The sequence below is a fragment of the Burkholderia sp. Bp9016 genome (genome assembly GCF_003857765.1).
Classification (GTDB): domain Bacteria; phylum Pseudomonadota; class Gammaproteobacteria; order Burkholderiales; family Burkholderiaceae; genus Burkholderia.
On record NZ_QTPY01000010.1, the window covers coordinates 111,821 to 167,725 of the forward strand.

At 67.0% G+C, this 55,905-nt stretch carries 54 protein-coding genes (2 of these 54 only partly in view); 41 read left to right on the forward strand and 13 right to left on the reverse strand.

Annotated features, from left to right (window positions below; all coding sequences use genetic code 11):
- The 3 genes from DIE13_RS14415 to DIE13_RS14425 form a co-directional block, all read right to left on the reverse strand.
- Window positions 1–1,547 carry the 5' portion of a YadA family autotransporter adhesin gene (locus DIE13_RS14415; RefSeq protein ID WP_124827827.1) on the reverse strand. Its footprint begins 247 nt before the window's first position, so 1,547 of the gene's 1,794 nt are visible here — the first part of the coding sequence; its start codon is at window positions 1,545–1,547; its stop codon lies beyond the left edge, outside the window.
- Window positions 1,548–1,901: 354 nt separating this feature from the next.
- Window positions 1,902–3,785, reverse strand: a complete 1,884-nt coding sequence (gene ggt, locus DIE13_RS14420) for a gamma-glutamyltransferase (protein ID WP_124827828.1) — start codon at window positions 3,783–3,785, stop codon at window positions 1,902–1,904.
- 70 nt (window positions 3,786–3,855) lie between these two features.
- Window positions 3,856–4,818 (reverse strand): LysR family transcriptional regulator, encoded by a 963-nt coding sequence (locus DIE13_RS14425; RefSeq protein WP_124827829.1) that lies wholly within the window; start codon window positions 4,816–4,818, stop codon window positions 3,856–3,858.
- Between the two features lie 233 nt (window positions 4,819–5,051).
- Here DIE13_RS14425 and DIE13_RS14430 point away from each other — a divergent pair, with 233 nt between their 5' ends.
- From DIE13_RS14430 to DIE13_RS14470, 9 genes are all read left to right on the forward strand, one after another.
- Window positions 5,052–7,187, forward strand: a complete 2,136-nt coding sequence (locus DIE13_RS14430) for a 3-hydroxyacyl-CoA dehydrogenase NAD-binding domain-containing protein (RefSeq protein WP_124827830.1) — start codon at window positions 5,052–5,054, stop codon at window positions 7,185–7,187.
- 29 nt (window positions 7,188–7,216) lie between these two features.
- On the forward strand, window positions 7,217–8,413 hold the full coding sequence (locus DIE13_RS14435) for an acyl-CoA dehydrogenase family protein (protein ID WP_124827831.1): 1,197 nt from the start codon (window positions 7,217–7,219) through the stop codon (window positions 8,411–8,413).
- A 14-nt stretch (window positions 8,414–8,427) separates the two neighbouring features.
- Window positions 8,428–9,564 (forward strand): acyl-CoA dehydrogenase family protein, encoded by a 1,137-nt coding sequence (locus DIE13_RS14440; RefSeq protein WP_124827832.1) that lies wholly within the window; start codon window positions 8,428–8,430, stop codon window positions 9,562–9,564.
- Window positions 9,565–9,594: 30 nt separating this feature from the next.
- Window positions 9,595–10,800 carry a CaiB/BaiF CoA-transferase family protein gene (locus tag DIE13_RS14445; RefSeq protein ID WP_124827833.1) on the forward strand — a complete coding sequence of 402 codons (1,206 nt, stop codon included), beginning with the start codon at window positions 9,595–9,597 and terminating at the stop codon, window positions 10,798–10,800.
- 98 nt (window positions 10,801–10,898) lie between these two features.
- A complete protein-coding gene (locus DIE13_RS14450; RefSeq protein ID WP_059544695.1) occupies window positions 10,899–11,204 on the forward strand; it encodes a DUF485 domain-containing protein in 306 nt (101 codons plus the stop codon).
- Between the two features lie 11 nt (window positions 11,205–11,215).
- Window positions 11,216–12,901: a cation acetate symporter gene (locus tag DIE13_RS14455; RefSeq protein WP_124827834.1), complete on the forward strand. Its 1,686-nt coding sequence runs from the start codon at window positions 11,216–11,218 to the stop codon at window positions 12,899–12,901.
- Between the two features lie 352 nt (window positions 12,902–13,253).
- Entirely contained in the window at window positions 13,254–14,543 is a 1,290-nt protein-coding gene (locus DIE13_RS14460; RefSeq protein ID WP_124827835.1) for a dicarboxylate/amino acid:cation symporter, read from the forward strand.
- Window positions 14,544–14,547: 4 nt separating this feature from the next.
- A complete protein-coding gene (locus DIE13_RS14465) occupies window positions 14,548–16,569 on the forward strand; it encodes an ATP-binding protein (RefSeq protein ID WP_124827836.1) in 2,022 nt (673 codons plus the stop codon).
- An 85-nt stretch (window positions 16,570–16,654) separates the two neighbouring features.
- A complete protein-coding gene (locus DIE13_RS14470; protein WP_124827913.1) occupies window positions 16,655–18,010 on the forward strand; it encodes a sigma-54-dependent transcriptional regulator in 1,356 nt (451 codons plus the stop codon).
- A gap of 97 nt (window positions 18,011–18,107) precedes the next feature.
- On the opposite strand, the gene DIE13_RS14475 is transcribed toward DIE13_RS14470, so the two are convergent.
- Window positions 18,108–18,644, reverse strand: coding sequence for a peroxiredoxin (locus tag DIE13_RS14475; RefSeq protein WP_124827837.1), 537 nt, complete (start codon window positions 18,642–18,644; stop codon window positions 18,108–18,110).
- A gap of 163 nt (window positions 18,645–18,807) precedes the next feature.
- Between DIE13_RS14475 and DIE13_RS14480 the strand changes: the two genes are divergently transcribed.
- The gene (locus DIE13_RS14480) at window positions 18,808–19,380 is read left to right on the forward strand and encodes a hypothetical protein (RefSeq protein WP_124827838.1); all 573 of its coding nucleotides are present in this window, start codon (window positions 18,808–18,810) and stop codon (window positions 19,378–19,380) included.
- Window positions 19,381–19,713: 333 nt separating this feature from the next.
- Here the strand turns inward: DIE13_RS14480 and DIE13_RS14490 are convergent, their stop codons facing one another.
- Window positions 19,714–21,360 (reverse strand): YifB family Mg chelatase-like AAA ATPase, encoded by a 1,647-nt coding sequence (locus tag DIE13_RS14490; protein WP_124827840.1) that lies wholly within the window; start codon window positions 21,358–21,360, stop codon window positions 19,714–19,716.
- A 241-nt stretch (window positions 21,361–21,601) separates the two neighbouring features.
- Entirely contained in the window at window positions 21,602–21,853 is a 252-nt protein-coding gene (locus DIE13_RS14495) for an accessory factor UbiK family protein (RefSeq protein ID WP_096507419.1), read from the reverse strand.
- Between the two features lie 357 nt (window positions 21,854–22,210).
- Here DIE13_RS14495 and DIE13_RS14500 point away from each other — a divergent pair, with 357 nt between their 5' ends.
- The 7 genes from DIE13_RS14500 to ptsP all read left to right on the forward strand — a co-directional run bounded on the left by DIE13_RS14500 (window position 22,211) and on the right by ptsP (window position 29,608).
- The gene (locus DIE13_RS14500) at window positions 22,211–22,549 is read left to right on the forward strand and encodes a P-II family nitrogen regulator (protein WP_006398175.1); all 339 of its coding nucleotides are present in this window, start codon (window positions 22,211–22,213) and stop codon (window positions 22,547–22,549) included.
- Window positions 22,550–22,581: 32 nt separating this feature from the next.
- Window positions 22,582–24,078 (forward strand): ammonium transporter, encoded by a 1,497-nt coding sequence (locus DIE13_RS14505; protein WP_124827841.1) that lies wholly within the window; start codon window positions 22,582–22,584, stop codon window positions 24,076–24,078.
- A gap of 237 nt (window positions 24,079–24,315) precedes the next feature.
- Window positions 24,316–25,605: a glutamate--cysteine ligase gene (gene gshA / locus DIE13_RS14510; RefSeq protein WP_044848231.1), complete on the forward strand. Its 1,290-nt coding sequence runs from the start codon at window positions 24,316–24,318 to the stop codon at window positions 25,603–25,605.
- A gap of 27 nt (window positions 25,606–25,632) precedes the next feature.
- Window positions 25,633–26,589 carry a glutathione synthase gene (gene gshB, locus DIE13_RS14515; protein ID WP_124827842.1) on the forward strand — a complete coding sequence of 319 codons (957 nt, stop codon included), beginning with the start codon at window positions 25,633–25,635 and terminating at the stop codon, window positions 26,587–26,589.
- Between the two features lie 232 nt (window positions 26,590–26,821).
- Entirely contained in the window at window positions 26,822–27,292 is a 471-nt protein-coding gene (locus DIE13_RS14520) for a PTS sugar transporter subunit IIA (RefSeq protein WP_039346239.1), read from the forward strand.
- A gap of 74 nt (window positions 27,293–27,366) precedes the next feature.
- Window positions 27,367–27,636 carry an HPr family phosphocarrier protein gene (locus DIE13_RS14525; protein WP_006477716.1) on the forward strand — a complete coding sequence of 90 codons (270 nt, stop codon included), beginning with the start codon at window positions 27,367–27,369 and terminating at the stop codon, window positions 27,634–27,636.
- Window positions 27,637–27,835: 199 nt separating this feature from the next.
- Window positions 27,836–29,608: a phosphoenolpyruvate--protein phosphotransferase gene (gene ptsP, locus DIE13_RS14530; RefSeq protein WP_124827843.1), complete on the forward strand. Its 1,773-nt coding sequence runs from the start codon at window positions 27,836–27,838 to the stop codon at window positions 29,606–29,608.
- 94 nt (window positions 29,609–29,702) lie between these two features.
- Here ptsP and DIE13_RS14535 read toward each other — a convergent pair whose 3' ends face one another.
- The 3 genes from DIE13_RS14535 to gpmA all read right to left on the reverse strand — a co-directional run bounded on the left by DIE13_RS14535 (window position 29,703) and on the right by gpmA (window position 33,098).
- Window positions 29,703–30,455, reverse strand: a complete 753-nt coding sequence (locus tag DIE13_RS14535; protein ID WP_096507415.1) for a HesA/MoeB/ThiF family protein — start codon at window positions 30,453–30,455, stop codon at window positions 29,703–29,705.
- Window positions 30,456–30,558: 103 nt separating this feature from the next.
- The gene (locus tag DIE13_RS14540; RefSeq protein ID WP_124827844.1) at window positions 30,559–32,100 is read right to left on the reverse strand and encodes a S41 family peptidase; all 1,542 of its coding nucleotides are present in this window, start codon (window positions 32,098–32,100) and stop codon (window positions 30,559–30,561) included.
- A gap of 251 nt (window positions 32,101–32,351) precedes the next feature.
- The gene (gene gpmA, locus DIE13_RS14545) at window positions 32,352–33,098 is read right to left on the reverse strand and encodes a 2,3-diphosphoglycerate-dependent phosphoglycerate mutase (protein ID WP_124827845.1); all 747 of its coding nucleotides are present in this window, start codon (window positions 33,096–33,098) and stop codon (window positions 32,352–32,354) included.
- On the opposite strand from gpmA, the gene DIE13_RS32900 reads away from it, so the two are divergent.
- The 6 genes from DIE13_RS32900 to DIE13_RS14570 all read left to right on the forward strand — a co-directional run bounded on the left by DIE13_RS32900 (window position 33,097) and on the right by DIE13_RS14570 (window position 36,136).
- Window positions 33,097–33,237: a hypothetical protein gene (locus DIE13_RS32900; protein WP_175750984.1), complete on the forward strand. Its 141-nt coding sequence runs from the start codon at window positions 33,097–33,099 to the stop codon at window positions 33,235–33,237. The two genes, gpmA and DIE13_RS32900, sit on opposite strands and share 2 nt — an antisense overlap.
- Window positions 33,234–33,656, forward strand: coding sequence for a rhodanese-like domain-containing protein (locus DIE13_RS14550; protein ID WP_124827846.1), 423 nt, complete (start codon window positions 33,234–33,236; stop codon window positions 33,654–33,656). Before DIE13_RS32900 ends, DIE13_RS14550 begins: the two co-directional genes overlap by 4 nt.
- Window positions 33,653–33,913, forward strand: coding sequence for a glutaredoxin 3 (gene grxC, locus DIE13_RS14555; protein WP_011886111.1), 261 nt, complete (start codon window positions 33,653–33,655; stop codon window positions 33,911–33,913). Before DIE13_RS14550 ends, grxC begins: the two co-directional genes overlap by 4 nt.
- A gap of 106 nt (window positions 33,914–34,019) precedes the next feature.
- Window positions 34,020–34,499 carry a protein-export chaperone SecB gene (secB, locus tag DIE13_RS14560; RefSeq protein WP_011658008.1) on the forward strand — a complete coding sequence of 160 codons (480 nt, stop codon included), beginning with the start codon at window positions 34,020–34,022 and terminating at the stop codon, window positions 34,497–34,499.
- A gap of 26 nt (window positions 34,500–34,525) precedes the next feature.
- On the forward strand, window positions 34,526–35,524 hold the full coding sequence (locus DIE13_RS14565; RefSeq protein WP_124827847.1) for an NAD(P)H-dependent glycerol-3-phosphate dehydrogenase: 999 nt from the start codon (window positions 34,526–34,528) through the stop codon (window positions 35,522–35,524).
- An 87-nt stretch (window positions 35,525–35,611) separates the two neighbouring features.
- Window positions 35,612–36,136 carry an O-acetyl-ADP-ribose deacetylase gene (locus DIE13_RS14570; protein WP_124827848.1) on the forward strand — a complete coding sequence of 175 codons (525 nt, stop codon included), beginning with the start codon at window positions 35,612–35,614 and terminating at the stop codon, window positions 36,134–36,136.
- Window positions 36,137–36,172: 36 nt separating this feature from the next.
- Here DIE13_RS14570 and trmL read toward each other — a convergent pair whose 3' ends face one another.
- A complete protein-coding gene (trmL, locus tag DIE13_RS14575; RefSeq protein ID WP_098550508.1) occupies window positions 36,173–36,643 on the reverse strand; it encodes a tRNA (uridine(34)/cytosine(34)/5-carboxymethylaminomethyluridine(34)-2'-O)-methyltransferase TrmL in 471 nt (156 codons plus the stop codon).
- A 107-nt stretch (window positions 36,644–36,750) separates the two neighbouring features.
- Entirely contained in the window at window positions 36,751–37,530 is a 780-nt protein-coding gene (locus DIE13_RS14580) for a ComF family protein (protein ID WP_124827849.1), read from the reverse strand.
- Between the two features lie 82 nt (window positions 37,531–37,612).
- On the opposite strand from DIE13_RS14580, the gene DIE13_RS14585 reads away from it, so the two are divergent.
- From DIE13_RS14585 to DIE13_RS14615, 8 genes are all read left to right on the forward strand, one after another.
- On the forward strand, window positions 37,613–38,578 hold the full coding sequence (locus DIE13_RS14585; protein WP_124827850.1) for a methyltransferase domain-containing protein: 966 nt from the start codon (window positions 37,613–37,615) through the stop codon (window positions 38,576–38,578).
- A gap of 195 nt (window positions 38,579–38,773) precedes the next feature.
- Window positions 38,774–39,298: a DUF2244 domain-containing protein gene (locus DIE13_RS14590; protein WP_124827851.1), complete on the forward strand. Its 525-nt coding sequence runs from the start codon at window positions 38,774–38,776 to the stop codon at window positions 39,296–39,298.
- Between the two features lie 57 nt (window positions 39,299–39,355).
- Entirely contained in the window at window positions 39,356–40,942 is a 1,587-nt protein-coding gene (gene coxB, locus DIE13_RS14595) for a cytochrome c oxidase subunit II (RefSeq protein WP_124827852.1), read from the forward strand.
- Window positions 40,943–40,985: 43 nt separating this feature from the next.
- On the forward strand, window positions 40,986–42,593 hold the full coding sequence (gene ctaD, locus DIE13_RS14600) for a cytochrome c oxidase subunit I (RefSeq protein ID WP_124827853.1): 1,608 nt from the start codon (window positions 40,986–40,988) through the stop codon (window positions 42,591–42,593).
- A gap of 80 nt (window positions 42,594–42,673) precedes the next feature.
- Window positions 42,674–42,814, forward strand: coding sequence for a cytochrome oxidase small assembly protein (locus DIE13_RS32905; protein WP_027789063.1), 141 nt, complete (start codon window positions 42,674–42,676; stop codon window positions 42,812–42,814).
- Between the two features lie 35 nt (window positions 42,815–42,849).
- Window positions 42,850–43,458 carry a cytochrome c oxidase assembly protein gene (locus tag DIE13_RS14605; protein WP_124827854.1) on the forward strand — a complete coding sequence of 203 codons (609 nt, stop codon included), beginning with the start codon at window positions 42,850–42,852 and terminating at the stop codon, window positions 43,456–43,458.
- 16 nt (window positions 43,459–43,474) lie between these two features.
- A complete protein-coding gene (locus DIE13_RS14610; protein ID WP_124827855.1) occupies window positions 43,475–43,675 on the forward strand; it encodes a DUF2970 domain-containing protein in 201 nt (66 codons plus the stop codon).
- Between the two features lie 138 nt (window positions 43,676–43,813).
- Window positions 43,814–44,671 carry a cytochrome c oxidase subunit 3 gene (locus DIE13_RS14615; RefSeq protein ID WP_096507400.1) on the forward strand — a complete coding sequence of 286 codons (858 nt, stop codon included), beginning with the start codon at window positions 43,814–43,816 and terminating at the stop codon, window positions 44,669–44,671.
- A 186-nt stretch (window positions 44,672–44,857) separates the two neighbouring features.
- Here DIE13_RS14615 and DIE13_RS14620 read toward each other — a convergent pair whose 3' ends face one another.
- Window positions 44,858–45,067, reverse strand: a complete 210-nt coding sequence (locus DIE13_RS14620) for a twin transmembrane helix small protein (RefSeq protein WP_124827856.1) — start codon at window positions 45,065–45,067, stop codon at window positions 44,858–44,860.
- A gap of 84 nt (window positions 45,068–45,151) precedes the next feature.
- Here DIE13_RS14620 and DIE13_RS14625 point away from each other — a divergent pair, with 84 nt between their 5' ends.
- The 5 genes from DIE13_RS14625 to DIE13_RS14645 are packed head-to-tail and all read left to right on the forward strand — an operon-like array spanning window position 45,152 to window position 49,234.
- A complete protein-coding gene (locus DIE13_RS14625; protein ID WP_244097721.1) occupies window positions 45,152–45,862 on the forward strand; it encodes an SURF1 family protein in 711 nt (236 codons plus the stop codon).
- A 60-nt stretch (window positions 45,863–45,922) separates the two neighbouring features.
- Window positions 45,923–46,549 carry a cytochrome C oxidase subunit I gene (locus DIE13_RS14630; protein ID WP_124827858.1) on the forward strand — a complete coding sequence of 209 codons (627 nt, stop codon included), beginning with the start codon at window positions 45,923–45,925 and terminating at the stop codon, window positions 46,547–46,549.
- 25 nt (window positions 46,550–46,574) lie between these two features.
- Window positions 46,575–47,687, forward strand: a complete 1,113-nt coding sequence (locus DIE13_RS14635; protein ID WP_124827859.1) for a heme A synthase — start codon at window positions 46,575–46,577, stop codon at window positions 47,685–47,687.
- An 8-nt stretch (window positions 47,688–47,695) separates the two neighbouring features.
- Window positions 47,696–48,598, forward strand: coding sequence for a heme o synthase (gene cyoE / locus DIE13_RS14640; protein ID WP_124827860.1), 903 nt, complete (start codon window positions 47,696–47,698; stop codon window positions 48,596–48,598).
- Between the two features lie 18 nt (window positions 48,599–48,616).
- A complete protein-coding gene (locus DIE13_RS14645; RefSeq protein WP_124827861.1) occupies window positions 48,617–49,234 on the forward strand; it encodes an SCO family protein in 618 nt (205 codons plus the stop codon).
- A 149-nt stretch (window positions 49,235–49,383) separates the two neighbouring features.
- Here the strand turns inward: DIE13_RS14645 and DIE13_RS14650 are convergent, their stop codons facing one another.
- Window positions 49,384–49,674 carry a YciI family protein gene (locus DIE13_RS14650; RefSeq protein ID WP_124827862.1) on the reverse strand — a complete coding sequence of 97 codons (291 nt, stop codon included), beginning with the start codon at window positions 49,672–49,674 and terminating at the stop codon, window positions 49,384–49,386.
- Window positions 49,675–49,885: 211 nt separating this feature from the next.
- Between DIE13_RS14650 and DIE13_RS14655 the strand changes: the two genes are divergently transcribed.
- The 5 genes from DIE13_RS14655 to DIE13_RS14680 all read left to right on the forward strand — a co-directional run.
- Window positions 49,886–51,526, forward strand: a complete 1,641-nt coding sequence (locus DIE13_RS14655; protein ID WP_124827863.1) for a methyl-accepting chemotaxis protein — start codon at window positions 49,886–49,888, stop codon at window positions 51,524–51,526.
- A 278-nt stretch (window positions 51,527–51,804) separates the two neighbouring features.
- Window positions 51,805–52,620 carry a MetQ/NlpA family ABC transporter substrate-binding protein gene (locus DIE13_RS14660; protein WP_124827864.1) on the forward strand — a complete coding sequence of 272 codons (816 nt, stop codon included), beginning with the start codon at window positions 51,805–51,807 and terminating at the stop codon, window positions 52,618–52,620.
- Window positions 52,621–53,132: 512 nt separating this feature from the next.
- Window positions 53,133–54,098: an ABC transporter substrate-binding protein gene (locus DIE13_RS14670; protein ID WP_124827866.1), complete on the forward strand. Its 966-nt coding sequence runs from the start codon at window positions 53,133–53,135 to the stop codon at window positions 54,096–54,098.
- A gap of 136 nt (window positions 54,099–54,234) precedes the next feature.
- Window positions 54,235–55,131 (forward strand): ABC transporter permease, encoded by an 897-nt coding sequence (locus DIE13_RS14675; RefSeq protein WP_124827867.1) that lies wholly within the window; start codon window positions 54,235–54,237, stop codon window positions 55,129–55,131.
- Window position 55,132: 1 nt separating this feature from the next.
- Window positions 55,133–55,905, forward strand: partial view of an ABC transporter ATP-binding protein gene (locus DIE13_RS14680; RefSeq protein ID WP_096507389.1) — the 5' portion only. 22 nt of this gene lie beyond the right edge of the window; 773 of the gene's 795 nt are visible here — the first part of the coding sequence; it begins with the start codon at window positions 55,133–55,135; its stop codon lies beyond the right edge, outside the window.

A 55,905-nucleotide genomic window follows, 5' to 3' on the forward strand; every position in this document is an offset into this window, starting at 1 on the left:
ATGTCGTTACGCACACCGCCGATCTGGTCGCGCAATTGCTGAACGTTTACGGCATCGGTCGGGGCGGTGCCGGCCTTGACGTTGGTGATCTGCCGCTCCTGACCGGGCGCGCCGACGGAGACCGTGTCGTCGCGGTCGGCAACGGAGTTGTTGCCGAGTGCGACCGAGTTCTTGCCCGATGCCGTCGAGTTGGTGCCGAGCGCGACGCTTTCGTCGCCGGACGCCTTCGCGTTCTGTCCGAGCGCGATCGAGTTCTTGCCCGTTGCGCCGGAGCCATCGCCGAACTGCGCAAAGTCGTTGCCGTGATTGCCGCCGGGCGGAGGGGGAGGGGGAGCGGGTTTGTCGTTCTCGAAGTTCGTCAGGCGCGTATCGAGCAAGTCGATCTTCTGCTGCATCGTGAAGAGCTGCCCGCCGTTGACGGCCTCCATGCTGCCCGCTGCGATCATGCCGGGCGCGACGTTGGCCAGCAGCGTACCGCCGACACCGCCGAGCGTCGCGCGGCCGAGCGTCAGGTCGTCGTACGCGAGGGCGCCGAGCTGTTTGCCGTTCGGATCGATCAGGCCGGTCGCCTTCAACTGCGCGATGGTCACGGCGTCGGTGTCGTCGACACCGTTGGACAGCCCGGTCAGCACGCGCGTGCCGTCCGTACCGGCGACGCTCACCGACGCGCCGCCCTTGTCCGCACCGATCGAGATCGCGAGGCTCGCGGGATCCTGGCGCACGAGGCCGGTGATGCCGTTGTTGAGGCGCGTGCCGAGATCGTCGACGTCGACGCGGATGGATTTGACTTCGCCTTCGACGTTCGTTACGCGGCCGTCGAGCGTCGTGATCGATTGCGCGCTGGCTTTGGCCCGTTCGTCCAGATTCGTCAGTGCGCTGCCGACATCGCTGAACGACCGGCCGTCGATCTTGTAGTTCGGGCCGCGCACGCTCCCGTCCGCGTTGATCGTGGCTTCTCCGCCGAGCGCTTCGACGACCGGCCTGAGCTGGGACAGGTTGACCGCGTCGGTGTCCGTCGTGCCGGCGCGAAGATTGACGAGCTGGCGCTCGTTGCCGCTCTTGCCGATCGACACCGTGTTGCCTCGGTCGGCGACGCTGCCTTGTCCGAGCGCGACTGCGTCGTGCGCGGTGACCGCCGCATCCGCGCCGAGTGCGAGCGCGCGGTTCGCTTTGACGTTCGACCCGACGCCGAGCGCGCTCGAGCGATCGCCGTGAACGTTTGCTCCTTCGCCGATGGCGATCGTGGAGCGTCCGTCGGCGATTGCTTCTGCGCCAATTGCGATCGCCGAGTAATCGGCACCGCTCTCACCTTTCGCCTGCGCGCCGGCGCCAAGGGCGATCGAACCTGCGCCCGTTGCGCTGGTTAGCGGGGTATAGCCTTCAATGATGACAAGGTTGTCCAGGGTCAGACTGGGGGCCGCTGCATAGCTGTAGCCCGAGGCGAACGCGACGAGCGAGAAGGCGAGCGCGGACAGGCGCGGCGGGCGCGTCGCAATACACGAGCGGACACGCTCGCGGCCAGAAGGCGTGGAGATGGTGTGGGTCATGAATCGTACTCCTTATTATTTGATGGCTTGATTTCGCATACACAGCCCGAGACGGCGGCAATAGGCTTCGTCTGCACCGGAGCGCATCGCCGTTGCGAACGGGATGCCGGGATGAGGTGTCTGCGACTCGAGCGGACGACTATACGGAGCGACGTATATGTCGTCGATCAGACAAGTACGGAATTGACGGGGCGGGGGATGGGACTCGATATCGAGCGCGGTGCACCATATCGTGGTCGGACCGGGTCGAAAGGCGGGACGCGCGCGACGCGCGTAAGACGAGTCGGTATATCGCCACGGATGGGCGGACGAATGGTTTCGCGCGGCGTGCTGCGCCGCCGCGCACGGGTACGCTCACTCCCCCATCGCCACCCCTTCGCGCCGCGGATCGGCGCCGCCGAACCACACCGTCTGCCCCTGCACGTTCAACCGCTGAATTCCCTGCAGTCCCGAGTTCATCTCGACGAGCTGCACGTCATGCCCGCGGCCCTTCAGCCCATCGACGAGCGCATCCGATACGCGTCCGCGCTCGAGCTGCGTCGGCCCGTTCATCGACCCGAAGTTCGGCAGCGCGATCGCCTGCTGCATCGTCATCCCCCAGTCGAGCACGCCGATCAGCGCCTTCGCGACGTGATTGATGATCGCGGGGCCGCCGGCCGAACCGACGATCATCGTCACCTGCTTCGTCTTCTGGTCGAACACCAGCTCGGGCGACATCGCCGAGCGCGGCCGCTTGCCTGGCTGCACGCGGTTCGCGACCGGCCGGCCGTTCTCGCTCGACACGAACGAGAAATCGGTGAGCTGGTTGTTCAGCATGAAGCCGCGCACCATCAGCCGCGAACCGAACGCGTCTTCGATGCTCGTCGTCATCGACAGCGCCTGGCCGTAGCGATCGACGATCGCGATGTCGGACGTCGACGGCAATTCGGGGCTGCGGTCATCGGCCATCGCGAGCGTCGCGCCCTGCGGCGTGCCGGCCTGCGCGACGCCCATGCTGTTGTCGCCGATCAGGCGTGCGCGCTGCGCGAGATAGGTCTTGTCGGTGAGGCTCGCCCAGCTGCCGCCCGGCAGCGGCACGAAATCGGGATCGGCGACGTAGCGCGCGCGGTCCGCATACGCGAGGCGCCCGGCCTCGCTGAACAGGTGCGCGGCGAACGGCGTCGGCTCGTAGCCCAGTTCGGTGCGTACCGGCTTCTGCACGCCGATCTGCTGCCAGTCGGGCATCGCCTGGAGGATGCCGAGCATCTGCGCGATCGCGAGGCCGCCCGACGACGGCGGCGGCATCCCGCAGACGACCGAGCGCCGGTAATCGGTACACAGCGGCGCACGCACCTTCGCCTTGTAGCGCGCGAGATCCTGCAGCGACAGCAGGCCCGGATTGGTCGGATGCTTGCGCACCTTCGCGACGATGTCGCGCGCGATCGCGCCGGTGTAGAACGCACTCGCGCCGCGGTCGGCGACCTGGCGCAGCACGGTCGCGAGCGCGGGGTTCTTCAGCACCGTGCCGGCCGCCTTCGGCGTGCCGTCCTTGTTGTAGAAGTACGCACGCGCGGCCGGATCGCTGCTCAGGTACCTGTCGTTCGCGATCAGCATCGCCAGGCGCGGGCTGATCGCGAAGCCGTGCTCGGCGAGCCGGATCGCGGGCTGGAACAGCCGGCGCCACGGCAGCTTGCCGTGCGCGCGGTGCGCGGCGTCGAGCATGCGCAGCACGCCCGGCGTGCCGACCGAACGCCCGCCGACGACACCTTCGTAGAACCCCATCGGCTGGCCGGTCGGCCCGTAGAACAGGCGATCGGTCGCGGCGGCCGGCGCGGTTTCGCGGCCGTCGTACGCTTGCGTTGCCTTGCCGTCGAAGTACAGCATGAACGCACCGCCGCCGAGCCCCGACGATTGCGGCTCGACGAGCGCGAGCACCATCTGCGTCGCGATCGCCGCGTCGATCGCGGTGCCGCCGGCCTTCAGCATGTCGTAGCCGGCCTGCGTCGCGAGCGGGTTCGCGGCCGCGATCATGAAGTGCTGCGAGGTCCAGCCAGGCTTGTCGGTCCAGCCGGACGACAGTTCGGGCGCGTGAACGCCGGGCAGCGGCACCGCGACGCCGGACGCGGCGGCAACCGGGACGACGGCGCCCGACGGCGCGGACGGGGACGTGCAGCCGGCGTTGAACGTGACGAGCGCGACGAGCGCGAGCGCGGCGACTAGCGTCGGGGGACGCGAATGCGGACGAATCCGGTCGAACATGGAACCCTCGGCAACGGTGAATTCGAAGGCGGCGGCGTGTGCGCGGCACGCGCTCCGCACGGGCGGCGCGCTATTGTCGCCGCGCGGCCGGCGGATTGTCACCCGACAGGAAACCCTGACGGATCCCGCCGGGCCCGCCCCGGCCGGTCTTTCCGGCCTGTTCGAGGATGAACTCTATGAACGTCGACGTCGCGCGCGTATGGTGCCGGTTCGGCATGTACAGCATGTACATGTGCGTGCCGAAGATGCTGAGGCGGTACGCGTCGAGCGACGTGACGACGGCGCCGTGCCGGATGTCGTCCTGCATCACGTAGTCGGGCACGATGCCGACGCCGATCCCGGCGAGGATCGCCTGGCGCAGGAACAGGAAGTTCTCCGAAATCAGCGTGGGTTCGAGCAGTACCTCATGGCGTTCGTCGCCGAGATACGCGGCGATCCGCAACTGCCGGCCCAGCACCGTCGCGGTGACGACCGGCGCCGCGGCCAGCGCGCCGAGGCTCGCGGGCATCCCGTGCGCGGCCGCGAACGCGGGTGACGCGCACGCGACGTAGCGCACGGCACCCATGTCGCGCGCGACGAGGTTCTGCGGCGGTTCCGGCATCACCCGCACCGCGATGTCGATCTCGTCGCGCATCAGGTCTTCCACGCGATTCTCGAACACGACGTCGAGCACGATGCCCGGATACAGCCGCTTGAACGCGAGCAGCCAGTCCGACATCACCATCTGCCCGTAGCCGCTCGGCACCGACAGCCGCACACGGCCCTGCAGGTCCTGGCCGAGCGTCGTCACTGATTCCTGCGCGGCGAGCAACTCGTTGCGGATGCGCCGGCCGTGCTCGTACAGCTTCAGTCCGATCTCGGTCGGCTCGATGCGGCGCGTCGTGCGGCGCACGAGCTGCTGGCCGATCGAGCGTTCGAGCTGGTTCAGCCGGTAGCTGACGTTCGCGCGGCTCATCTTGAGCCGTTGCGCGGCCTTGCTCAGATTGCCCGCGTCGAGAATCTCGACGAGCAGCGTCAGTGCGTTCAGGTCCATGCGCGGTGTCTCCTGATCCGTCCCGTTTAACGGTCGGAAAACATTCGGTGTCAAGGCAGACTTGACAGCTTGTAAAGTCATGCGGGAATTGTCAATGAATCTCGATCAATCGAGAATCGAGTCATGCCCGGCGACCACGCTGGCGCGTTTCCCGCGCCGCGCGGGCCCCGATCGGGAACCGGCCCTGCCGGCTCGTCCCGCAGCCCCGCGCGGCGCACCGCACTGGAGACACGATGAATTCCACCGCTTCCCCCGCCAGCCCCGCGGCCGGCACGGTCACGCGCGAACGGCGCGACAAGGTGCTTGTCGTCACGATCGACCATCCGCCCGTCAACGCGCTGTCCGCCGATGTGCGGCGCGGCCTCGCCGATGCGCTCGACGCCGCGCAGGCCGACGACGCGATCCGCACGGTGCTGATCGTCGGCGCCGGCCGCAACTTCATCGCGGGTGCCGACATCCGCGAATTCGGCAAGCCGCCGGTTCCGCCGTCGCTGCCCGACGTGTGCGAGCGGATCGAGTCGAGCGCGAAGCCGGTCGTGGTCGCGTTGCACGGCGCGACGCTTGGCGGCGGCCTCGAGGTTGCGCTCGCCGCGCATTACCGGCTCGCGGTGCCCGGCTCGAAGCTCGGGTTGCCCGAAGTCACGCTCGGCCTGCTGCCCGGCGCCGGCGGCACGCAGCGCGCGCCGCGCCTGATCGGCGCGAAGGCTGCGCTCGACCTGATGCTGACGGGGCGCCACGCGAGCGCGGACGAAGCGCTCGCGCTCGGCCTCGTCGATCGCGTCGCGCGCAGCGACGACACGCTTGCCGAAGGGCTCGCCTACGCGCAGGAACTCGTGTCGCTCGGCGCGCCGGTGCGTCGCACGCGCGATGCGCACGGCCTCGCGGATCGCGCGGCCGCGCAGACCGCGATCGACGCGGCGCGCGCCGAACTGCCGAAGAAGTCGCGTGGCCTCTTCTCGCCGGCGAAGATCGTCGACGCGGTCGAGGCCGCGCTCACGCAGCCGTTCGACGCCGGGATGAAGCTCGAGCGCAGCCTGTTCCTGCAATGCCTCGACAGCCCGCAGCGCGCGGGCCTCGTGCACGCGTTCTTCGCGGAACGCGAAGCCGCGAAGGCGCCCGAGGCGCGCCGCGCGAGCGCGCGCCCGGTCGAGCGGATCGGCGTGATCGGCGGCGGCACGATGGGCGCGGGCATTGCGGTCGCGGCGCTTGATGCCGGGCTGCCGGTGACGATGATCGAACGCGACGAAGCATCGCTCGCGCGCGGCCGCGCACATGTCGAGAAGGTGTACGACGGCCTCGTCGCGAAGGGCCGCATGACGCCGGCCGCGCACGCGGCGCGGCTCGCGCGCTTCAAGGGCAGCACGTCGTACGACGCGCTCGCGCAGGCCGACGTCGTGATCGAGGCCGTGTTCGAGGACATGGCGGTGAAGAAGGCCGTGTTCGCCGAACTCGCGCGCGCGTGCAAGCCGGGCGCGGTGCTCGCGACCAACACGTCGTATCTCGACATCGACGAGCTGGCGGCCGGCACCGACCGGCCGGCCGACGTGATCGGCCTGCATTTCTTCTCGCCGGCCAACGTGATGAAGCTGCTCGAAATCGTCGTGCCGGCGCGCGTGAGTGCGGACGTCGTCGCGACCGCGTTCGCGCTCGCGAAACAGATGAAGAAGACGCCGGTGCGCGCGGGCGTGTGCGACGGTTTCATCGGCAACCGGATCCTAGCCGTCTACCGCACCGCGGCCGACTACCTGATGGAAGACGGCGCGTCGCCGTACCGGATCGATCGCGCGGTGCGCGAATTCGGCTTCCCGATGGGGCCGTTCCAGGTTGTCGACCTCGCGGGCGGCGACATCGGCTGGGCGACCCGCAAGCGCCGCGCGGCGACGCGCGATCCGCGCGCGCGCTACGTGGAGATTTCGGACCGGCTGTGCGAGCGCGGTTGGTTCGGGCAGAAGACGGGGCGCGGCTATTACCTGTATCCGGGCGGTGCGCGCGTCGGTACGCCGGACCCGGAAGTCGAGGCGATCGTCGCGGAAGAACGTGCGAAGAAGGGCGTCACGCCGCGCGAATTCAGCGACGACGAGATCCTGCGCCGCTACCTCGCCGCGATGATCAACGAAGGCGCGAACGTCGTGTACGAGAAGATCGCGCTGCGTCCGCTCGACGTCGACGCGGTGTTCCTGTACGGCTACGGCTTCCCGCGCTATCGCGGCGGCCCCATGCACTACGCGGACACCGTCGGCCTCGCGAACGTGCTCGCCGACATCCGCGCGTTCGCGAAAGAAGATCCGCTGTTCTGGAAGCCTTCGCCGCTGCTCGTCGAGCTGGTTGAGCGCGGCGCGGATTTTGCGAGCCTGAACCGTGTCGACTGAACGCCAACCGCATTCGCAACGGACCCACGATGGATCTTAATTTCACTCCCGAAGAGGAAGCGTTCCGCGCCGACGTGCAGCGCTTCCTGCAAGCCGAACTGCCCGCGCGCACCGCGCGCAAGGTGAAGGGCGGCCTGCATCTGACGCGCGACGACATGCGCGAATGGCACGCGATCCTCAATGCACGCGGCTGGCTCGCGAGCCACTGGCCGCGCGAATATGGCGGCCCCGGCTGGAGCGTCGCGCAGAAGTTCCTGTTCGACAACGAATGCGCGCTTGCGGGGGCGCCGCGCATCGTGCCGTTCGGCCTGAACATGCTCGGGCCCTTGCTGATCAAGTACGGCAACGACGCGCAGAAGCGTCACTGGCTGCCGCGCATTCTCGATGGCACCGACTGGTGGTGCCAGGGCTATTCGGAGCCGGGCGCCGGCTCCGATCTCGCATCGGTGAAGACCAGCGCGGTGCGCGACGGCAATCATTACGTCGTGAACGGCCAGAAGACGTGGACCACGCTCGGCCACTACGCGAACATGATCTTCTGTCTCGTGCGCACCGCGACCGACGTGCGCAAGCAGGAGGGCATCAGCTTCCTGCTGATCGACATGAATACGCCAGGCGTCGAAGTGCGCCCGATCATCACGCTCGACGGCGAGCACGAGGTAAACGAAGTGTTCTTCGCCGACGTGCGCGTGCCGGTGGAAAACCTGGTCGGCGAAGAGAACCGCGGCTGGACCTACGCGAAATACCTGCTCACGTATGAGCGCACCAACATCGCCGGGATCGGCTTCTCGACGGCCGCGCTCGAGCGGCTGCGTGCGGTCGCCGCGAAGGTCACGAAGAACGGCCGGCCGCTCGCGGACGATTCGTTCTTCGCGGCGCGCGTCGCGCGCGTCGAGATCGAGCTGGAGAACATGCGCACGACCAACCTGCGCGTGCTGGCCGCGGTCGCGGGCGGCGGCGTGCCGGGCGCGGAAAGCTCGATGCTGAAGATCCGCGGCACGCAGATCCGCCAGGAGATCACCGCGCTGATGCGCCGCGCGATGGGGCCATACGCGCAGCCGTTCGTCGACGATGCGCTCGACGCCAGCTACGACGGCGAGCCGGTCGGCCCTGACGAGGCCGCGAGCGCCGCGCGGCAGTACTTCAACAACCGCAAGCTGTCGATCTTCGGCGGCTCGAACGAGATCCAGAAGAACATCATCGCGAAGATGATGCTCGGGCTGTAACGAGGGACGCGAGGATGGATTTCCAGCACACAGAAGACCGCCGGATGCTGGCGGACACCTTGAACCGCTTCATCGCCGAACAGTATGCATTCCCGGTTCGCGATCGCATCGCGCAGTCGGCCGAAGGCTTCGATCGCACGATGTGGCAGCGTTTTGCCGAGCTCGGCGCGGTCGGCGCGTTGTTTCCCGAAGCCGATGGCGGCTTCGGCGGCGCAGGCTTCGACATCGCCGTGGTGTTCGAATGCCTCGGGCGCGGGCTTGTCGTCGAGCCGTTCCTCGGCGCGTTGCTCGCGGGCCGTGCGTTGTCGCTCGCGGGCGGGCCCGCACACGCCGACAAGCTCGCGGCGCTGATCGACGGCAGCGCGAGCGCCGCGTTCGCGCATGACGAGCCGGGCTCGCACTACGAACTGACGACCGTGCGCACGCGCGCCGAGCGCTCGGCCGACGGCTGGGTGCTGATGGGTGCGAAGGGCGTGGTCGACCAGGCCGCGCAGGCGGCGTTCTTCGTCGTCAGCGCGCGCATGTCCGGCCAGGACGACGACGCAGCCGGCATCGGCCTGTTCGTCGTGCCGGCCGACGCGCCGGGCGTGTCGCTGCGTGATTACCGGAAGATCGACGGCGGCCGCGCGGCGGAAGTGCGCTTCGATCGCGTCGCGTTGCCGGCCGATGCCGCGCTCGGCGAACTCGATGGAGAGGCGGGCGCGGCGCTGCTCGAACGCGTGCTCGGCTACGGGCTGCTCGCGCTGTCGGCGGAGGCGCTCGGCGCGATGGACGTCGCGAAGGAGGCGACGCTCGAGTATCTCCGCACGCGCAAACAGTTCGGGGTCCCGATCGGCAGCTTCCAGGCGCTGCAGCACCGGATGGCCGACCTGTTGCTCGAAATCGAGCAGGCGCGCTCGGCGGTGATCAATGCAGCCGCGCAGCTCGATGCACCGCACGCGCCGCGCGAGCGTGCGCTTGCGGCGGCCAAGTTCAGCATCGGCCGGATCGGCACGCTGGTGGCGGAAGAAAGCATCCAGCTGCACGGCGGGATCGGGATGACCTGGGAGCTGCCGCTGTCGCACTACGCGAAGCGGCTCGTGATGATCGATCACCAGCTCGGCGACGAGGATCATCATCTCGCGCGCTATATCGCGCTGTCGAAGCAGTAAGCGCAAACCCCGCGAATGGAGGAGACAGGCATGACGAACGAACCGCGCGCGCTACCGCTGGCCGGCGTTAAGGTGCTCGATTTCTCGCGCGTGCTCGCGGGCCCGTGGAGCGCGATGGTGCTCGCCGATTTCGGCGCGGAAGTGATCAAGGTCGAGCATCCGGCTCGCGGTGACGACACGCGCGACTGGGGGCTGCGGGTCGGCAATACCGAGACGACGTACTTCAACAGCGTGAACCGCAGCAAGCGCTCGATCTGCGTCGACCTGCAGACCGAAGCCGGGCAGCGCATCGCGCGCGAACTGGCCGTGCAGGCCGACGTGCTGATCCACAACTTCAAGTGCGGCGGCGCGGAAAGGCTTGGGCTCGGCTACGACGCGCTGGCCGGGCTCAATCCGCGGCTCGTGCATTGCGCGATCTCCGGCTACGACCGTTCGGGCCCGGAGGCCGCGCGGCCCGGCTACGACCTCGTCGTGCAGGGCGAGGCAGGGCTGATGGCGCTGAACGGCGAGGCCGACCAGCCGCCGCTGAAGTTCGGTGTCGCGGCGGTCGACCTGTTCACCGGCATGTATTCGGCGCAGGCGATCCTCGCCGCGTTGTACGAGCGCCATGCGACGGGCCGCGGGCGGCAGATCGAGATGGCGCTGTTCGACTGCGGGCTGATGATCACCGCGTACTACGGGCTCGATGCGCTGCTCACGGGCGAGGATCCGCCGCGCTACGGCAACGCGCATCCGTCGATCGTCCCGTACGGCGTGTTCGACGCGGCCGACGGCCCGCTCGTGATCACGGTCGGCAACAACACGCAGTTCGCGCGATTTTGCGATGTGATCGAGCGGCCCGACCTCGCCGCCGAAGAACGCTTCAAGACCAACCTCGGCCGCTCGCGGAACCGCGCCGACCTGCTCCCTGAAATTCGCCGCGAACTCGCGCGCCGGCCGCGCGCGACGCTGCTCGCCGCGCTCGCCGGCGCGGGTATTCCGTGCGGCGAAGTGCTCGGGCTGCACGAGGCGCTGACGTCGGAACGCGCGACCCGCGCGGGCCTCGTCACGCGCCAGCCGCATCCGGTCGCGGGCGGCGTCGACGTGCTCGCGCCGCCGTACCGCTTCGATGGAGCGCGGCTGCCGGTGCGCGGTGCGCCACCGGTGCTCGGCGCGGACACGGATGCGGTGCTCGGCGGCTGGCTCGGGATGTCGCCGGAGGACGTTGCGCGGCTGCGTACGGATCGCATCGTGTAACGCAGGTTTTCCGCCGCCGTGGCGCGGGCGGATCGGTTGACGCGCCGGCCATCCACAAGACACTTCTCGCGAAACGACGAGGAGACATTGGAGACACCATGGAGCTTTCCGTCATCGAATCGGTCACGGCTCGCCGTGACTACCAGCAGCTCGTGCGGGCACGGCGCCGTTTCAGCTTCACGCTGACGGCGCTGATGATCGCGACCTATTACGGCTTCATCCTGCTCGTCGCGCTTGCGCCGCACGTGCTGGCCGCGCCGCTGTACCGCGGCGCGACGACCACGGTCGGGATCGTCGCGGGCGTCGCGATCATCCTGGTCGCGATCGGCCTGACCGCATGCTACGTGCTGCGCGCGAACCGTGCGTTCGACCGCCGCGTCGACGCGATCCTGCAGCGTTCGTGACGGAGGCCGACATGCAACGCACTTCGCGCGCGCTCGGCGCGCTGGCCGCTCTCGTTTCCTCCACCGCCGACGCGACGGGCGTCGCGGGGCCGATGCCCGACAAGGTCGAGCTGAACCCGGTGGCGATCGCGATGTTCTTCGCGTTCGTGTTCGCGACGCTCGCGCTCACGCGCTGGGCCGCGCGCCGCACGCGCTCGACCCGCGACTTCTATACGGCCGGCGGCGGTATCACCGGGCTGCAGAACGGGCTCGCGATCGCGGGCGACTACATGTCGGCCGCATCGTTCCTGGGGTTGTCGGGCATGGTGTTCATGTTCGGCTTCGACGGGCTGATCTATTCGATCGGCTTCCTGGTCGGCTGGCCGTTCGTGATGTTCCTGATCGCCGAGCCGCTGCGCAACCTCGGCAAGTTCACGTTCGTCGATGTCGTCGCGTACCGCTTCGCTCAGCGGCCGATCCGGCTGCTGACGTCCGCGAACGCGCTGACGATCGTCGTGCTGTACCTGGTCGTGCAGATGGTCGGCGCGGGCAAGCTGATCCAGCTGCTGTTCGGGCTGTCGTACGGCACGGCCGAGCTGATCGTCGGCGTGCTGATGGTCGTCTACGTGTTCTTCGGCGGGATGACCGCGACGACCTGGGTCCAGATGATCAAGGCCGTGCTGCTGCTGTGCGGCGCGACGCTGCTGGCGGTGCTCGCGCTCGGCGAATTCGGTTTCAGCGTCGATGCGATGTTCCGCCGCGCGGTGGCCGTGCATCCGGGCGCGCTGTCGATCATGGGGCCGGGCAAGCTGATCCGCGATCCGGCCAACGCGCTGTCGCTCGGCATCGCGCTGATGTTCGGTACGGCAGGCTTCCCGCACATCCTGATGCGCTTCTTCACGGTGCCGAACGCGAAGGAGGCGCGCAAGTCGGTGCTGTATGCGACCGGCTTCATCGGCTACTTCTACCTCCTGACCTTCGTGATCGGCTTCTCGGCGATCGTGCTGCTCGCGCAGCATCCGGAATTCTTCCGGCTCGGTGCGAACGGCACCTTCAACCTGACGCACGACCTGCTCGGCGGCTCGAACATGGTCGCGGTGAAGCTCGCGCAGGCCGTCGGCGGCAACTGGTTCTACGGCTTCATCGCGGCCGTCACGTTCGCGACGATTCTCGCGGTGGTCGCCGGGCTCACGCTCGCCGGCGCGACCACGATCTCGCATGACCTGTATGCGCAGATGTGGGCGCGCGGCAAGCCCGACGAGCGGCTGGAAATGCGCATCTCGCGTACGGCGACGATCGGGCTGTCGGCAATCGCGATCGCGCTGTCGGTCCTGTTCGAGCACGTGAACGTCGCGTTCATGGTCGGCCTCGTCGCGGCCGTGGCCGCCAGCGCCAATTTCCCGGTGCTTGCGATGTCGATCTTCTGGCGCGGGATGACGACGCGCGGCGCGGTGCTCGGCGGCGGCCTCGGCCTCGCGTCGGCAGTCGCGCTCACGGTGCTGTCGAAGTCGGTATGGGTCGACGTGCTGCACCACGCGCACGCGCCGGTATTGCTCGACAATCCGGCACTCGTGTCGGTGCCGCTCGCGTTCATCGGGATCGTCGCCGGCTCGCTCGCGGATCGCGGCGAGCGCGCGCGGCGCGAGCGCGACGCGTTCGCGCAGCAGGAGTTCTATGCGCAGACGGGCGTGCTCGCGAGCCGGGCCGTCCAGCACTGAGTTGTCTGATGAAACGGGGCATTCGTCCGGATCGCCGGACGGATGCTTTCCGGAAATCCGGAATCCCGGATTTCCTTGCCTGCCGCATTATGGGAAATACAATAAAAACAATGCTTTGGTGGCTTCCGAAGACCTGGCATCGACCTTGCGATATGAAAAGCACGGCCAATCCCACGGCCTGACTATTAAACCAAGGAGACAATCGATGACCACTGCCTTCCTCCCCCTCCGGACGTCCTGAGGCATCGCTTGTTGCGGCACGGCAGCCGCGCGGGCGAGTGGCACTTCCCTGACATTCGTCCGCGCGCGTGACGCCGTTTCCACCGGCTCATCTACTTCAGCAGGAACCATCGTGAAGAAGAAACCCATCTACAAAGTGCTCTATGTGCAGGTGATCTTCGCCATCATCGTCGGCGTGATCCTCGGCCACTACTACCCGGCGATCGCCACCGACATGAAGCCGCTCGGCGACGGCTTCATCAAGCTGATCAAGATGGTGATCGGCCCGATCATCTTCTGTACGGTCGTCACCGGCATCGCCGGCATGGAGGACATGAAGAAGGTCGGTCGCGTCGGCGGCAAGGCGCTCCTGTACTTCGAGATCGTGTCGACCTTCGCGCTGCTGCTCGGCCTCGCGGCCACGCACATCCTGCGTCCGGGCGTCGGCTTCAACATCGATCCGGCGACGCTCGACGGCAAGGCCGTCGCATCGTACGCGGCGAAGGCGCATGGACAGTCGACGGTCGACTTCCTGATGCACATCATCCCGAACACGATGGTCGATGCGTTCGCGCAGGGCGAAATCCTGCAGATCCTGCTGATCGCGCTGCTGTTCGGCAGCGTGCTCGCGCACCTCGGCGAGCGCGGCCGCGTCGTCACCGACTTCATCGACGGCCTGACGCGCGTGCTGTTCGGCATCGTGCACATCGTCACGAAACTCGCGCCGATCGGTGCCTTCGGCGCGATGGCGTTCACGATCGGCAAGTACGGCGTCGGCTCGCTGGTGCCGCTGCTCAAGCTGATCGGCACGTTCTATCTGACGTCGGTGGTGTTCGTGCTGGTCGTGCTCGGTACGATCGCGCGCTTCACGGGCTTCTCGATCATCCGCTTCGTGTCGTACATCAAGGAAGAACTGCTGATCGTGCTCGGTACGAGCTCGTCGGAAGCCGCGCTGCCGCAGCTGATGGAAAAGCTCGAGAAGGCCGGTTGCTCGCGTTCGGTCGTCGGCCTCGTCGTGCCGACCGGATACTCGTTCAACCTCGACGGCACCAACATCTACATGACGATGGCCGTGCTGTTCATCGCGCAGGCGACCAACATCGAACTGACGTGGATGCAGCAGCTCACGCTGCTGGCGGTCGCGATGCTGACGTCGAAGGGCGCGAGCGGTGTCACGGGCGCGGGCTTCATTACGCTCGCCGCGACGCTCGCCGTCGTGCCGACGATCCCGCTGTCGGGCATGGTGCTGATCCTCGGCATCGACCGCTTCATGAGCGAATGCCGCGCGCTGACCAACATCGTCGGCAACGGTGTCGCGACCGTCGTCGTGTCGGCATGGGAGAAGGAACTCGACCGCAACAAGCTGCGCCAGGCGCTCAAGGGCGGTGGCGAGGTCGCGACGACCGAGACGGCCGGCGTCTGACATCATGAAGGCGCAGGCGGCGGCACCGCCCACAGGCGGCGCGCCGCACGGTGGCCAGGGCGGCGATGCGGAGCCCTATGACACAATAGGCGATCCGCATCGCCAGGAAGTCTCGTCCGTGAAGCGCCGCCTGCTCATCCTCGTCATGCTTGCCGCCGCGCTCGCCGCGGCGTGCGCGCTGACGTGGACCATCACGTGGCGGCGCGGCGTCGCGGAGCTGCAGCGCAACGCCGCGGTGCGCGTCGATCGCACCACCAACGCGCTCAAGAGCACGCTCGATCGCTACGAATCGCTGCCTTATCTGCTCGGCAGTCATCCGTACGTGCAGGATCTCCTCGCCGAGCCGAAGCGCGCCGATTTCACCGCGCGCGCGAACCGCTACCTCGAAGACCTCAACGAACACGCACATGCGACCGTCACCTACGTGATCGGCGCGGACGGCCTGTGCGTGGCTGCCAGCAACTGGCGCGCGCCGGACAGTTTCGTCGGGATCGAATATCGTTTCCGTCCTTATTTCATCGACGCGATGAACGGCCAGGTCGGCCGCTTCTTCGGCATCGGCACGATCTCGCGCGACCCGGGCTACTACATCTCGCAGCCGGTGTGGCGCGACGGGCGGATCGCGGGCGTCGTCGTCGTGAAGCTCAATCTCGAATGGTTCCAGGGCGCCGATGCGTCCGAGCCGCTCGTCGTCGCGGACGATCACGGCGTCGTGTTCCTGTCGTCCGTGCCCGCGTGGAAATACCACACGCTGCATCCGCTGACGGGGCCGGTCGCCGCGTCGATCTACGAGACGCGCCAGTACGCGCAGCAGCCCGTGACGCCGCTGCCGTTGCGCGTCGAGCAGGTGCTCGGCCCCGATGCCGAGATCGTGCGGCTCGGCCCGGGCCTCGGTGCGCCGCGTTTCCTGGCCTCCAAGCGGCGCATCGGCGAGCCCGACTGGCTGCTCGTCACGCTCGCGCCGATCGCACCGGTGGACGCCGACGCACGCAACGCGACGATCGTCACGGGCTTCGGCTTCGTGTCGGTCGCGTTGCTCGCGTTCTACTGGCGGATGCGTCGCGCGCGTGTGCGCGAGATGATCCGCGGCCGCGCGCTGTTGCAGCAGGCGTATGCGCAGCTGAATCGGCGCGTCGAGGAGCGCACGGCCGACCTGTCGGAAGCGAACGAGCAATTGCAGAAGGAAGTCGGCGACCGGATCCGGGCGGAACAGGAGTTGCGCGCCGCGCACGACGAACTGATCCAGGCGAGCAAGCTCGCCGCGCTCGGCCAGATGGCCGCCGGCATTACGCATGAACTGAACCAGCCGCTCGCGGCGCTGCGCAGTTTTTCGGACAACACGCGAGTGCTGCTCGATCGCGGTGAGCAGGCGGCCGCGCGCGAGAACCTCGAGGCAATCGCCGCGCTGACCGAGCGGATGGGCAAGATCACCAATCAGCTGAAGCTGTTCGTCGGCCGCGCGAAGCCCCGCAACGAGCAGGCGCTCGTCGTGCGCGCGCTGCGCAGCGTACTGTCGTTGCTCGGCGAGCGGCTGCGCGGCGTCGCGCTCACGCTGACGCTGCGGGATGCGACGGTGTCGCCGGCGCAGGATGCGCCGCTCGACCTGGCACAAGACTATCCGCAGCTCGTCGCCCGCTGCGAGGACCTGCGCCTCGAGCAGGTGCTGATCAACCTGCTCGGCAACGCGCTCGATGCGGTGGCGGGCGCGGGTGTGACGACCCCGGCACCGGCGATCGAAGTGACGATCGCGGTGTCGGTCGCGACGCTGTCGATCGAGGTGCGCGACAACGGTTCCGGCATCGCGCCCGAGCTGCTGCCGCGCCTGTTCGAACCGTTCTTCACGACAAAGGAAATGGGGCGCGGACTCGGGCTTGGCCTCGCGATTTCGTCGTCGATCGCAAGCGACGCGGGCGGTGCGCTGACCGCGCGCAATGCGCCGTCCGGCGGCGCGCTGTTCGTCTTGACGCTGCGGCGCGCGCGCACGCATCATCCGGACTCCGTGTCCGAGCCGGCGGGCTCGCACTAGGCCGCAGACCCGGTCGCACGACCGGCATCAACGAGAGCCGCGCGCGCAACCCTGCCGCGCGGCCCGTCAGGAGCAAGTGACTACGATGGCCAACCGGCTGCAAGTGATCTATATCGAAGACGACGCGCTCGTTCGCCGGGCGAGCGTGCAAAGCCTCCAGCTCGCGGGGTTCGACGTCGTCGGGTTCGAATCGGCCGAAGCGGCCGACAAGGCGATCGTCTCCGAAAACGCCGGCGCGATCGTCAGCGACATCCGGTTGCCCGGCGCGAGCGGACTCGACCTGCTCGCGCAGTGCCGCGAGCGCGTACCCGACGTGCCGGTGATCCTCGTCACCGGGCACGGCGACATCTCGATGGCCGTGCAGGCGATGCGCGACGGCGCGTACGACTTCATCGAAAAACCGTTCGCGGCCGAACGGCTGATCGAGACGGTGCGCCGCGCGCTGGAGCGGCGCGAGCTCGTGCTCGAGAACCATGCGCTGCGGCGCGAACTGGCCGGGCAGAACATCGTCGCGCCGCGCATCATCGGCCGGAGTCCCGCGATCGAACAGGTGCGCAAGCTGATCGCGAACGTCGCGCCTACCGATGCGTCGGTGCTGATCAACGGCGACACGGGCGCCGGCAAGGAGCTGATCGCGCGCAGCCTGCACGAGCTGTCGCCGCGTCGCGACAAGCCGTTCATCGCGGTGAACTGCGGCGCGCTGCCCGAGCCGATGTTCGAGTCGGAGATGTTCGGCTACGAGCCCGGCGCATTCACGGGCGCCGCGAAGCGCCGCATCGGCAAGCTCGAATACGCGTCCGGCGGCACGCTGTTCCTCGACGAAATCGAAAGCATGCCGCTCGCGCTGCAGGTGAAGCTGCTGCGCGTGCTGCAGGACGGCGTGCTCGAGCGGCTCGGCTCGAACCAGCCGATCCGCGTGAACTGCCGCGTCGTCGCGGCCGCGAAAGGCGACATGAGCGAACTCGTCGCGGCCGGCACGTTCCGGCGCGACCTGCTGTACCGGCTCAACGTCGTGACGATCGCGCTGCCGCCGCTCGCCGAGCGCCGCGAGGACATCGTGCCGCTGTTCGAGCACTTCATGCTCGACGCGGCCGTGCGTTACGGGCGGCCCGCGCCGGTGCTGACCGACCGGCAGCGCGCGAGCCTGATGCAGCGCGACTGGCCCGGCAACGTGCGCGAACTGCGCAACGCGGCTGACCGCTTCGTGCTCGGCGTCGCCGACATGCCGCAGGAAGCCGGTACAGGCGGCGACGACGCGGAGAGCGACCAGACGCTGAAGGAGCGCATCGAGCAGTTCGAGCGCGCGGTGATTGCCGAGGCGTTGAACCAGACGGGCGGCGCGGTCGCCGCGACGGCCGACCGGCTGCATGTCGGCAAGGCGACGCTGTACGAGAAGATGAAGCGCTACGGGCTGTCCGCGAAAGGCGAAACCGAGCGCTGAAAAAGACACGGACCGCAGAACCGGGTTGTCCGGTCGTGCGGTCCGTTCGACGAGGCAGGGTGCGCGGCGCAGCCCTGCGAGTCGTGTCGGGCGGCGCTCAGGCCGCGTTGTTGCCGAGTGCCTTCTTGAGCAGCGCATCGAGTTCCGCGAATTGCGGTGCGCCGACGTAGCGCTTCAGGATTTTGCCGTCCTTGTCGACGACGAAGGTCGTCGGCGTGAGTTGCACGTTGCCGAACTGCTTCGCGACGCTGCCGTCGTCGAGCGCGACCTTGAACGGCAACTGGCGCGTCTGCGCGTAGTTCGCGACGTACATCGGCGGGTCGTAGTTCATCGCGACCGCGACGAATTCCAGCCCCTGGCCCTTGAAGCGATTATAGGTATCGACCATCTGCGGCATTTCCTGCATGCAGGTCGCGCAACTCGTCGCCCAGAAGTTCACGAGATAGACCTTGCCCTTCAGGTCGCCGGCCGTCGACACCTTCTGGCCCGACAGCAGCGTGAACGTGGCGTCGGGCACGGTGGACTTGCCGTTGAACGCGAAGAAGCCGGCAACGGCGATGGCCGCGACGACGACGGCCGCGACGATATAGCGGACGGGGCCGGTGCGGCGCTGGGCGGGAGGGGTGGTGTTCATCTGCGGTGCTCTCGGAGTCGGTCGATGACGCGGGTCGATGCAAAGGACGTCGAAATTCGGCGTTTATTTTAGCGCGAATGCGGCCCGTGCATCGGTGGCGGCCACACATCCCGGCCGTCGGGTTCGGCGGATAATAGGTGTTTTGCCTGTCCCCATCACTGCCATGCCGAAGGAAGTCATCGAGTCGTTGCGTCCCCTTTTTCGTCCGCTGCGACACTTCGCCGCGCTGGCGTGCGTGAGCGCGGCGCTGGCCGCGTGCTCGCCGTCATATGACTGGCGTACGCTGCATAACGATGCCGGCTACACGATTGACCTGCCGGCGAAGCCGACCGTCGAGAACCAGCCGGTGGCGGTGGGCGGCGTGTCGATGCCGATGCGGATGCAGGCCGCGCACGTCGACGGCGCCGTGTTCGCGGTCGGCACGCTGACGCTGCCCGACGATCGCGACGAGACGCGCGGCGCGGCGCTCGATTTTCTGCAGGCCGGGTTGTCGCGCAATCTCGAAGGCACGCCGCAGACCGTATCGGTGCCCGTGCCGCTCGCGGCCGGCGGTACGGTGAACGGACTCGAGTTGCGCATTGCCGGCGCAGCCAGCGGCGGCGACCATGCGCGCAAGACGATCATCGCGCGGCTCGTTGTACGCGGCCGCCGCGCGTACCAGGCCGTCGTGATCTCCGACGAGCCGCTCGCGCAGGAGCAGCTCGACCAGTTTTTCGGCTCGTTCAAGCTCGACTGATACCGGCCCGCGAGGGCGCTCAGACACGCGGTGACAATTGAAAGTTCATTCGCAGCTTTCGGCGCTAATCGCCGGATTTTGCGGGGATTTTTCGGCTATCCACAGTGCATGTGGATAACTTTGTTGAAAAGTTTGTCGAACCAGCCGCAAAGCCATGTCGGACGGCCTTTCGGTACATTTGACAGCTCGTGCGCCGTTTGAGAAAAATCAATAAAAACAACGAGATGGAAATTCCGCGACGAGAGGGTGCCCGCGCGAATCGATCCGGGGTCGGATTCGTGGAATTGTGCATAAGTCAAGTCTTGACAGTCTGATTTTGTCCTCCGAGGGCATTTACAGCGCCGTGAGCGTGCGGCGGTAGCGGATCGCCTCGGCGATCTGCGTGGCCGTCGGCAGCGGGTCGCCGGCGAGGTCGGCGATCGTTCGCGCCACCTTCAGCACGCGGAAATACGCGCGCGCGGACCAGCCGAAGCGCTCGCCGGCCTCGCGCAGCAGCCGCTCGCCGTCGCTGGTCGGCCGGCACAGATCGTCGGTCTCGCGGCCGCTCAGCATGTGATTCGTCTTGCCCTGCCGGGCGAGTTGCAGCGCACGCGCTTGCGCGACCCGTGCGGCGACCGCCGCGCTCGATTCGCCGGGCGCCGTCACGCGCGACGCGAGCTCGGCCGGCGACAGTGCGGGCAGGTCGATCTGGATGTCGATGCGATCGAGCAGCGGCCCCGACAGCTTGCGCAGGTAGCGCGCGGCGACGTCCGGCGAGCAGCGGCAGCGCCCGGACGGATCGCCGTGCCAGCCGCACGGGCACGGATTCATCGCGGCGATCAGCTGGCAGGCGGCGGGGAAGTCGGCTTGCTGCGCCGCGCGCGAGATCGTGATGCGGCCGACTTCGAGCGGCTCGCGCAGCATTTCCAGCACGTGCCGGTCGAATTCGGGCAACTCGTCGAGAAACAGCACGCCGAGGTGGGCGAGCGTGATCTCGCCCGGCTGCGGCGGATTGCGGCCGCCGACCAGCGCGGCGGCGCTCGACGAATGATGTGGCGAGCGGAACGGCCGCCGGCGCCACTGCGCGGGCGAGAAGCCGAGGCGGCTCGCGGAAAGGAGTGCGGCCGACGTCAGCGCTTCGTCGTCGGTCAGCGGTGGCAGCAGGCCGGGCAGGCGCGCGGCCAGCATCGACTTGCCGGCGCCGGGCGGCCCGACCATCAGCATGTGGTGGCCGCCCGCGGCGGCGACTTCGAGCGCGCGCCGCGCGCCACGTTGGCCGACGACGTCGGCGAGATCGGGGGCGGCTGGCGTCGGCACGCCGTCGAGGCACGGGGCCGCGACCGGCACGAGCCGCGCGTCGGGCGCACCGGCGAGATGCGCGCACAGTGCCGGCAAGTCGGGCGCACCGAACACGGTAACGCCCGGCACGAGCGCGGCCTCGGCGGCGCTGTCGAGCGGCAGGTACAGCTCGGGCGGGCGTGACAGGGCGGTCGCACCGGATATCGCGACGCAATCGGGGCTGGAATGGCGGCCGGGGCCGAGCCCGGAATCGGGACCGGAACCGAGACCGGAACCGAAGCCCGCTCCGGCGTCACCCGCACGCCAGTCGCGGGCCGCACCACACGCCATCGCGAACGCGCCGCGCATCGGCCGCAGTGCGCCGGTCAGCGACAGTTCGCCGGCGAATTCGCGGCCGGCCAGCGCGTCGGTCGGGATCTGGCCGTTCGCCGCGAGGATGCCGAGCGCGATCGGCAGGTCGAAGCGGCCCGACTCCTTCGGCAGGTCGGCCGGTGCGAGATTGACGGTGATGCGCCTGACGGGGAATTCGAATCCGCAGTTCTGCAGCGCGGCGCGCACGCGCTCGCGGCTTTCGCGGACTTCGAGGTCGGGCAGGCCGACGATGGAGAACGACGGCAACCCGTTGGCGAGGTGGACTTCGACGGTGACGTCCGGCGCGCGGCCGGCCGCCGGCGCGCGACTGCGCACCACGGCAAGCGACATGGCGAGGCTCCTGTAAAGGAATCGGACGGCCACGGCCGTTCGGGGCCGCATGCCGCGGGAATCGGAGGAATCGGTGCGCGCTTGCCGGCGTGGCGCGGGGAAAGAACGAGGAACTGCTGAAACGAGGAACAGCGAAGAGCGGGGGACTGCGGAGTACGACGAAACGGCGGAGCGACTTCGGCGTGGCGGGCGCGAGCCGCACGAGGCGGCCCGCGCCCGGACCCGTCGGTCGGGCGGGGCGTCAGGCCTGGGGTGCCGTAAGCTTCTGCTCGAGTTCCGCGACCCGCTTCTCGAGTTCCTCGAGACGCACGCGGGTGCGGGCGAGCACCTGGGCTTGCGTGTCGAATTCCTCGCGCGTGACGAGATCGAGTTTCGAGAAGCCTTGCGACAGCATGGCCTTCACGTTGCGCTCGACATCCTTGGCCGGCGAGTTTTTCAGCAGGTCGCTGACGCGCGACTGCAAGTCGTTGAAAACGTCGCTGGGTTGCTTCATGTGGTTACCCTTCCTTGCACAAAAAATGTGCATCTTCAGTTGCGTACGTGCCCATGATGCACGCATGACCGGAAATGGTGCGCCGGCGGCGCGAATTCCGGGCATGGCGCCCGCATGGGTGAATGGCCCGGTGATCCGGGACGTGCGTGCACTCTAGCAACGATCCTTTCGCCGCGCCAGCAAACCTGGCCCACATTGGCCATTCGGCCGGGCTCGCGCGCCTTTCAGCGTGCGATGCGGCCCCGCTTCCGGGCCGTTCGAGGCGGCGCTCTCGCGAACATGGCATGCGAGTTGCTGAGAAGAGAACCGTTACAACATTCCAACCAATTCGACGGGACACACCAGCGAGAGGACTCCATGAAACTGATTACCGCAATCATCAAGCCGTTCAAGCTCGATGAGACGCGCGAAGCGCTCTCCGCGCTCGGCGTCTCGGGCATCACCGTGACGGAGGTGAAGGGGTTCGGGCGCCAGAAGGGGCACACCGAGCTGTATCGGGGCGCGGAATACGTGGTCGATTTCCTGCCGAAGATGAAGATCGAGGCGGCCGTGTCGGACGACCTCGTCGACCAGGCGGTCGAGGCGATCGAGCGGGCCGCACGCACCGGCAAGATCGGCGACGGGAAGATCTTCGTCACGCCGATCGAGCAGGTGATCCGGATCCGGACCGGGGAGACAGGCGCGGACGCGCTGTAACGAACAAGACAAGTGACAAGAGGAAACCCGAGATGCGCAAACTTCTGATGTCCCTGCTGATGGCCGGCTCGCTGATCGCGGCCGGTGTCGGTCCCGCGCTTGCCGACGACGCGGCGTCCGCCGCGGCTGCGTCCGCGCCCGCCGCAATGGCGTCCGATGCATCCGCTGCCGCGGCGCCCGCCGCAACGGCATCGGCCGCCACGGACGCATCGGCACCGGCCGCTGCCGCTGCCGCACCCGCTTCGGGCGCCGCCGACGCATCGGCTGCCGCCCCCGCCGCGCCGACCGCACCGTTCTCCGTCGATTCGTCGAAGATCAGTGCCGGCGACACCGCGTGGATGCTCACGTCCACCGCGCTCGTGCTGTTCATGACGATCCCCGGCCTCGCGCTGTTCTACGCGGGCATGGTCCGCAAGAAGAACGTGCTCGCGACCGTGATGCAGAGCTTCGCGATCACCGCAGTGATCACGGTGCTGTGGACGGTGGTCGGCTACAGTCTCGCGTTCACGCCGGGCAACGGCTTCATCGGTGGCCTGTCGCGCGTGTTCCTGCACGGGATGACCTACGTGAAGGGCGACAAGGCGACCACGCTGACCGTCAGCCACCTGGCGACGACGATTCCGGAGTCGGTCTATTTCGTCTATCAGATGACGTTCGCGATCATCACGCCGGCGCTGATCTGCGGCGCATTTGCCGACCGGATGAAGTTCTCGGCGATGCTCGTGTTCATGGCGCTCTGGTCGCTGATCGTCTACGTGCCGATCGCGCACATGGTGTGGGAGCCGACCGGCTGGCTGTCGGCGGACGGTGTGCTCGACTTCGCGGGCGGCACCGTGGTGCACATCAATGCCGGTATCGCAGGCCTCGTGTCGTGCCTGATGCTCGGCAAGCGGGTCGGCTTCGGCCGCGAATCGATGGCGCCGCACAACCTGGTGCTGACGATGATCGGCGGCTCGATGCTGTGGGTCGGCTGGTTCGGCTTCAACGCGGGTTCCGCAGTCGCGGCAGACGGCCGTGCCGGCTTCGCGATGCTGACGACGCAAGTGGCAACGGCCTGCGCGGCGCTCGGCTGGATGTTCGCCGAGTGGGTGGCGCACGGCAAGCCGTCGGTGCTCGGCATCGTGTCGGGCGCGGTCGCGGGCCTCGTCGCGATCACGCCGGCCGCCGGCTTCGTCGGCGTGACGGGCGCACTCGTGATCGGCATCGCGGCCGGCGTCGTGTGCTTCTGGTCGGCGACGTGGCTCAAGTCGAAGCTCGGCTACGACGATTCGCTCGACGCATTCGGCGTGCACGGTATCGGCGGGATCCTCGGCGCGTTGCTGACGGGCGTCTTCGCGGTCAAGGATATCGGCGGTGCCGACGGCAGCCTGCTGCTGCAGGCGAAGGGCGTGCTGATCACGCTGGTGTACAGCGGCGTGCTGAGCTTCGTGCTGCTGAAGCTGATCGACCTGACGATCGGCCTGCGCGTGACCGAAGAGGAAGAGCGCGAAGGTCTCGACGTGGTGCTGCACGGCGAGCATGTCGAATAAGTCGTAAGTATGAACGGCGGGCCGCGACGACGGCCGCCCTGAATGAGCGCAGCGATTTCGGCCCGCCTACCCGGCGGGCTTTTTTTCTCCTGCCGCCTGTTGTCGCAGCGCATAACCCTTCGACCTATCGGGTCAATAGCCGAAAACTTCCTCCAAACCCTTGCGAAGCCGGGAACAATCCCCAAATGGGCGAGGCAATTGCTCTACAATCTTCATTCTCCCGCTCGCGAGTGATTCATGGTTCCCCACCTCGTTACCGCGTTGAACGGTCCGCTGCTCGAACTCGAGCAGAAGATCCTCGACGCGACGCCTGCGATCGAACGCTGGTTCAGGCTCGAATGGCAGGAACACACCCCGCCGTTCTATTGTTCGGTGGACCTGCGCAACGCCGGCTTCAAGCTGGCGCCCGTCGACGCGAACCTGTTCCCCGGCGCGTTCAATAATCTGCCGTCCGAAGTGCTGCCGCTCGCCGTCCAGGCCGCGATGGCCGCGATCGAGAAGATTTGCCCGGACGCGAAGAACCTGCTCGTGATTCCAGAGTTGCCGACCCGCAACGCGTTCTACCTGGAAAACGTCGCGCGGCTCGCGACGATCATGCGCCAGGCCGGCCTGAACGTCCGCTTCGGCTCGCTCGATCCGAGCATCACCGACATGACGCCGATCACGCTGGCCGACGGCCAGAAGATCGTGCTCGAGCCGCTCGAGCGTTCGCAGCGCCGCCTCGGCCTGAAGAATTTCGATCCGTGCTCGATCCTGCTGAACAACGACCTGTCGGCAGGAATCCCGGCCGTGCTGGAAAACCTGCACGAGCAGTATCTGCTGCCGCCGCTGCATGCGGGCTGGGCCGTGCGCCGCAAGTCGACGCACTTCTCGTGCTACGACGACGTCGCGAAGAAGTTCGCGAAGATGGTCGGCGTCGATCCGTGGATGGTGAATCCGTATTTCGCGCACGTCGAAGGCGTCGACTGGCAGGCGCATGAAGGTGAGCAGGCGCTCGCCGATGCGATCGACGGCGTGCTCAAGAAGATCGCGCGCAAGTATCGCGAATACGGCATCAGCGAAAAGCCGTATGTCGTCGTGAAGGCCGACGCGGGCACCGCAGGGCGCGGCGTGATGACCGTGCACGACGCGGCCGAGATCGGCCGCATGTCGAAGGCGGAGCGCGCGCAGATGGCCGAATCGAAGGCCGGCCTCGCGGTGCGCGACGTGATCGTGCAGGAAGGCGTCTATACGTTCGAGCGCGTCGGCGACGAAGTCGCGGAGCCCGTCGTATACATGATCGACCGCTACGTGGTCGGCGGCTTCTATCGCACGCACGGCGGCCGCGAGCGCGACCAGAACCTGAACGCCCCCGGCATGCACTACGTGCCGCTCGGCTTCGAGCACACCGCGCTGCCGGATGCCGGTGCGAAGCCGGGTGCCGCGCCGCCGAACCGTTTCTACATGTACGGCGTCGTCGCGCGGCTGTCGCTGATCGCGTCGTCGATCGAACTGGAAAAGACCGATCCCGAAGCCATCCAGGTGTAACGGACCTTCGCCACGTACAGGACCCGCATGGACATTCTTTTTATCGCCGACCCGCTCGATCATTTCAAGATCTACAAGGATTCGACCTACGCGATGATGGCGGAAGCCGCTCGGCGCGGGCATGCGGTGTATACGTGCCAGCCGCACCAGCTCGCATGGACGGGCTCGGGCGTCGAGGCGGACGTGCAGCGCGTGACGATCGTCGGCGACACGGCCGACCTGCATCGCCGTCCGTGGCACGAGGCGGCCGCGCACGAATCGCGTCAGTTGACGTCCTTCGGCGCGGTGCTGATGCGCAAGGATCCGCCGTTCGACATGGAGTACGTGACGGCCACCTGGATGCTCGAGCTAGCCGAGCGTGCCGGTGCACGGGTGTTCAACAAGCCGCAGTCGATCCGGGATCATTCGGAGAAGCTCGCGATCGGCGAGTTTCCTCAATTCGTCGCACCGACGCTCGTCACGCGAGACGCCGCGCGCCTGCGTGCGTTCCATGCCGAGCATGGCGACGTGATCGTGAAGCCGCTCGACGGCATGGGCGGGATGGGCGTGTTCCGCGTGAAGGCCGATGGAATGAATCTTGGCGCGATCATCGAGATGCTGGGCCACGACGGCACGCGCTCGCTGATGATCCAGAAGTTCATTCCCGAGATCAAGGCCGGCGACAAGCGCATCCTGCTGATCGCGGGCGCGCCCGTGCCGTATTCGCTCGCGCGGATCCCGCAGGGCAGCGAGGTGCGCGGCAATCTCGCCGCGGGCGGGCTCGGCGTCGCGCAGCCGCTGACGGCGCGCGATCGCGAGATCGCCGACACGCTCGGGCCCGTGCTTGCGTCGCGCGGGCTGCTGCTGGTCGGCCTCGACGCGATCGGCGACTGGCTGACCGAGGTGAACGTCACGAGCCCGACGTGCTTTCGCGAGATCATGGAGCAGACGGGCTTTGACGTCGCTGCGATGTTCGTCGACGCGCTGGAGCGTGCGGCCGCGTAGGCCGTCTCCCGCGCAACCCCGGCGGCGGCCCGCGCAGGTCCCCCGTCGCCGGAGCAGCTTGACCGGCCTGCTACAATGCCCGCTTGCCCGGTGCCGTAATCGGCGCACCGAAGGCCCGGCGGTCGGGCCGACACTGTTGCAAGGCTGAACATGAAACGTTCCCCACACTCGCTACGCTCATTGCCCCGCCGCGGGGTATCGGCCCGCCAGGGGCGGCCGGGAGCGATCTGACATGGCCGGGATTCTGATCATCGCACACGCGCCCCTCGCCACCGCGCTGCGGGACTGCATCGCGCACATCTACGGCGGCGTGCCCGCCCGCATCGGCTGTATCGACGTGATGGCGGACAGCGACCCCACCCAGGTGATGGCGTTCGCGCACGCGGAGCTCGCGCGGCTCAGGGAAGAGAACGGCGTCGTCGTGCTGACCGACATGTACGGCGCGACGCCCGCGAACATCGCGGGCCAGCTCGCGAAGCTCGACAACGTGCGCGTGCTCGCGGGGGTGAACCTGCCGATGCTGGTGCGGGCCGTCTGCTACCGCACGGTGCCGCTCGACAAGCTCGTCGACAAGGCGCTGTCCGGCGGCGCGAAGGGTGTTCACGAGGTATCTGCCGGCACGCCGCCGCCGCCGTCGGAAACCGGCTGCGGCCAGTGCGCGCCGATTCCGCCCGAGCCGCAACCGCGCACCGAATCGCACTGACCGTCCCGTTTTCCGTTTCAGACTGACCCGCCGACGCCCGTCGCCGGCGGCCTCGACCGACCCGACCGAGAATCATGCTTCAACAAGAAACCACCATCGTCAACAAATTGGGGCTCCATGCACGCGCATCGGCCAAGCTTACGCAACTGGCCGGCAACTTCCAGTCGGAAGTCTGGATGACGCGCAACGGGCGCAAGATCAATGCGAAGAGCATCATGGGCGTCATGATGCTGGCGGCGGGCATCGGCAGTACGGTGACGATCGAGACCGAGGGGCCGGACGAACGCGAAGCGATGGACGCACTGCTCAAGCTGATCGCGGACAAGTTCGGCGAAGGTCAGTGATTCCGCGCGGATCACTGCCGTTTCGAATCGGAATGCCGCGTTTTTCGCGGCATTTTTTTCGTCTGAAGCATTGATACGTAACGCGTAATGCTGCGCTGCACGCAGTCAGCGTGAGGGGACGGAATTTATAATCGCTAACCGGGGTCATAAGCGCATCGCAGCAGTGTGCCGCGGCTTTACATGTACAGAGGAGGTGCGCGTGTCCTTCACGCTGCATGGCATTCCCGTCTCACGTGGTATCGCGATCGGGCGAGCGTACCTGATCGCGCCGGCGGCGCTCGACGTCGCCCATTACCTGATCGAAGCGAACCAGATCGATGCCGAGGTCGAGCGTTTCCGCACGGCGCTCGAAACCGTGCATCACGAACTCGAGGCGCTGCGCGCCGACCTGACCGACGACACCCCGACCGAAGTGGGCGCGTTCATCGACGTGCACATCATGATCCTGAGCGACGCGATGCTCGTGCAGGAAACCATCGACCTGATCCGCACGCGGCGCTACAACGTCGAATGGGCGCTGACCGAGCAGCTCGAGCTGCTCACGCGCCACTTCGACGACATCGAGGACGAATATCTGCGCGAGCGCAAAGCCGACATCGAGCAGGTGGTCGAGCGCGTGCTGAAGGCGCTCGCGGGCGCGCCGTCCGCGTCGCAGGCGCTCGATCGAGCGGCCAGGAACGGCACGAACGAGATGATCGTCGTCGCGCACGACATCGCGCCGGCCGACATGATGCAGTTCAAGTCGCAGTCGTTCCAGGCGTTCGTCACGGATCTCGGCGGCCGCACGTCGCACACGGCGATCGTTGCGCGCAGTCTCGGCATTCCGGCCGCGGTCGGCGTGCAGCACGCGAGCGCGCTGATCCGCCAGGACGACCTGATCATCGTCGACGGCGACCAGGGCATCGTGATCGTCGATCCGGCGCCGATCGTCCTCGAGGAATATTCGTACCGCCAGTCCGAGAAACTGCTGGAGCAGCGCAAGCTGCAGCGCCTGAAGTTCTCGCCGACGCAGACCTTGTGCGGCACCAAGATCGAGCTGTACGCGAACATCGAGCTGCCCGACGATGCGAAGGCGGCGGTCGAGGCCGGCGCGGTCGGCGTCGGGCTGTTCCGCTCGGAGTTCCTGTTCATGCATCAGAAGGAGATGCCCGAGGAGGAGGAGCAGTTCGCCGCGTACAAGCGCGCGGTCGAGTGGATGAAGGGCATGCCGGTGACGATCCGCACGATCGACGTCGGCGCGGACAAACCGCTCGAGGCGCTCGACGAAGGCTACGAGACGGCGCCGAACCCTGCACTCGGGCTGCGTGCGATCCGCTGGAGCCTGTCCGAGCCGCAGATGTTCCTCACGCAGTTGCGCGCGATCCTGCGCGCGTCCGCGTTCGGGCAGGTGAAGATCCTGATCCCGATGCTCGCGCACGCGCAGGAGATCGACCAGACGCTCGACCTGATCCGCGAGGCGAAGCGCCAGCTCGACGACGCGGGGCTCGCATACGATCCGAACGTGCGTCTCGGCGCGATGATCGAGATCCCGGCCGCAGCGATCGCGCTGCCGCTGTTCCTGAAGCGCTTCGACTTCCTGTCGATCGGCACGAACGACCTGATCCAGTACACGCTCGCGATCGACCGTGCGGACAACGCGGTCGCGCACCTGTACGACCCGCTGCATCCGGCGGTGCTGCATCTGATCGCCTATACGCTGCGCGAAGCGAAGCGGGCGGGCGTGTCGGTGTCGGTGTGCGGAGAGATGGCGGGCGATCCGGCGCTCACGCGCCTGCTGCTCGGGATGGGGCTCACCGAGTTCTCGATGCATCCGAGCCAGTTGCTGGTGGTGAAGCAGGAGATTTTGCGTGCGCACCTGAAGGCGCTCGAAAAGCCGACGGCCGACGTGCTCGCCGCGTTCGAGCCGGAAGAAGTGCAGGCGGCGCTCAAGCGCCTGGCGGTCGCCGAGCCGCGCGCGGACGCGGCCGCCTGAGCGGCAGCGAAGCAGGCCGCGCCGCGAAACCGGAGTCGAGAAATAGTCGCGAAACGTCACGCATGCGCCGCCGGGCGCATGCAGCCGGCGCGTGTCAGTGCCGGCCGCCGCACACCGGGCAGTCGGCCTGGCGCGCGATCTTCATCGTCGTCCATTCCATCCGCAGCGAATCGAGCATCATCAGCCGGCCGTTGAGCGTCGTGCCGATTCCGCCAATCACGCGCAGCGCTTCGGCGGCCTGCATTGCACCGATGATCCCGACCGTCGGTGCGAACACGCCCATCGTCGAGCACGCGACTTCCTCGAACGGCTGGTCTTCCGGAAACACGCAGGCGTAGCAGGGCGCGGCCGGGTCGCGGAAATCGAACGTGCTGATCTGGCCGTCGAAGCGCAGCGCGGCGCCCGACACGAGCGGTACGCCGTGCGCGACGCACGCACGGTTGATCGCGTGGCGCGTCGCGAAGTTGTCGGTGCAGTCGAGCACGACGCTTGCGCGCGGCACGTGTTCGTCGAGCCACGCATCGTCGACGCGCGCCGCGACCGCATGCACCGTCACTTCGGGATTCAGCTGCGCGAGCGCGTCGCGTCCCGATTCGACCTTGCTGCGACCGACCGAGGCCGTCACGTGCAGGATCTGCCGCTGCAGGTTCGTGAGGTCGACCGTGTCGGCGTCGACCAGCGTGATCGTGCCGACGCCGGACGCCGCGAGATACATCGCGGCCGGCGAGCCGAGGCCGCCGGCACCGACGACGATCGCATGCGCGTCGAGGAAGCGCTGCTGCGCCTCGATGCCGATTTCGTCGACGAGGATGTGGCGGGAGTAGCGAAGGAGTTGATCGTCGTTCATGGGGAAGTCGTGAGCGAGGCGGACCTGCTGGCTATTCTAGGCGCGCATGAAAAACGGGCCATCGCGGTCTTCCCGCGATGGCCCGTCGGATACCGTCCGGCGCTTACTGCGGTGCCGACGCGGGCTTCGGTGCGGCGGCCTTCGCGCCCGATGCCTTCGCGGCGGACGCGGCCTTGCTGACCGGGCTCTTCGTCGTGCTCTCGGCGAGCAGCGACTTCGATTCCTGCACCGGCTTGCCTTCGAGCTTGTTGAGCGCTTGCTGCATCATGAAGTCGTCGGCGCTGCCGAACTCGATCGGCTTGCGATCGCGGTCCTTCTGGCGTTGCTCCGGCGTCTTCTTGTCGTTCTGCTCCTCGAGGATGCGCAGCTGATCCATCCGGCGCTGCTCGCGCTCTTCCTGTTCCTTCTTCTCGTTCGGATCCTGCGTGTTCGCGAGGTGGTTCGAGTAATCGACTTCACGCGTCACGAGCACGTCGTCCGGATCGCCGTCCGCGTACTGATCGACCGGAATGTCGGGCGTGATGCCCTTGTTCTGGATCGAACGGCCGCTCGGCGTGTAGTAGTACGCGGTCGTCAGGCGCAGTGCGGTGTCGGCCGTCATCGGGCGGACCGTCTGCACCGAACCCTTGCCGAACGTCGTCTTGCCCATGATCAGCGCGCGCTTCGAATCCTGCAGCGCACCGGCGACGATTTCCGACGCGGACGCCGAATACGCGTTCGTCAGTACGATCATCGGCACGGTCTTGAAGACCGGCGGCAGGTTCTTCAGCGGATCGCCATCGAAGGACGGCAGGCGGTAGTTGTCGTAGGTGTCGCGGTAGACCTGTTTCGAATCCGGGATCTGGCCGTTGGTCGACACGACGACGGAGTCGGGCGGCAGGAACGCGCCGGCGACGCCGACCGCGCTCTGCAGCAGGCCGCCGCCGTTGTTGCGCAGGTCGACGATCAGGCCCTTCAGGTTCGGCTGCTGGCGTGCGATGTCCTGCAGCTTCGCGGCGAGATCGGGCGTCGTGCGCTCCTGGAAGCTCGTGATCCGGATGTATGCGTAACCCGGGTCGAGAATCTTCATCTTCACGCTCTGGACCTTGATGATCGCGCGCGTGACCGTGACCGGGAACGTGCGGTCGTCGCTCTTGCGGAAGATCGTCAGCGTGACCTTCGTGCCGGGCTCGCCGCGCATCTGCTTGACGGCCTTGTCGAGCGTCATGCCGCGCACCGGCTTGTCGTTGATGCGCGTGATCAGGTCGCCCGGACGGATGCCGGCGCGGAACGCGGGGGTGTCCTCGATCGGCGAGATCACCTTGACGAGGCCGTCTTCCTGCGAGATCTCGATGCCCAGACCTGCGAAGCGACCCTTCGTCTGCTCCTGCAGTTCGTCGTAGTCGGTCTTGTCGAGGAACGACGAGTGCGGGTCGAGGCTCGACACCATGCCCTTGATCGCCGCCGTCAGCAGCTTCTTGTCGTCGACCGGCTCGACGTACTCGCGCTTGATCTGGCCGAACACTTCCGCGAACAGGCGGAGCTGGTCGAGGGGAAGCGGTGCCGTGGCGGTTTGCTCGGCCGACGCCGAAATCTGCAGCGTGGCGAACACGCCCGTGGCGAGGCCCGCGGCAATCAGGCCGATGTTCTTCAATTTCATTCGCATAGAGAGTCTGGTGCGGTCGGGAAGCGCGTGGCGGTAGCGGGGATGTAGCGGACAAGTATAACTGTTCGTCCGATTACTCAGTGGAACGGTGCGAAAAGGTCTCGTGCCCCGGGTCTCGTGCCCCGGCGGGGTGCCGCCGGACGCGCGACGGATTCGAAAGCGGATTCGACAGCACCGGAGCCGCGAAGGTTCGCGCCGCGCACCGGAAAGGCCGGGCGGGGCGCACCGAAGGCGGCCCCGCCCGACGGATGTCAGCCCGCCTTGCCCTGCTTCGCGACGGCGGCCTGCGCCTTGGCGATCGCGTCCTGGTCGCCGAGGTAGTAGTGCTTGATCGGCTTCAGGTTCTCGTCGAGTTCATACACGAGCGGCACGCCGTTCGGGATGTTCAGGCCGACGATGTCGCTGTCCGAGATGCCGTCGAGGTACTTGATCAGCGCGCGCAGCGAGTTGCCGTGCGCGGCGATCAGCACCTGCTTGCCCGCGCGGACGGCCGGTGCGATCGACTCGTTCCACAGCGGCAGCACGCGCGCGACCGTGTCCTTCAGGCACTCGGTAAGCGGCAACTGCTCGCGCGGCACCTTCGCGTAGCGCGGGTCGTCGAACGGCGCGCGTTCGTCGGTCGGCTCGAGCGCGGGCGGCGGCGTATCGTAGCTGCGGCGCCACACGAGCACCTGGTCGTCGCCGAACCTGGCGGCCGTTTCCGCCTTGTTCAGTCCCGACAGCGCGCCGTAGTGGCGCTCGTTCAGGCGCCACGAGTGGACGACCGGCAAGTACATCAGGTCCATCTTGTCCTGCACGTGCCACAGCGTGCGGATCGCGCGTTTGAGCACCGACGTGTACGCGATGTCGAACGTGTAGCCGGCCTCCTTGAGCAATTCGCCGGCCTGATAGGCCTCGTTGCGACCCTGTTCGGTGAGGTCGACGTCGACCCAGCCGGTGAAGCGGTTTTCCTTGTTCCACGTCGATTCGCCGTGGCGGATGAGAACGAGTTTGTACATGGATCTTGCGGTCGGTAGTGAAGGAAGCGGGGCGCGTCGCACGGTGCCCGGTTCGGGGCCCGCCATCGCGCAAGACGGTTATTTTATAATGGTGGGATTGTCCTTTTCCGATTTCTCTTTTTCCGGCGGCATTCCGTGACGTTCTTTACCAATTACACGAACCTGGCCCTTATCGCCATCCTGCTGGTTTCCGGCGGCCTGCTTGCGTGGCCGGCCCTGCGCCGGGGCCGCGGCGGCCTGTCGGCTGCAGAGGCGACGCAACTCATCAATCGCCGCAACGCGATCGTGATCGACGTGCGTGCCGCGTCCGACTTCGCGGCCGGCCACCTGCCGTCGGCGCGCCAGGTCGCCGCCGGCGAGATCGGCGCGAAGATTGCGCAGGTCGCAAAGAACAAGAGCACCCCCGTGCTGCTCGTCTGCCAGAACGGCCAGCAGTCGCAGAAGGCGGCGCGCGAGGTCGAGGCGGCAGGCTATGCCGAGGTGCACGTGCTCGAGGGTGGCGTCGCCGCCTGGCAGCAGGCCGGGATGCCGGTCGTCAAACAAGGAGTGGCGAAGTGAACAAGGTTTTGATGTACAGCACGCAGGTGTGTCCGTATTGCATGCAGGCCGAGCGCCTGCTGAAGCTGCGCGGCGTCGAGCAGATCGAAAAGGTGCTGATCGACCGCGATCCGGCCCGCCGTGAGGAAATGATGACGCGCACGGGCCGTCGCACGGTGCCGCAGATCTACATCGGCGACACCCACGTCGGCGGCTACGACGATCTGTCGAAGCTCGACCGCGAAGGCGGCCTGCTGCCGCTTCTGCAAGCGGCCTGATTAGGGCAGAATGGCCGCCGGCCGCGCTGCGGCTGAGCGCGCAGGATTCAACCGAGGCGGCCGGCGTGAAGCCGGGCCGTCTCGTCACCACTTTTAGGGAAACACCATGTCCGACGTCGAAAACCAACCGTTCTTCAACATCCAGCGCGTCTACCTGAAGGATATGTCGCTCGAGCAGCCGAATTCGCCGGCGATTTTCCTCGAGCAGGACATGCCGTCTGTCGAAGTCGAAGTCGACGTCAAGGCCGAGCGCCTTGCCGAAAGCGTGTTCGAAGTCGTCGTGTCGGGCACCGTCACCGCGAAGGTGAAGGACAAGGTCGCGTTCCTGATCGAAGCGAAGCAGGCCGGCATTTTCGACATTCGCAACATTCCTGACGAGCAACTCGACCCGCTCGTCGGCATCGCCTGCCCGACGATCCTGTTCCCGTACCTGCGCTCGAACATCGCCGACGCGATCACGCGTGCGGGCTTCCCGCCGATCCACCTGGCGGAAATCAACTTCCAGGCGCTGTACGAGCAGCGTCTCGCGCAGCTTCAGCAGCAGGCCGGTGCAGCAGGCGCGCCGAACGGCACGACGCTGAACTGACGTCTCACTCCGGACCGGTGCTGGGTATGAAAGTAGCCGTTCTCGGCGCCGGTGCCTGGGGCACCGCGCTCGCGGGCCATCTGGCCGCGCGGCACGATACGCTTCTCTGGGCGCGCGACGCCGCGCTGATCGCCGGGCTGCAGGCCCGGCACGAAAATTCCCGCTACCTGGACGGCATCGCGCTGCCCGATGCGCTGCGCTACGACGCCGATCTCGGCGTCGCGCTCGCGCACGGCGCCGCGGACGACGCGCTGTGCGTGATCGCCGCGCCCGTGGCCGGGCTGCGCACGCTGTTCGGCGCGATGCGCGACGCGGGCTGCGTGCCGGCGCACGTCGTGTGGGTCTGCAAGGGCTTCGAGGCCGACACGCATCTGCTGCCGCATCAGGTGATCGCGGCCGAGTTGCCCGGGCAGCACAGCAACGGCGTGCTGTCGGGGCCGAGCTTCGCCCGCGAAGTCGGGCTCGCGCTGCCGGTCGCGCTGACGGTCGCGAGCGCGTCCGTCGAATGCCGCGAGCGCACGCTCGCCGCATTCCATCACGGCGCGATGCGGATCTATACGGGCGACGACGTGGTCGGTGTCGAGGTCGGCGGCGCGGTCAAGAACGTGCTCGCGATCGCGACCGGCATCGCCGACGGCCTCGGGCTCGGGCTGAACGCGCGCGCCGCGCTGATCACGCGCGGCCTCGCCGAAATGTCGCGCCTCGGCGTCGCGCTCGGCGGTCGTGCGGAAACCTTCACCGGGCTCACGGGCCTCGGCGACCTGATCCTCACCGCGACGGGCGACCTGTCGCGCAATCGCACGGTCGGCCTGCAACTCGCGGCCGGCCGCTCGCTGAACGACATCCTTGGCGCGCTCGGCCATGTGGCCGAAGGCGTGCGCTGCGCACAGGCCGTGCTCGCGCTCGCACGTGCGCAATCGATCGAAATGCCGATCACCGAAGCCGTGTGCGGCGTGCTGTTCGACGGCGTGGCGCCGCGCGATGCGGTCAGCGGCCTGCTGCGGCGCGACGCGCGCGCCGAATAACGCCGATTTGCCGTCGCTGCGCGCGCGATGCGCGCGGCGCCAAAGCGCACTACGCTTGAACAGTCTCCGGCGTTTCGGGAGGGTGTCATGCTGCAGATCGGTTCCACCACGTTCGACGCACAAGTCGTCGACATCACGACGCTCGACGTCGACGCGATCGTCAATGCCGCGAACGGCTCGCTGCTGGGCGGCGGCGGTGTCGACGGCGCGATCCATCGCGCGGCCGGCCCGGGCCTGCTGGCCGAGTGCCGCACGCTTGGCGGTTGCGACACCGGCGACGCGAAGCTCACGCGCGGCCACGGGCTGCCTGCGCGCTACGTGATTCATGCGGTCGGCCCGGTGTGGTACGGCGGCGGGCGCGGCGAGCCCGAACTGCTGGCGTCGTGTTACCGGCGCGCGCTCGAACTGGCCGAGGACGTCGCCGCGACGTCGATCGCGTTTCCCGCGATCAGCTGCGGCATATACCGCTATCCGGCCGAGGCGGCTGTCGACATCGCGGTCGGCACGATCGTGGAAACGCTGCCGCAGGCGCCGAATCTCGCACGCGTGGTGTTCGCGTGCTTTTCTTCCGACATCTACGACCTGTATCGCGCGCGGCTCGCGCGCATCTAGCGGGGCGGGCCGCGCGGCGCGCGAGCTGCGGCGGCGTCAGGCGCCGCCTTCGAAGCCGGCCTGGCGCCACGCTTCGAACACGACCACCGCGACCGTGTTCGACAGGTTCAGGCTGCGGTTGCCCGGCCGCATCGGCAGGCGCACGCGCTGTTCGTTCGGAAAGCGCTCGAGCACGTCGGCAGGCAGCCCGCGCGTCTCCGAACCGAACACGAACCAGTCGCCCGGCACGAACGCGTGATCGTGGAAGCGGCCCGAGCCGCGGGTCGTGAATGCGAACATCCGCGCGGGATCGGGCGTCTCGGCCGCGACGAACGCGTCCCAGTCGCGGTGCACGCGCATTTCCGCATATTCGTGATAGTCGAGTCCTGCGCGGCGCATCTTCGCGTCGTCGAGCGGAAAGCCGAGCGGCTCGATCAGATGCAGGCGCGCGCCGGTGTTGGCGCAGAGGCGTATCACGTTGCCGGTGTTCGGCGGAATTTCGGGGGCGACGAGGACGACGTTGAACATGGTTGGGTCTGGCTGGGCCGGTCGGGACGGAGCGACGTGCATTCCTTCCCGGCCGGTCGGTTCGTGACGGCCGTGGCCGCGTTCGGGCGGCCGGCCTCTCTATCTAATTAATCCCTGGCGGTGCGCAGCGCAACCAGATTCGTCACGCGCGCGGCGCCCGCTGCCTTCAATGCGTGCGCGGCGGCCGCGAGCGTCGCGCCGGACGTCATCACGTCGTCGACGAGCGCCACGTGGCGACGGGTGACGTCGCCCGCCACCGCAAACGCCGCGACCATGTTGTCCCGCCGCGCGCGCCGGTCGAGCCGCGACTGCGGCGCGGTTTCGGTCACGCGTGCAAGCAGCGCCGCGTCGGCGCGCACGCCGAGCCGGCGCGCGAGCGGACGCGCGATCGCCCACGCCTGGTTGTAGCCACGCGCGACGAGCCGCCCGTGCGACAGCGGCACCGGCGCGATGACGTCGAAGCTGCCGGCGCGCCGCATGTCGTCCGTATCGTCGACCCGCTGCGCGAGCCGGGCCGCGAATTCCGCGCCGAGCGCGAGCCGCGCGTGAAACTTCAGGCCGCGCGCGAGCCCGTCGAGCGGCGCGCGGTAATCGGCGAGCGCGAGCGTCGCGTCGAACGGCGGCGGCGTCGCGCGGCATGCGTCGCACCGGTAATCCGCCGCGCGCGAACGCGGCCGCGCGGTGCCCAGCGGCACGGCGCAGACGTTGCACCGCAAGCGCGCTTCATTCCAGTACGCGGCGTCGCAAGCGGCGCAAATCACGCTGTGTGACAAATTGCCGCACTGCGCACATCGATTCGGCAGCGCGTGCGCGACGATGCGCGCAAGCAACACACCGACCTGCGACAAAACGACGCGCATCGTGCGCGGAGCGGAACTGCGATCCATCGGGAACACTCCAGATGGCCCACCTCGATGAAGGCTGCGAGGCGAGCGAGTATACTTCGGGCTCTTCGCCAGTGTGCCCGACATGTCCTCAGCCTCGACTTCACCCGGCCGTCCGGCCAATGACGCCCGGCGTTTGCGGCGGATCTTCGATCGCCGTGCCGCCTCGTTCGACACGGTCGCGTTCCTGCCGCGCGAGATCGCGCAGCGGATGAACGAGCGCCTCGAGTACATCAAGGTGAGCCCGGCGGCCGTGCTCGATGCGGGCTGCGGGCCGGGCGACGATTTGCCGGCGCTGCGCGCGCGCTTTCCGGAGGCCCCGGTGTTCGGCGTCGACCTGTCCGGCGCGATGCTCGCGCAGGCGGGCCAGCGCGAGGTCGAGCAGACGAGCTGGCGCCGCTGGCTGCCGGCCTCGCTCGGCCGGGCGCTGGGCCAGCGCGGCCCGCGCGTCGCACAGGCCGACTTCTCGATGCTGCCGTTCGCGGCCGGCGCGTTCGACCTGATCTGGTCGAATCTCGCGCTTCACTGGCATTCGCGTCCCGATACGGTGTTCCCCGAGTGGCAGCGCGTGCTGCGCGTGAACGGCCTGCTGATGTTCAGTACGCTCGGCCCCGACTCTCTGCGCGAGCTGCGCGCGGCCTGCGCGGACGCCGAAGCGGCGCTCGGCATCGTGCCGCCCGCACCGCGCGTCATCGATTTCGTCGACATGCACGATCTCGGCGACATGCTCGTCGAGAGCGGCTTCGAGATCCCGGTGATGGACCAGGAAGTGCTCACCGTCACCTACAAGACACCCGATTCCCTGCTGGCCGACGTGCGCCGCTGGGGCGCTTATCCGTTCGAACGCACGGCGCCGCAGCGCGCGACGCGGCGTTTTCGCGCGGCGCTCGGCGACGCGCTGGAGGCGCGCCGGCGCGCGGACGGCACGATTGCCCTGACGTTCGAGGTGGTCTACGGCCACGCGTGGAAGGCCGTGCCGCGTACGACTGCCGAGGGGCACGGGATCGTGCGTATCGAAGATATCGGCAAGGGGCGTCCGAAGAATCGGTAAAGCGGTAAAGAGGTGTTTTGTTATGTCTGAAATTAGCGGCGCAAAGCGGGGTCGAATTAGCGGCGAAAATGGCCGGGAAGCTTGTGGCGCTTGGCTCGCGGGCCGATAGGCGCTTGCTTGTGGATGCCATTGAACCCGCCTATAATGCGTCAGCTTGTCGTCCCCGGGTCCCCGCAATACGGGGCGACGAGTCCGATGCAGGCATGCATCGCATGCCATTCGCGTGAGGCGGCGATGGAAGCAGCGAGGGTTTTGGCGGAGACGACGAACAACGAACCGGTCATCGCAGACTGGCTCATGAAACGCAATTGTTCGGTGTCGCCGCGCCAGTTCGTGCTGTTTTACGCGTCGCTCGCGGGCTTCTCGCTGGTGATCGCGGCATTGCTGATGTGGCGGGGGGCCTGGCTCGTCATGCCCTTCACCGGAATCGAGTTGCTTGTAGTGGGTGTCGCATTTGCGATTTATGCTCGCCACGCAGTCGATTACGAGCGCATCAGGCTGTTTCCGCACCGGCTCCTGATCGAGCGGATGGATGCGGAGCGGCTCACGCAGATCGAATTCAATCCGCGCTGGGTGCGGGTCGAGCCGGGTGCGACGCCACGCGATCCGATTCGACTGGTATCGCGCGGGCAGACCGTCGTGATCGGGCAGCATCTCGCGCAGTACAAGCGTGCGCAGTTCGCCGACGAACTGCGCGTGTCGCTCAGGCGCTGCGGCTGACGAGGCGCGGGCACCGGCCGCAGAGAGGCCGGCGTCTTGCGACGGGGGAGGGTTTGAATGGAAATTTTGGGTAAGGATGCTATGAAAACAATCAAGCGAGCCCTCACGGGCGTGCTGGCATGCAGCGGATTGCTCTTTGCCGGCGCTGCTCTGGCGGTCGGTGATAGCCCGGGCGGCCCCCGCGTCAACGAGATCAACTTTCAGCCGCCTGTCACGAAGATCGCCGAGGAGCTCTACGACCTCCACACGATGATGCTGATCCTGTGTACGGTGATCTTCGTCGGCGTGTTTGGCGTGATGTTCTATTCGATCTTCGCGCACCGCAAATCCAAGGGCTTCAAGGCCGCCAATTTCCATGAAAGCACGACCGTCGAAATCATCTGGACGATCGTGCCGTTCATCATCGTCGTATTGATGGCGCTGCCGGCGACGAAGGCTGTCGTCGCCATGAAGGACACGACCAACGCCGACCTCACGATCAAGGTCACCGGCTACCAGTGGAAGTGGGGCTACGACTACGTGAAGGGCCCGGGCGAGGGCATCAGCTTCCTGTCGACGCTCAGCACCCCGCGTGATGAAGTGATGGGCAAGAAGCCGATCACCGACACCTATCTGCAGGAAGTCGACAACCCGCTCGTCGTGCCGGTCAACAAGAAGATCCGCATCATCACGACCGCGAACGACGTCGTCCACTCGTGGTACGTGCCCGCGTTCGGCGTGAAGCAGGATGCGATCCCCGGCTTCGTGCGCGACACGTGGTTCAAGGCTGACAAGGTCGGCACGTTCCGCGGCTTCTGTACCGAACTGTGCGGCAAGGAACATGCGTTCATGCCGGTCGTAGTCGTTGTCCTGTCGGAAGACGACTACGCGAAGTGGGTCACGGCGCAGAAGGCCAAGCTGGCCGGCGCGGCGGTCGATCCGAACAAGGTTTACACGATGGCCGAACTCGTCTCGCACGGCGAGGACGTCTACAAGGCGAACTGCGCGGCCTGCCACCAGGTGAACGGCAAGGGTCTCGGCGCATTCCCGGCAATGGACGGCAGCCCGATCGTGAACGGCCCGATCGCCGGCCACCTCGAGCGCGTGCTGCACGGCAAGGGTGCAATGCCGTCGTGGGCGTCGCTGTCGGACCTCGACATCGCATCGGTCATCACTTACGAGCGCAATTCGTGGGGCAACCACAGGAACGATCTGCTGCAGCCGAAGCAAGTGGCTGACGCGCGCAACGGCAAGATGCCGGAAGACACGGCAGGCGCGGCAGCACCGGCAGAAGCAGCCTCGGCACCGGCGCAAGCCGCGTCGGGCGCAGCCGAGCAGCCGGCGGCATCGGCCGCACTGTCGACGATCTATTTCGAGACGGGCAAGAGCGTATTGCCGGCGGATGCGAAAGCAGCGATCGCCGCAGCGGCCGACTATGCGAAGGCACATCCGGACGCGAAGCTCGCGCTGTCGGGTTTCACCGACAAGACGGGCTCGGCCGACGCGAACGCCGAACTGGCCAAGCATCGTGCACAAGCCGTGCGCGACGCGCTGAAGGCAGCAGGCGTGGCGGAAGACCACATTATTCTCAAAAAGCCGGAAACGATCACGGGCGGGGCGGACGCGAAGGAAGCCCGGCGTGTCGAGATCGGCCCGGCGGCTTGACGTGTCGCTGAGTTAGTCGACGTATTCGCATTAGGAGATTCTCATGTCTAGCATCGGGCACGACGTAGCCGCGGACCACGCGCACGACGACCACGCGCACGAAACACCGCACGGCTGGCGGCGCTGGCTGTTCGCCACCAACCACAAGGACATCGGTACGCTGTACCTGCTGTTCTCGTTCATCATGTTCCTGTCGGGCGGCGTGATGGCGCTCGGCATCCGTGCCGAGTTGTTCGAGCCGGGCCTGCAGATCATGCGTCCGGAGTTCTTCAACGAACTCACGACGATGCACGGCCTGATCATGGTGTTCGGCGCGATCATGCCGGCATTCGTCGGCTTCGCGAACTGGATGATTCCGCTGCAGATCGGCGCATCGGACATGGCGTTCGCGCGGATGAACAACTTCAGCTTCTGGCTGCTGCCGGTTGCAGCCGTGCTGCTGGTCGGCTCGTTCTTCGCGCCGGGCGGCGCGACGGCTGCCGGCTGGACGCTGTACGCACCGCTGTCGACGCAGATGGGCCCGGGCATGGACTTCGCGATCTTCGCGGTCCACTTGATGGGTGCATCGTCGATCATGGGCGGTATCAACATCGTCGTGACGATCCTGAACATGCGCGCACCGGGCATGACGCTGATGAAGATGCCGATGTTCGCTTGGACGTGGCTGATCACGGCGTACCTGCTGATCGCCGTGATGCCGGTTCTGGCAGGCGCGATCACGATGGTGCTGTTCGACCGCCACTTCGGCACGTCGTTCTTCAACGCGGCAGGCGGCGGCGACCCGGTGATGTACCAGCACATCTTCTGGTTCTTCGGCCACCCCGAGGTGTACATCATGATTCTGCCGGCGTTCGGGATCGTGTCGCAGGTGATCCCGGCGTTCGCGCGCAAGACGCTGTTCGGCTATAGCTCGATGGTGTACGCGACGGCTTCGATCGCAATCCTGTCGTTCATGGTCTGGGCGCACCACATGTTCGCAACGGGCATGCCGGTCACCGGTCAGCTGTTCTTCATGTACGCGACGATGCTGATCGCCGTGCCGACGGGCGTGAAGGTGTTCAACTGGCTCGCGACGATGTGGCGCGGTTCGATGACGTTCGAAACCCCGATGCTGTTCGCGATCGGCTTCCTGTTCGTGTTCACGTTCGGCGGTCTGACGGGCCTGATGCTGGCAATGGCACCGCTCGACATCCAGTACCACGGTACTTACTTCGTGGTGGCGCACTTCCACTACGTGCTGGTGGCCGGGTCGCTGTTCGCGCTGTTCGCGGGCTGGTACTACTGGTCACCGAAGTGGACGGGCTGGATGTACAACGAGACGCGCGGCAAGATCCACTTCTGGTCGTCGATGATCTTCTTCAACCTGACGTTCTTCCCGATGCACTTCGTCGGTCTCGCGGGCATGCCGCGCCGCTATGCGGACTACCCGGCGCAGTTCACGGACTTCAACCAGGTGGCGACGATCGGCGCATTCGGCTTCGGCCTCGCGCAGGTGTACTTCCTGTTCGCAGTCGCGCTGCCGGCCTACCGTGGCGGCGGCGAGCTGGAAAAGGCGTCGGACAAGCCGTGGGATGGCGCGACGGGCCTCGAGTGGACGGTGCCGAGCCCGGCTCCCTTCCACACGTTCGAGCAACCGCCGCACGTCGAATAAGTTTCACCGGGCGCTCCGCCGCTGCCTGCCGCGCAGGCAGGCGCGGCGGGCGCCGAACCGAAGTTTCAGCGAAGTTTCAGATGAACCGGAATCCACAACAAAGACGTACGCCCGAGCAGATTCGCGCGGGCAACAAGCGGCTCGGCCTCATCCTGCTCGTCATCGCCGCCGTTTTCTTTGTGGGTGTCGTGATCAAGCAGTGGTGGCTGTCCACACACTGATGCAGTAACTGACGTAGTAGCGAGGAAGCAGTCGTATGTCGAAGCCGGAAGAGGGCGCCGTCGATCGCGCATTCAATCGTTCGATGCTGGTGAAGCTCTTCGTCGTGGCCGCACTGATGTTCGGCTTCGGCTTCGCGCTGATTCCGATGTATCGCGCGATTTGCCAGGTCACCGGTATCAACAACCTGGTGCAGCGCGACGTCAGCGAACGTGAGGCAAAGAATTCGCAGGTCGACTACAGCCGTACGGTGTCGGTCGAATTCGATGCGAATGCACGCGGCCCGCTCGGCTTCAAGCCGGAGCACAACAGCCTCGACGTGCATCCGGGCGAACTGACGACGATCATGTACGACGTGGCGAACGGGCAGGGCCGTCCGGTGGTCGCGCAGGCGATTCCGAGCTACGCGCCGAAGCAGGCGACGGAGTTCTTCAAGAAGATCGAGTGCTTTTGCTTTACGCAGCAGACGCTGGCCGCGAACGAGTCGCGCAGGATGCCGGTGGTGTTCGTGATCGATCCGAAATTGCCGAAGGACGTGAAGACGATCACGCTGTCGTACACGTTCTTCGAACTGAATACACCGGCCGCGTCGGCGCCGGCGCAGCGCAGTACGGCCGCGCAGGGCGCGGCGACCCCGGGCGCATGACGACGGAGACAGGGCGATGACGGAGACCAGGCGGAACGGCACGTTCGGCCAGGCGCTGAAGGCGGTGTTGTGGTCGTTCTTCGGTGTGCGCAAGCGGCGCGATCTGGAGGCCGATGCGACGCAGCTCAATCCGCTGCACGTGCTGATCGTCGCGTTGATCGCGGCCGGCGTGTTCATCGGCGTGCTGATCCTGATCGTGCGCGCGGTCGTGGGCTGACGCCCGCGGCCACGAAAGAATGCAGTGCGCGGCGCCTCGGCGCCGCGTGCGGGAAAGAGCGGCGGCGGTCGCGCCGCGCAAGAAATAAAGCCGGAGCGGTTTCCGGTACACAAATTGGACTGAAGTGGAGAATCAAGCATGAGCGGTCAAAACCAGACCCCGTACTATTTCGTGCCGCATCCGTCGCAGCACCCGATCAGCGCGGCCATCGGCCTGCTGGTCATGCTCGGGTCGGTGGCGCTGTGGATCAACGGTCACGACTGGGCTCCGTACACGGCGCTGGTGGGCCTGCTGTGGTTGCTCTTCACGCTGTATCACTGGTTCGGTGACGCGATTTCCGAGTCGGAAGGCGGTCATTACGGCAAGAACGTCGACAAGTCGTACCGCTGGAGCATGAGCTGGTTCATCTTCTCCGAAGTGATGTTCTTCGGTGCGTTCTTCGGCGCGCTGTTCTATGCGCGTGAAATCGCGCTGCACCAGCTCGGCAGCCTCGACTACAAGCTGATCTGGCCGGACTTCTCCGCCGTTTGGCCGAACGAAGGCCCCGCCGCGCTCGCCGGTCACTTCAAGACCATGGGCCCGTGGCCGATCCCGACGCTGAACACGGCATTCCTGCTGTCGTCGGGTGTGACGCTGACGGTGTCGCACCACGCGCTGCGTGACGATCACCGCAAGAAGGCGATCGCCTGGCTGGCCGCGACGCTCGTGCTCGGTATCTGCTTCCTGTTCATGCAGGGCTTCGAGTACTACCACGCGTACAACGAACTGAACCTGACGCTGAACTCGGGCGTGTATGGCTCGACGTTCTTCCTGCTGACGGGCTTCCACGGTTTCCACGTGTTCCTCGGCGGCACGATGCTCGCAGTGGTGCTGGTGCGGATGATCCGCGGCCACTTCAAGCCCGATCATCACTTCGCATTCGAAGGCGCCGCGTGGTACTGGCACTTCGTCGACGTCGTCTGGCTCGGCCTGTACGTCGTCGTCTACTGGCTGTAAATGCAATAGCGGCCCGCGCAGCGATGCGCGGGCCGTTTTCATTGGCGGGGATGGGGCAGCGGCTGGCTGCTTGCACTCAACGCCACCCCGGCGCCGCCGCGACTCAGTCAGGCGGCGCTTTTGCTTGGTGGCGCGGCTGTGCGGCGAAATGTCACAGCGGTCGCGGCGGCCGCCGTGGCGAATGCATCAACGCCCGACCGGCAGGCCGGTCGAATGGATCCAGCCCATCCAGTTCGCGAGCAGGATGAACAGGAACAGCGAGATCGACAGCCCGACGCGGGTGGCGAGCGACCAGGCCATGCGTTTCGTATGGCCGCGGTCGTGCATCATGAAGTAGAGCGCCGAGCCCATGCTGGCGATGATGAGGACGAAGGCAATAGGAACGAGTATGTGCATGACACGAACCGGACGACGGCAATTCGAAAGGAAGGGGATAATTATCGCACTTCGCTTTCGCGAATGCGCCTGGCGGGTGGCATGATGAAGATTCGTCTGCTGCCTGCGCTGCTGATCCTCATCGTCGTCGCGGTCACGATCCGTCTCGGTTTCTGGCAGCGCGACCGCGCGCACCAGAAGGAAGCGCTGCAGGCGAATATCGTCCGCTACGAGCACGCGGCACCCGTCGACGTCGGCGCGCAGCCGATGCCGCTGGCGTCGATCGAGTTTCACCGCGTGCGAGCCACGGGCCGCTTCATGCCGGAGCAAGCAGTGTTCCTCGACAATCGGCCGTATAACGACCAGCCGGGTTTTTACGTCGTGATGCCGTTTAAACTCACGGGCGGCGGCGTCGTGCTGGTCAACCGCGGCTGGCTGCCGCGCAACATCTCCGATCGCACGGCGATCGAGCCGTTCCCGACGCCTGCTGGCGAGGTCGAGATCGAGGGCATCGCGCGCGCCGACGCGTCGCGCGCGTTCGAGCTGGGCGAGGGCGGCTCGGCCGAGCACCAGAAGATCAGGCAGAACCTGGACGTCGGCGCGTATGCGAAGGAAACGGGGCTGCCGTTGCAGCCGTTCGTGATCCAGCAGACGAGCGATGACGGCGACAAGCTCGTGCGCGACTGGCCGGCGGCGACGACCGGCGTCGAGCGCAATTACGGTTACATGTTTCAGTGGTGGGCCATGGCGGCGGCCGCGCTCGGCTTCGGTCTGTACGCCGCGCGGCGTGCGGCGAAGAAGTCGGCCGGCGCGTGAGCGCGATGCCCGGACGCGGCGGCCATGCCGCGGGTTCGTTTCGAGAGGTTTGATTTGTCCATGCAATCTTCCCGTCAGGGTTCGGCCACGGCGCCGATTTCTCCGGCGGCCCGCAAGCGCGGCCGCTGGATGCTCGTGCTGCTCGGCCTCGTGTGCGCGGCGCCGATACTCGCGTCGTACTTCACCTATTACGTGATCAAGCCGAAGGGCGGCTCGACCAACTACGGCACGCTGATCGAGCCGCAGCGGCCGATTCCGGCCGATCTGCAGGTCACCGACGAAACCGGCAAGACGGTTCCGCTGTCGTCGCTGCGCGGCGTGTGGCTGTTCGTGATGACCGACAAGAGCGCGTGCGACGACGCATGCGCGGAAAAGCTCTATTTCATGCGCCAGATCCGCGTCACGCAGGCGGGCGAACGGCACCGGATCACGATGGTGTGGCTGCGCAGCGATGCGGCCGCGATTCCGCCGAAGGTGCTGCAAGCCTATCCCGACACGCGCCGGCTGGTCGCCGATCCGGCCGCGGTGGCCGCGTGGCTGCCGGCCGATGCCGGCACGCGCGACACCGACCATATCTACATGGTCGACCCGAACGGCAACCTGATGATGCGTTTCCCGAAGAACCCGAACCCCAGCAAGATCAAGACGGACGTCACGAAGCTGCTGAAGTGGTCGAGCATCGGTTAAGGCGAGACAACGAGGCAAACATTCGATGTCGTATCTACTGCAACTCGGCCTGATCGGCTTCTGCATCGCGCTGCTGCCGCTGTCGTACGTATGGGTGAAGGCCGACGACAACAAGTTCCGCAAGCTGGTGTGGATCACCACGTTCCTGACCCTAGACCTGGTGATGTTCGGCGGCTTCACGCGGCTGACCGATTCGGGCCTCGGCTGCCCGGACTGGCCCGGCTGTTACGGCACGTCGTCGCCGTTCATCGCGCACGCCGCGATCACGGCCGCGCACCAGGCGATGCCGACCGGCCCCGTCAGCATGACGAAGGCGTGGATCGAGATGATTCACCGCTATTTCGCGATGGCGATCGGCGTGCTGATCATCGCGCAGGTCGTGATCGCGTGGTCCGCGCGGTTGCGCCGCCGGCCGCTGCACGTGTCGCCGTGGTGGCCGACGAGCCTGTTGCTGCTGATCGTCGTGCAGGGCGTGTTCGGCGCCTGGACCGTCACGATGAAGCTGCAGCCGGTGATCGTCACGACCCATCTGCTGCTCGGTCTGACGCTGCTCGGCACGCTCGGCTGGCTTGCGGCGCGGCAGACGCCGTTGCCGTCGCATGATCCGGGGGCAGGCCGCTACCGCGCGGCTGCGCTTGCGGCGCTGGTGCTGCTGGTCGTGCAGATCGCGCTCGGCGGCTGGGTGAGCACCAACTACGCGGTGCTCGCGTGTACCGATTTCCCGACCTGCAACGGGCAGTGGATCCCGCCGATGAACTTCGGCCAGGGCTTCCATCTGTGGCGCGCACTCGGGATGACGCAGGACGGCGAGGCGATCACGCAGGACGCGCTGGTCGCGATCCACTGGACGCACCGCACGTTCGCGTTCGTCGTCGTCGCGTATCTGGTCGCGTTCGCGCTGAAGATGCGCCGCTTCGAGTCGCTGCGGCGGCCCGCGAACGGCGTGCTGCTGGTCGTGCTGCTGCAGTTCGTGACGGGCCTGACCAACATCGTGCTGCAGTGGCCGCTGCCGGTGGCCGTCGCGCACAACGGCGGCGCTGCGATCCTGCTGCTGCTCGTCGTCATGTTAAACTTTCGCATCCTTTCAAGCCGCCCCGGCCGTGTCGCGCAGCCCGCGCGCGACGCCGCCCCGGCGTGACCGTCCCCATGCAAAGCACCCTTTCCCAATCGCCCGGTAGCCGGTTTTCGCAGTACATGGCGCTGACGAAGCCGCGTGTCACGCAGCTCGCAGTGTTCTGCGCGGTGATCGGCATGTTTCTCGCGACGCCGGGCATGGTGCCGTGGCATGTGCTGATCGGCGGCACGGTCGGCATCTGGCTGCTGGCCGGCGCCGCGTTCGCGATCAACTGCCTCGTCGAGCAGAAGATCGACGCGATGATGCGCCGCACCGCGTGGCGTCCATCCGCGCGTGGCGAGATCACGACGCCGCAGATCCTGCTGTTCTCCGCCGTGCTCGGCGGCCTCGGCGCATGGACGCTCTATACGTTCACGAATCCGCTGACGATGTGGCTGACGATCGCGACGTTCGTCGGCTACGCGGTCATCTATACGCTGCTGCTCAAGCCGATGACGCCGCAGAACATCGTGATCGGCGGGGCGTCGGGCGCGATGCCGCCGGCGCTCGGCTGGGCCGCGGTCACCGGCGCGGTGCCGGGCGACGCGTGGATCCTCGTGCTGATCATCTTCGTGTGGACGCCGCCGCATTTCTGGGTGCTCGCGCTCTATCGCCGCAAGGACTACGAGAACGCGGGCCTGCCGATGCTGCCCGTCACGCACGGCGAGAAGTTCACGCGGCTGCACATCCTGCTGTACACGGTAATCCTGTTCGCGGTCACGCTGATGCCGTTCATCTCGGGGATGAGCGGGGCCGTCTACCTGACGAGCGCGGTGCTGCTCGGTGCGGTGTTTCTCGCATATGCGTGGAAGATCTATCGCGATTACTCGGATGAACTCGCCCGCAAGGCTTTCCGTTATTCGATCGTCTACCTGTCGCTGCTGTTCGCCGCGCTGCTCGTCGATCACTATGCACGCCCGCTGCTCGGCGTGTAACTGCACGGTTTGAACGCAATGCTCCATTCACGATTCGGGCGCCGGGCGCGCCAAGGCTGGATGCTGGCGTGCGCATTGGCGACAGCTTTGTTGCTCGCCGGATGCGACAACGCGCCGAAATTCCAGAATCTCGACATCACCGGCAACACGCAGTTCGGCACCGATTTCTCGCTGCCCGACACGACCGGCAAGGTGCGCACGCTGGCCGACTTCAAGGGCCGCGCAGTCGTGATGTTCTTCGGCTATACGCACTGCCCGGATGTATGTCCGACGACGATGGCCGAATTGTCCGAGGCGCTGAAGCAGCTCGGGCCGGATGCCGCGAAGCGGGTGCAGGTGCTGTTCGTCACCGTCGATCCGGAGCGCGATACGCCCGCGCTGCTCGGCCAATACGTGCCCGCGTTCGATCCGTCGTTCATCGGCCTGCGGCCGGCCGACGAAGCGCAGTTGAAGAAGGTCACGAAGGATTTCCGCGTGTATTACGCGAAGGTGCCTGGCAAGACGCCCGGCAGCTACACGATGGATCACACCGCCGCGAGCTACGTGTTCGATCGCGACGGCAAGCTGCGCCTGTTCGTGCGCGACGGCCAGGGCCCCGGCCCGTGGGTCCACGACCTGAAACTGCTGGTCGACTGAGCGGCACGCGCCGCATGATCGCCCGGGCGCTCGCCCGGCGATACGCGTGACGGCCGCGCCGCGCCGTCACGCATTCTTCCTGCTTCCCCTCGAATTGCCATCACCGCTTCGCAGCGCGCGGCGTGCACGCACATGCGCGCTCGAGCGCGTTACGGCAGTGCCGGTACGTTGAAGCCCTGCGCCGCGCGCGTGATCCTGAATTCGGTCACGCGATAGGTCGCGAGCCCTTCGGTCACGAACGGATCGGTCTTCAGGATCGCGTCCAGTTCGTCGCGATCGATGCGGGCCGCGAGGATCACGCCGCCTTCGCGCGGCACCTTCGGCCCTGCCGCGATGAAGATGCCGCGCTCAAGCAGCGGCTGCAGATACGCGCGATGGCGTTCGAGCGCGTCGTCGATGTGCTCGAGCGACGCGGTGTAGTGGATGTCGATGACGTACATGGATGGCCCTGGAATGTCGCCGGCGCGGTGCGTGCCGGCTAGCCGGTCTTTGTAGCACAGCGGCCGTTCCGTGTCGTGCCGTGCTTCGCACGCCGGGCGCGTGTATTCAAGTTGTAAGCATCGCTGCCGTAAATATGGAAGCAACCGTTTGCGCGCGGTCGAGACCATCGCGCGCGCATGCCGGGCATCGACATCGACTAGAGGCATGCAGATGAGCAGAATGAGTTTGAACCGCAAGCTGTGGCTCGCGCTTGCGCTGGTATGGATCGGCCTTCTCGGCGTCGGCGCATGGAGCGCGTACGAGACACGCGCGACGATGCTCGCCGAACGCAAGGCAGGCATCGCGAACCTCGTCGACTCGGCGGCCGGCATCGTACGCGCGTATCACGCGCTCGCGCAGAACGGCACGCTGCCCGAAGCCGACGCGAAGCGCGATGCGCTCGCGAGCCTGGCCGCGATGCGCTACGGCGATTCGGGCTACGTGTTCGTGATGGACTCGAAACCCGTCGTGCTGATGCACCCGACGTTGCCGAAGCTCGTCGGCACGCAGGTCGGCGATTATCTCGATCCGGACGGCAAGCCGCTGTTCGTCACCATCCTGAATGCCGCGAAGGCGACCGGCAGCGGCTTCGCCGAGTATCGCGGACGGCTGCCGCACAGCGAGACGGCCGTGCCGAAAATCAGCTACGTCGCGCGCTTCGCCCCGTGGGACTGGAACATCTCGAGCGGCGTATTCCTGAAGGATATCGATACCGCCTGCTACCGGACGTTGTTCGGTCACCTCGCGGTCGTGTTCGTGATCGGTTTCGTGATCAGCGCGGCGATGCTCGTGATCATCCGCAACGTGCGCGGCAGCCTCGGCGGCGAGCCGGACGAAGCCGCCGCGCTGGCCATCCGTATCGCGCAGGGCGACCTGAGCCGGCCGGTGCCCGTGCGCGACGGCGACAGCACGAGCATGATGGCGGCGATGCGCGACATGCAGGCTCGCTTGCAGGCGGCGATCGGCGGGGTCCGCCAGTCGGCTGAATCGATTGCATCGGCGAGCCGCGAGATCGCGTCCGGCAACGACGACCTGTCGCAGCGTACCGAGGAGCAGGCCGCGTCGCTGGAAGAAACGGCGGCGAGCATGGAGCAACTGACCGCGACGGTGAAGCAAAACGCCGACAACGCGCGGCAGGCAAGCGGGCTCGCGAACAACGCATCGGAGATCGCGCGTGCCGGCAACGACGTCGTGAGCCGCGTGATCGGCACGATGGGCGAGATCGACGACAGCTCGCGCAAGATTGCCGACATCATCGGCGTGATCGAGGGCATTGCGTTCCAGACCAACATTCTCGCGCTGAATGCGGCGGTCGAGGCCGCGCGCGCCGGCGAGCAAGGGCGCGGGTTCGCGGTGGTCGCGGGCGAGGTGCGCTCGCTCGCGCAGCGCAGCGCGACGGCCGCGAAGGAGATCCGCGAGCTGATCGTCGACTCGGTCGAGCGCGTGCGCAACGGCTCGATGCTGGTCGGCCAGGCCGGCACGACGATGGGCGAGATCCTGCAGGCGGTCGCGCGCGTGACCGACATCATGGGCGAGATCGCGGCGGCGTCGGAAGAGCAGGCGAGCGGCATCACGCAGGTCGGGCGCGCGGTCACGCAGATGGACCAGGTCACGCAGCAGAACGCAGCGCTCGTCGAGGAGGCCGCCGCCGCTGCCGCGTTGCTGCAGGAGCAGGCCGGGCGGCTGCGCGACGCGGTCGGCGCCTTCCGGGTCGGTGGTGGCAACGGGGGTGGCGCGTCGCATCGCGCCGGTGGGCGGACGGGCGAACCGGTGTTCGGCGTGCAGCCCGCAGAAGAAGCGGTCGCCGCGTAACGACCGCAGCCCGCGCGGCTATCGACGAAGGCGGGCACGACGACAAGGAGCATCGTGCCCGGCCGGCAGTTCGGAGGGGAAGGCCATCCCTCCGCCTCATGAAACGCAACTAACGGACGATTCGAGCCACCCTTGCCAGCACCGTCGCGGTGCATACCTATATGAGCGGGATGTATTTCACTTCCGGCTCATCCTGTGACACCATTTGCCCCTTCCTGCGAGTCGGGGCATACCCGTATCGCGCCCCTATTTTCAGTTAGCAAGAAAGCGAGAAACAGATGAAGCGTCGCAGTCTCCTGAAGGTATTTTCCGTGCTGGCCACCGGTGCCGCACTGACGCTGTCGGCTGGCGCGCACGCCGAAGACAAGGTGATCAAGGTCGGTACGGTTGCCGGTCCGGATTCGGAAGTGTGGCAAGTCGTGCAGAAGGTCGCGAAGGAGAAGGAAGGCCTGAACGTGAAGGTCATCGAGTTCAACGACTACGTGCAGCCGAACGCGGCGCTCGACGCGGGCGACCTCGACGCGAACAGCTTCCAGCACCAGCCCTACCTCGACAGCCAGGTGAAGCAGCGCGGCTACAAGATCGTCAGCGCGGGCCTGACCTACATCTCGCCGATGGGCGTGTACTCGAAGAAGTTCAAGTCGCTGAAGGATCTGCCGCAAGGCGCGAAGCTCGCGGTGCCGAACGATCCCTCGAACGAGAACCGCGCACTGCTGCTGCTGCAGACGCAAGGCGTGATCAAGCTGAAGGCCGGTGCGGGCACGGGCGGCAATAACGCGACGGTGCTCGACATCGCCGATAACCCGAAGAAGCTGAAGATCTCCGAACTCGACGCCGCGCAACTGCCGCGCGTGCTGTCGGACGTCGACGCAGCCGTGATCAACACGAACTACGCGATCGCCGCAAACCTGCAGCCGACCAAGGACGCGATCGCGCTGGAATCGCTGACGAGCCCGTATGCGAACCTGATCGCCGTGCGCGCGAAGGACAAGGATCAGCCGTGGGTGAAGAAGCTGGTCAAGGCGTACCAGTCGCCGGAAGTGAAGGAATTCATCAAGAAGCAGTTCAAGGGTTCGATGGTTGCGTCGTTCTGAGCGTGATCGGTTGACCGAACGAAGGCCTGCACGTGTGCAGGCCTTTTTTTATGGGCGACGGGCGGCGTTCCGTTGCTGTTGCGCATGCGGCTCTCGCGCAACGCGTCGTGCATGCAATCGCCGTATGGCGCATTGCAGTTGGTCGGCGCGAATGCCGCTGCACGGATCCCCGGTTTCATCTGCCCTCTGGTGGAGTGAACTGGGTCGATCGACAGGATAACGTAAGGACCCGGCGGCGACTGACGCGTTGCGCCGACCCTGGCGCAAACCGCCGTCGGCCGGGCTTCTCGCGCGTTTCGACGCGGCGCGGCGCAGGCGCGCGTCGGCCTGTCGAGCGAAAGCATGGAGTCAGGATGTGGTCTGCGGAAATGGTATTCTCATGCGTTCGTCGCCGCGCGCCTTCCCGGGGGCCGAGCGGGGCCAGTGCCGCCGCGTTGCGCGCGCCGGCACCCGCATGACGGCGGCGGGAATCCATCATCCAGAACCGACACAAATACGGGGGAGACTCACCCATGAAGCGTTTCAAGACTTTCGCGATCCGTTCGATCACGGCCGGCGTGGCCGCACTCGCACTCGCCGGCGCTGCGCACGCGCAGACGGTCAAGGTGCTGTCGATCGTCGACCATCCGGCACTCGATGCGATCCGCGACGGCGTGCGCGCCGAACTGAAGGCGCAAGGCTACGGCGACGACAAGCTCAAGTGGGAATACCAGAGCGCGCAGGGCAACACGGGCACGGCCGCGCAGATCGCGCGCAAGTTCGTCGGTGACCAGCCCGACGTGATCGTCGCGATCGCGACACCGGCCGCGCAGGCTGTCGTCGCGGCGACCAAGAGCGTGCCGGTCGTCTATTCCGGCGTGACCGATCCGGTCGCCGCGCAGCTCGTGAAGGGCTGGGGCCCGTCGGGCACCAACGTGACGGGCGTGTCCGACAAGCTGCCGCTCGACCGCCAGGTCGCGCTGATCAAGCGCGTCGTGCCGAAGGCGAAGACGGTCGGCATGGTCTACAACCCGGGCGAGGCGAACTCGGTCGTGGTCGTGAAGGAGCTCAAGGAGATCCTCGCGAAGCAGGGCATGACGCTGAAGGAAGCGGCCGCGCCGCGCACCGTCGACATCGGCCCGGCCGCGAAGAGCCTGATCGGCAAGGTCGACGTGATCTACACGAACACCGACAACAACGTCGTGTCCGCGTACGAAGCGCTCGTGAAGGTCGCGAACGAAGCGAAGATCCCGCTCGTCGCCGGCGATACCGACAGCGTGAAGCGCGGCGGCATCGCGGCGCTCGGCATCAACTACGGCGACCTCGGCCGCCAGACCGGCAAGATCGTCGCGCGCATCCTGAAGGGCGAGAAGCCGGGCGCGATCGCGTCGGAGACGAGCAACAACCTCGAGCTGTTCGTGAACACGGGCGCGGCCGCGAAGCAGGGCGTGACGCTGTCGCCGGATCTCGTGAAGGAAGCGAAAACGGTCATCAAGTAAGCGGCCCGACCGCCGCGCTTGCGGGCCCGATCCGGGCCTGGACAACATCGCCGGACGGGCGGCTCCCACCCGGAGCCGCCCGTCCGCTTCGCCCGGTCGTACACGTCCGGCCGGGAAGCAACAGGATTTCCCCATCATGTCTCTGTTCTCGTTTCTGGGCGCCCTGGAGATCGGCCTGATCTTCAGTCTCGTCGCCCTCGGGGTGCTGATCTCGTTTCGCATCCTCAATTTCCCCGACCTGACCGTCGACGGCAGCTTTCCGCTCGGCGGCGCCGTCGCCGCGACGCTGATCTCCGCCGGCTACGATCCGTTCACGTCGACGGTGATCGCAATCGTCGCGGGCGCGCTGGCCGGCTTCGTCACCGGCTGGCTCAACGTGCGCCTGAAGATCATGGATCTGCTCGCCAGTATCCTGATGATGATCGCGCTCTACTCGGTGAACCTGCGGATCATGGGCCGGCCGAACGTGCCGCTCATCACCGAGCCGACGATCTTCACCGTGCTGCAACCCGACTGGATGCCCGACTACGTGCTGCGCCCGGCGCTGCTCGCGATCGTCGTGGTGGCCGCGAAACTCGGCCTCGACTGGTTCTTCTCGTCGCAACTCGGCCTCGCGATGCGCGCGACCGGCGCGAACCCGCGGATGGCGCGTGCGCAAGGCATCGCGACGGGCCGCGCGACGCTTGCCGGGATGGCACTGTCGAACGCGCTCGTCGCGCTCGCCGGTGCGCTCTTCGCGCAGACGCAGGGCGGCGCCGACATCTCGATGGGGATCGGCACGATCGTGATCGGGCTGGCCGCCGTGATCATCGGCGAGACGCTGCTGCCGGCACGCCGGCTCGTGCTGACGACGCTCGCCGTCGTGCTCGGCGCGATCGTCTACCGCTTCTTCATCGCGCTGGCGCTGAACAGCGAATTCATCGGCCTGAAGGCGCAGGACCTGAACCTCGTGACGGCCGCGCTCGTCACGATCGCGCTGGTGTTGCCGGCGACGCGCAAGAAGCTGTTCGCGCGCAAGAACGGAGGGGCATGACATGCTGTCCGCACAAGACCTGAAACTCACGTTCAACCCCGGCACGCCGATCGAGACGCGCGCGCTGCGCGGGCTGTCGCTCGAGATTCCCGACGGCCAGTTCGTCGCGGTGATCGGCTCGAATGGCGCCGGCAAGTCGACCTTCCTCAATGCGGTCAGCGGCGACCAGCGAGTCGATTCGGGGCGCATCGCGATCGACGGCACGGACGTCACGCGCCAGCCCGCGTGGGACCGCGCGCACCTCGTCGCACGCGTGTTCCAGGACCCGATGGCCGGCACTTGCGAGGCGCTGACGATCGAGGAGAACATGGCGCTCGCGATGGCGCGTGGTGCGCGGCGCGGTTTTCGTGCGGCGCTCGACCGGCCGTCGCGCGAGCTGTTCCGCGACAAGCTGCGTCTGCTGAACCTCGGGCTGGAAAACCGGCTGACCGACCGGATCGGGCTGCTGTCGGGCGGGCAGCGGCAGGCGGTGAGTCTGCTGATGGCATCGCTGCGTCCGTCGCGGATCCTGCTGCTCGACGAGCACACGGCCGCGCTCGATCCGAAGACGGCCGCGTTCGTGCTGGAGCTGACCGCGCGCATCGTCGCCGAGAGCAAGCTGACGACGATGATGGTCACGCACAGCATGCGGCAGGCGCTCGACTACGGCGACCGCACGGTGATGCTGCACCAGGGGCAGGTCGTGCTCGACGTGTCGGGCGACCAGCGCAAGGGGCTCGACGTGCCGGACCTGCTGCAGATGTTCGAGAAGGTGCGCCACGAGCAGCTCGACGA

Excerpts from the sequence above, each read along its gene's own strand:
- gpmA (WP_124827845.1), bottom strand. The coding sequence starts at position 33,098 with ATGTACAAACTCGTTCTCATCCGCCACGGCGAATCGACGTGGAACAAG.
- DIE13_RS14445 (WP_124827833.1), top strand. The coding sequence starts at position 9,595 with ATGACGAACGAACCGCGCGCGCTACCGCTGGCCGGCGTTAAGGTGCTC.
- DIE13_RS14635 (WP_124827859.1), top strand. The coding sequence starts at position 46,575 with ATGTCGTATCTACTGCAACTCGGCCTGATCGGCTTCTGCATCGCGCTG.
- DIE13_RS14520 (WP_039346239.1), top strand. The coding sequence starts at position 26,822 with ATGGCCGGGATTCTGATCATCGCACACGCGCCCCTCGCCACCGCGCTG.
- DIE13_RS14615 (WP_096507400.1), top strand. The coding sequence starts at position 43,814 with ATGAGCGGTCAAAACCAGACCCCGTACTATTTCGTGCCGCATCCGTCG.
- DIE13_RS14480 (WP_124827838.1), top strand. The coding sequence starts at position 18,808 with ATGCCGAAGGAAGTCATCGAGTCGTTGCGTCCCCTTTTTCGTCCGCTG.
- DIE13_RS14585 (WP_124827850.1), top strand. The coding sequence starts at position 37,613 with ATGTCCTCAGCCTCGACTTCACCCGGCCGTCCGGCCAATGACGCCCGG.
- DIE13_RS14670 (WP_124827866.1), top strand. The coding sequence starts at position 53,133 with ATGAAGCGTTTCAAGACTTTCGCGATCCGTTCGATCACGGCCGGCGTG.
- DIE13_RS14605 (WP_124827854.1), top strand. The coding sequence starts at position 42,850 with ATGTCGAAGCCGGAAGAGGGCGCCGTCGATCGCGCATTCAATCGTTCG.
- DIE13_RS14455 (WP_124827834.1), top strand. The coding sequence starts at position 11,216 with ATGCAACGCACTTCGCGCGCGCTCGGCGCGCTGGCCGCTCTCGTTTCC.
- DIE13_RS14610 (WP_124827855.1), top strand. The coding sequence starts at position 43,475 with ATGACGGAGACCAGGCGGAACGGCACGTTCGGCCAGGCGCTGAAGGCG.
- DIE13_RS14500 (WP_006398175.1), top strand. The coding sequence starts at position 22,211 with ATGAAACTGATTACCGCAATCATCAAGCCGTTCAAGCTCGATGAGACG.
- DIE13_RS14620 (WP_124827856.1), bottom strand. The coding sequence starts at position 45,067 with ATGCACATACTCGTTCCTATTGCCTTCGTCCTCATCATCGCCAGCATG.
- DIE13_RS14660 (WP_124827864.1), top strand. The coding sequence starts at position 51,805 with ATGAAGCGTCGCAGTCTCCTGAAGGTATTTTCCGTGCTGGCCACCGGT.
- DIE13_RS14490 (WP_124827840.1), bottom strand. The coding sequence starts at position 21,360 with ATGTCGCTTGCCGTGGTGCGCAGTCGCGCGCCGGCGGCCGGCCGCGCG.
- ctaD (WP_124827853.1), top strand. The coding sequence starts at position 40,986 with ATGTCTAGCATCGGGCACGACGTAGCCGCGGACCACGCGCACGACGAC.
- DIE13_RS14525 (WP_006477716.1), top strand. The coding sequence starts at position 27,367 with ATGCTTCAACAAGAAACCACCATCGTCAACAAATTGGGGCTCCATGCA.
- DIE13_RS14565 (WP_124827847.1), top strand. The coding sequence starts at position 34,526 with ATGAAAGTAGCCGTTCTCGGCGCCGGTGCCTGGGGCACCGCGCTCGCG.
- DIE13_RS14425 (WP_124827829.1), bottom strand. The coding sequence starts at position 4,818 with ATGGACCTGAACGCACTGACGCTGCTCGTCGAGATTCTCGACGCGGGC.
- DIE13_RS14440 (WP_124827832.1), top strand. The coding sequence starts at position 8,428 with ATGGATTTCCAGCACACAGAAGACCGCCGGATGCTGGCGGACACCTTG.
- DIE13_RS14505 (WP_124827841.1), top strand. The coding sequence starts at position 22,582 with ATGCGCAAACTTCTGATGTCCCTGCTGATGGCCGGCTCGCTGATCGCG.
- DIE13_RS14590 (WP_124827851.1), top strand. The coding sequence starts at position 38,774 with ATGCAGGCATGCATCGCATGCCATTCGCGTGAGGCGGCGATGGAAGCA.
- DIE13_RS14470 (WP_124827913.1), top strand. The coding sequence starts at position 16,655 with ATGGCCAACCGGCTGCAAGTGATCTATATCGAAGACGACGCGCTCGTT.
- DIE13_RS14625 (WP_244097721.1), top strand. The coding sequence starts at position 45,152 with ATGAAGATTCGTCTGCTGCCTGCGCTGCTGATCCTCATCGTCGTCGCG.
- DIE13_RS14540 (WP_124827844.1), bottom strand. The coding sequence starts at position 32,100 with ATGCGAATGAAATTGAAGAACATCGGCCTGATTGCCGCGGGCCTCGCC.
- DIE13_RS14570 (WP_124827848.1), top strand. The coding sequence starts at position 35,612 with ATGCTGCAGATCGGTTCCACCACGTTCGACGCACAAGTCGTCGACATC.
- DIE13_RS14630 (WP_124827858.1), top strand. The coding sequence starts at position 45,923 with ATGCAATCTTCCCGTCAGGGTTCGGCCACGGCGCCGATTTCTCCGGCG.
- DIE13_RS14650 (WP_124827862.1), bottom strand. The coding sequence starts at position 49,674 with ATGTACGTCATCGACATCCACTACACCGCGTCGCTCGAGCACATCGAC.
- DIE13_RS14435 (WP_124827831.1), top strand. The coding sequence starts at position 7,217 with ATGGATCTTAATTTCACTCCCGAAGAGGAAGCGTTCCGCGCCGACGTG.
- DIE13_RS14655 (WP_124827863.1), top strand. The coding sequence starts at position 49,886 with ATGAGCAGAATGAGTTTGAACCGCAAGCTGTGGCTCGCGCTTGCGCTG.
- DIE13_RS14450 (WP_059544695.1), top strand. The coding sequence starts at position 10,899 with ATGGAGCTTTCCGTCATCGAATCGGTCACGGCTCGCCGTGACTACCAG.
- DIE13_RS14495 (WP_096507419.1), bottom strand. The coding sequence starts at position 21,853 with ATGAAGCAACCCAGCGACGTTTTCAACGACTTGCAGTCGCGCGTCAGC.
- DIE13_RS14430 (WP_124827830.1), top strand. The coding sequence starts at position 5,052 with ATGAATTCCACCGCTTCCCCCGCCAGCCCCGCGGCCGGCACGGTCACG.
- DIE13_RS14475 (WP_124827837.1), bottom strand. The coding sequence starts at position 18,644 with ATGAACACCACCCCTCCCGCCCAGCGCCGCACCGGCCCCGTCCGCTAT.
- gshB (WP_124827842.1), top strand. The coding sequence starts at position 25,633 with ATGGACATTCTTTTTATCGCCGACCCGCTCGATCATTTCAAGATCTAC.
- coxB (WP_124827852.1), top strand. The coding sequence starts at position 39,356 with ATGGAAATTTTGGGTAAGGATGCTATGAAAACAATCAAGCGAGCCCTC.
- cyoE (WP_124827860.1), top strand. The coding sequence starts at position 47,696 with ATGCAAAGCACCCTTTCCCAATCGCCCGGTAGCCGGTTTTCGCAGTAC.
- DIE13_RS14465 (WP_124827836.1), top strand. The coding sequence starts at position 14,548 with ATGAAGGCGCAGGCGGCGGCACCGCCCACAGGCGGCGCGCCGCACGGT.
- DIE13_RS14645 (WP_124827861.1), top strand. The coding sequence starts at position 48,617 with ATGCTCCATTCACGATTCGGGCGCCGGGCGCGCCAAGGCTGGATGCTG.
- gshA (WP_044848231.1), top strand. The coding sequence starts at position 24,316 with ATGGTTCCCCACCTCGTTACCGCGTTGAACGGTCCGCTGCTCGAACTC.
- trmL (WP_098550508.1), bottom strand. The coding sequence starts at position 36,643 with ATGTTCAACGTCGTCCTCGTCGCCCCCGAAATTCCGCCGAACACCGGC.
- DIE13_RS14675 (WP_124827867.1), top strand. The coding sequence starts at position 54,235 with ATGTCTCTGTTCTCGTTTCTGGGCGCCCTGGAGATCGGCCTGATCTTC.
- ggt (WP_124827828.1), bottom strand. The coding sequence starts at position 3,785 with ATGTTCGACCGGATTCGTCCGCATTCGCGTCCCCCGACGCTAGTCGCC.
- DIE13_RS32905 (WP_027789063.1), top strand. The coding sequence starts at position 42,674 with ATGAACCGGAATCCACAACAAAGACGTACGCCCGAGCAGATTCGCGCG.
- secB (WP_011658008.1), top strand. The coding sequence starts at position 34,020 with ATGTCCGACGTCGAAAACCAACCGTTCTTCAACATCCAGCGCGTCTAC.
- DIE13_RS14580 (WP_124827849.1), bottom strand. The coding sequence starts at position 37,530 with ATGGATCGCAGTTCCGCTCCGCGCACGATGCGCGTCGTTTTGTCGCAG.
- DIE13_RS32900 (WP_175750984.1), top strand. The coding sequence starts at position 33,097 with ATGGATCTTGCGGTCGGTAGTGAAGGAAGCGGGGCGCGTCGCACGGTG.
- DIE13_RS14535 (WP_096507415.1), bottom strand. The coding sequence starts at position 30,455 with ATGAACGACGATCAACTCCTTCGCTACTCCCGCCACATCCTCGTCGAC.